Origin of the sequence: Gluconobacter wancherniae NBRC 103581 (assembly GCF_007988885.1) — a bacterium.
In the GTDB taxonomy this organism is placed as follows: Bacteria; Pseudomonadota; Alphaproteobacteria; order Acetobacterales; family Acetobacteraceae; genus Gluconobacter; species Gluconobacter wancherniae.
This window is the reverse complement of the sequence record NZ_BJUZ01000004.1, coordinates 57,672-115,342: the sequence shown is the minus strand read 5'-3', so window position 1 is coordinate 115,342 and position 57,671 is coordinate 57,672. Positions and strand designations below refer to the sequence as shown.

Annotated in this window: 45 protein-coding genes (2 of these 45 cut by a window edge); 18 read left to right on the top strand and 27 right to left on the bottom strand. The window is 53.9% G+C overall.

Annotated elements, in window-relative coordinates; translation table 11 throughout:
* The 8 genes in view from GWA01_RS12145 to GWA01_RS12110 are tightly spaced (at most 10 nt apart) and all read left to right on the top strand, a layout consistent with a single transcriptional unit that may run on beyond the window.
* Positions 1-661 carry the 3' portion of an ABC transporter substrate-binding protein gene (locus GWA01_RS12145; RefSeq protein WP_146798410.1) on the top strand. 830 nt of this gene lie to the left of the window's left edge, so 661 of the gene's 1,491 nt are visible here — the last part of the coding sequence; the start codon falls outside the window, past its left edge; the stop codon is at positions 659-661.
* Positions 661-1,611: an ABC transporter permease gene (locus GWA01_RS12140; RefSeq protein ID WP_186819568.1), complete on the top strand. Its 951-nt coding sequence runs from the start codon at positions 661-663 to the stop codon at positions 1,609-1,611. The genes GWA01_RS12145 and GWA01_RS12140 overlap by 1 nt, the downstream gene beginning before the upstream one ends.
* The gene (locus GWA01_RS12135) at positions 1,608-2,438 is read left to right on the top strand and encodes an ABC transporter permease (RefSeq protein WP_229316083.1); all 831 of its coding nucleotides are present in this window, start codon (positions 1,608-1,610) and stop codon (positions 2,436-2,438) included. The genes GWA01_RS12140 and GWA01_RS12135 overlap by 4 nt, the downstream gene beginning before the upstream one ends.
* Complete coding sequence (locus GWA01_RS12130) at positions 2,438-3,271, top strand: ABC transporter ATP-binding protein (RefSeq protein ID WP_146798407.1); 834 nt, start codon at positions 2,438-2,440, stop codon at positions 3,269-3,271. The genes GWA01_RS12135 and GWA01_RS12130 overlap by 1 nt, the downstream gene beginning before the upstream one ends.
* Positions 3,268-4,044, top strand: a complete 777-nt coding sequence (locus tag GWA01_RS12125) for an ABC transporter ATP-binding protein (RefSeq protein ID WP_146798405.1) — start codon at positions 3,268-3,270, stop codon at positions 4,042-4,044. Before GWA01_RS12130 ends, GWA01_RS12125 begins: the two co-directional genes overlap by 4 nt.
* Positions 4,045-4,054: 10 nt before the next feature.
* Positions 4,055-5,083 carry a P1 family peptidase gene (locus GWA01_RS12120; RefSeq protein WP_146798403.1) on the top strand — a complete coding sequence of 343 codons (1,029 nt, stop codon included), beginning with the start codon at positions 4,055-4,057 and terminating at the stop codon, positions 5,081-5,083.
* Entirely contained in the window at positions 5,080-5,943 is an 864-nt protein-coding gene (locus tag GWA01_RS12115; RefSeq protein ID WP_146798401.1) for an alpha/beta fold hydrolase, read from the top strand. Before GWA01_RS12120 ends, GWA01_RS12115 begins: the two co-directional genes overlap by 4 nt.
* Positions 5,940-7,190, top strand: coding sequence for a tetratricopeptide repeat protein (locus GWA01_RS12110; protein WP_228118624.1), 1,251 nt, complete (start codon positions 5,940-5,942; stop codon positions 7,188-7,190). Before GWA01_RS12115 ends, GWA01_RS12110 begins: the two co-directional genes overlap by 4 nt.
* Positions 7,191-7,346: 156 nt before the next feature.
* Here the strand turns inward: GWA01_RS12110 and GWA01_RS12105 are convergent, their stop codons facing one another.
* From GWA01_RS12105 to GWA01_RS12085, 5 genes are all read right to left on the bottom strand, one after another.
* Positions 7,347-7,883 (bottom strand): GNAT family N-acetyltransferase, encoded by a 537-nt coding sequence (locus GWA01_RS12105; RefSeq protein ID WP_146798399.1) that lies wholly within the window; start codon positions 7,881-7,883, stop codon positions 7,347-7,349.
* Positions 7,884-7,996: 113 nt separating this feature from the next.
* Positions 7,997-8,329: a hypothetical protein gene (locus tag GWA01_RS12100; RefSeq protein ID WP_146798396.1), complete on the bottom strand. Its 333-nt coding sequence runs from the start codon at positions 8,327-8,329 to the stop codon at positions 7,997-7,999.
* 10 nt (positions 8,330-8,339) lie between these two features.
* Entirely contained in the window at positions 8,340-9,794 is a 1,455-nt protein-coding gene (locus GWA01_RS12095) for an efflux transporter outer membrane subunit (RefSeq protein WP_146798394.1), read from the bottom strand.
* Positions 9,791-12,967 (bottom strand): efflux RND transporter permease subunit, encoded by a 3,177-nt coding sequence (locus GWA01_RS12090; RefSeq protein ID WP_146798392.1) that lies wholly within the window; start codon positions 12,965-12,967, stop codon positions 9,791-9,793. The genes GWA01_RS12095 and GWA01_RS12090 overlap by 4 nt, the downstream gene beginning before the upstream one ends.
* 6 nt (positions 12,968-12,973) lie before the next feature.
* Entirely contained in the window at positions 12,974-14,191 is a 1,218-nt protein-coding gene (locus tag GWA01_RS12085; protein WP_146798390.1) for an efflux RND transporter periplasmic adaptor subunit, read from the bottom strand.
* 114 nt (positions 14,192-14,305) lie between these two features.
* Here GWA01_RS12085 and GWA01_RS12080 point away from each other — a divergent pair, with 114 nt between their 5' ends.
* Positions 14,306-14,974: a TetR/AcrR family transcriptional regulator gene (locus GWA01_RS12080; protein ID WP_228118625.1), complete on the top strand. Its 669-nt coding sequence runs from the start codon at positions 14,306-14,308 to the stop codon at positions 14,972-14,974.
* Between the two features lie 2 nt (positions 14,975-14,976).
* Here GWA01_RS12080 and GWA01_RS12075 read toward each other — a convergent pair whose 3' ends face one another.
* From GWA01_RS12075 to GWA01_RS12055, 5 genes are read right to left on the bottom strand one after another with little or no spacing between them, the layout of a single operon-like run.
* Positions 14,977-17,613, bottom strand: a complete 2,637-nt coding sequence (locus GWA01_RS12075) for a tetratricopeptide repeat protein (RefSeq protein ID WP_146798386.1) — start codon at positions 17,611-17,613, stop codon at positions 14,977-14,979.
* Between the two features lie 2 nt (positions 17,614-17,615).
* On the bottom strand, positions 17,616-18,284 hold the full coding sequence (locus GWA01_RS12070; protein ID WP_228118626.1) for a MotE family protein: 669 nt from the start codon (positions 18,282-18,284) through the stop codon (positions 17,616-17,618).
* 41 nt (positions 18,285-18,325) lie between these two features.
* Positions 18,326-18,823 (bottom strand): DUF6468 domain-containing protein, encoded by a 498-nt coding sequence (locus tag GWA01_RS12065; RefSeq protein WP_146798382.1) that lies wholly within the window; start codon positions 18,821-18,823, stop codon positions 18,326-18,328.
* 10 nt (positions 18,824-18,833) lie between these two features.
* Positions 18,834-19,922 (bottom strand): flagellar motor switch protein FliM, encoded by a 1,089-nt coding sequence (gene fliM / locus GWA01_RS12060; RefSeq protein ID WP_229316085.1) that lies wholly within the window; start codon positions 19,920-19,922, stop codon positions 18,834-18,836.
* A complete protein-coding gene (locus GWA01_RS12055; RefSeq protein WP_146798380.1) occupies positions 19,919-20,395 on the bottom strand; it encodes a flagellar basal body-associated FliL family protein in 477 nt (158 codons plus the stop codon). Before GWA01_RS12055 ends, fliM begins: the two co-directional genes overlap by 4 nt.
* A gap of 102 nt (positions 20,396-20,497) precedes the next feature.
* Here GWA01_RS12055 and GWA01_RS12050 point away from each other — a divergent pair, with 102 nt between their 5' ends.
* Together GWA01_RS12050 and GWA01_RS12045 are read left to right on the top strand one after the other, a co-directional pair.
* On the top strand, positions 20,498-21,682 hold the full coding sequence (locus tag GWA01_RS12050) for a lytic transglycosylase domain-containing protein (protein WP_146798378.1): 1,185 nt from the start codon (positions 20,498-20,500) through the stop codon (positions 21,680-21,682).
* A gap of 157 nt (positions 21,683-21,839) precedes the next feature.
* Complete coding sequence (locus GWA01_RS12045) at positions 21,840-23,255, top strand: amino acid permease (protein ID WP_146798376.1); 1,416 nt, start codon at positions 21,840-21,842, stop codon at positions 23,253-23,255.
* Positions 23,256-23,306: 51 nt separating this feature from the next.
* Here GWA01_RS12045 and GWA01_RS12040 read toward each other — a convergent pair whose 3' ends face one another.
* The 7 genes from GWA01_RS12040 to pstC are packed head-to-tail and all read right to left on the bottom strand — an operon-like array spanning position 23,307 to position 30,790.
* Positions 23,307-25,415 carry a prolyl oligopeptidase family serine peptidase gene (locus GWA01_RS12040; RefSeq protein ID WP_244945722.1) on the bottom strand — a complete coding sequence of 703 codons (2,109 nt, stop codon included), beginning with the start codon at positions 25,413-25,415 and terminating at the stop codon, positions 23,307-23,309.
* A 48-nt stretch (positions 25,416-25,463) separates the two neighbouring features.
* Positions 25,464-26,711, bottom strand: a complete 1,248-nt coding sequence (locus tag GWA01_RS12035; protein WP_146798372.1) for a sensor histidine kinase — start codon at positions 26,709-26,711, stop codon at positions 25,464-25,466.
* 12 nt (positions 26,712-26,723) lie between these two features.
* Positions 26,724-27,443, bottom strand: coding sequence for a response regulator (locus GWA01_RS12030; RefSeq protein ID WP_146798369.1), 720 nt, complete (start codon positions 27,441-27,443; stop codon positions 26,724-26,726).
* A complete protein-coding gene (gene phoU, locus GWA01_RS12025; protein WP_146798366.1) occupies positions 27,440-28,189 on the bottom strand; it encodes a phosphate signaling complex protein PhoU in 750 nt (249 codons plus the stop codon). Before phoU ends, GWA01_RS12030 begins: the two co-directional genes overlap by 4 nt.
* Positions 28,190-28,194: 5 nt before the next feature.
* On the bottom strand, positions 28,195-28,965 hold the full coding sequence (gene pstB, locus GWA01_RS12020; protein ID WP_371858450.1) for a phosphate ABC transporter ATP-binding protein PstB: 771 nt from the start codon (positions 28,963-28,965) through the stop codon (positions 28,195-28,197).
* A 20-nt stretch (positions 28,966-28,985) separates the two neighbouring features.
* On the bottom strand, positions 28,986-29,855 hold the full coding sequence (pstA, locus tag GWA01_RS12015) for a phosphate ABC transporter permease PstA (RefSeq protein WP_146798360.1): 870 nt from the start codon (positions 29,853-29,855) through the stop codon (positions 28,986-28,988).
* On the bottom strand, positions 29,852-30,790 hold the full coding sequence (gene pstC / locus GWA01_RS12010) for a phosphate ABC transporter permease subunit PstC (RefSeq protein ID WP_371858449.1): 939 nt from the start codon (positions 30,788-30,790) through the stop codon (positions 29,852-29,854). The genes pstA and pstC overlap by 4 nt, the downstream gene beginning before the upstream one ends.
* Before the next feature lie 325 nt (positions 30,791-31,115).
* On the opposite strand from pstC, the gene GWA01_RS12005 reads away from it, so the two are divergent.
* The 3 genes from GWA01_RS12005 (at position 31,116) to GWA01_RS11995 (ending at position 35,659) form a co-directional block, all read left to right on the top strand.
* Positions 31,116-33,653 carry a glycosyltransferase family 2 protein gene (locus tag GWA01_RS12005; RefSeq protein WP_146798353.1) on the top strand — a complete coding sequence of 846 codons (2,538 nt, stop codon included), beginning with the start codon at positions 31,116-31,118 and terminating at the stop codon, positions 33,651-33,653.
* 63 nt (positions 33,654-33,716) lie between these two features.
* Positions 33,717-34,256, top strand: a complete 540-nt coding sequence (dps, locus tag GWA01_RS12000; protein WP_146798349.1) for a DNA starvation/stationary phase protection protein Dps — start codon at positions 33,717-33,719, stop codon at positions 34,254-34,256.
* A 107-nt stretch (positions 34,257-34,363) separates the two neighbouring features.
* On the top strand, positions 34,364-35,659 hold the full coding sequence (locus GWA01_RS11995; protein ID WP_146798345.1) for a glycosyltransferase family 32 protein: 1,296 nt from the start codon (positions 34,364-34,366) through the stop codon (positions 35,657-35,659).
* 61 nt (positions 35,660-35,720) lie between these two features.
* On the opposite strand, the gene GWA01_RS11990 is transcribed toward GWA01_RS11995, so the two are convergent.
* Complete coding sequence (locus tag GWA01_RS11990; protein ID WP_146798343.1) at positions 35,721-36,188, bottom strand: hypothetical protein; 468 nt, start codon at positions 36,186-36,188, stop codon at positions 35,721-35,723.
* Between the two features lie 191 nt (positions 36,189-36,379).
* Between GWA01_RS11990 and GWA01_RS11985 the strand changes: the two genes are divergently transcribed.
* On the top strand, positions 36,380-37,519 hold the full coding sequence (locus GWA01_RS11985) for a glycosyltransferase family 32 protein (protein WP_146798339.1): 1,140 nt from the start codon (positions 36,380-36,382) through the stop codon (positions 37,517-37,519).
* A 12-nt stretch (positions 37,520-37,531) separates the two neighbouring features.
* Here GWA01_RS11985 and GWA01_RS11980 read toward each other — a convergent pair whose 3' ends face one another.
* From GWA01_RS11980 to GWA01_RS11945, 8 genes are all read right to left on the bottom strand, one after another.
* On the bottom strand, positions 37,532-38,767 hold the full coding sequence (locus GWA01_RS11980; RefSeq protein ID WP_146798337.1) for a glycosyltransferase family 4 protein: 1,236 nt from the start codon (positions 38,765-38,767) through the stop codon (positions 37,532-37,534).
* A gap of 103 nt (positions 38,768-38,870) precedes the next feature.
* Positions 38,871-39,755 (bottom strand): hypothetical protein, encoded by an 885-nt coding sequence (locus tag GWA01_RS11975; RefSeq protein ID WP_146798335.1) that lies wholly within the window; start codon positions 39,753-39,755, stop codon positions 38,871-38,873.
* Between the two features lie 186 nt (positions 39,756-39,941).
* On the bottom strand, positions 39,942-42,887 hold the full coding sequence (locus tag GWA01_RS11970) for a glycosyltransferase (RefSeq protein WP_229316086.1): 2,946 nt from the start codon (positions 42,885-42,887) through the stop codon (positions 39,942-39,944).
* A gap of 5 nt (positions 42,888-42,892) precedes the next feature.
* Positions 42,893-44,665, bottom strand: a complete 1,773-nt coding sequence (locus GWA01_RS11965) for a tetratricopeptide repeat protein (protein ID WP_146798513.1) — start codon at positions 44,663-44,665, stop codon at positions 42,893-42,895.
* A gap of 56 nt (positions 44,666-44,721) precedes the next feature.
* Positions 44,722-46,176 (bottom strand): HlyD family type I secretion periplasmic adaptor subunit, encoded by a 1,455-nt coding sequence (locus GWA01_RS11960; RefSeq protein ID WP_146798333.1) that lies wholly within the window; start codon positions 46,174-46,176, stop codon positions 44,722-44,724.
* Positions 46,177-46,178: 2 nt separating this feature from the next.
* Complete coding sequence (locus GWA01_RS11955) at positions 46,179-48,332, bottom strand: peptidase domain-containing ABC transporter (RefSeq protein WP_146798511.1); 2,154 nt, start codon at positions 48,330-48,332, stop codon at positions 46,179-46,181.
* A 240-nt stretch (positions 48,333-48,572) separates the two neighbouring features.
* Positions 48,573-48,974, bottom strand: coding sequence for a hypothetical protein (locus GWA01_RS11950; protein WP_146798331.1), 402 nt, complete (start codon positions 48,972-48,974; stop codon positions 48,573-48,575).
* 13 nt (positions 48,975-48,987) lie between these two features.
* On the bottom strand, positions 48,988-49,902 hold the full coding sequence (locus GWA01_RS11945; RefSeq protein WP_146798329.1) for a DMT family transporter: 915 nt from the start codon (positions 49,900-49,902) through the stop codon (positions 48,988-48,990).
* Positions 49,903-50,088: 186 nt separating this feature from the next.
* Here GWA01_RS11945 and metH point away from each other — a divergent pair, with 186 nt between their 5' ends.
* Positions 50,089-53,595, top strand: coding sequence for a methionine synthase (gene metH / locus GWA01_RS11940; RefSeq protein WP_146798327.1), 3,507 nt, complete (start codon positions 50,089-50,091; stop codon positions 53,593-53,595).
* 11 nt (positions 53,596-53,606) lie between these two features.
* On the opposite strand, the gene GWA01_RS11935 is transcribed toward metH, so the two are convergent.
* Positions 53,607-54,413, bottom strand: coding sequence for a helix-turn-helix transcriptional regulator (locus tag GWA01_RS11935; RefSeq protein WP_146798325.1), 807 nt, complete (start codon positions 54,411-54,413; stop codon positions 53,607-53,609).
* Between the two features lie 93 nt (positions 54,414-54,506).
* On the opposite strand from GWA01_RS11935, the gene GWA01_RS11930 reads away from it, so the two are divergent.
* Together GWA01_RS11930 and GWA01_RS11925 are read left to right on the top strand one after the other, a co-directional pair.
* Positions 54,507-55,265: a class I SAM-dependent methyltransferase gene (locus GWA01_RS11930; RefSeq protein ID WP_146798323.1), complete on the top strand. Its 759-nt coding sequence runs from the start codon at positions 54,507-54,509 to the stop codon at positions 55,263-55,265.
* A gap of 310 nt (positions 55,266-55,575) precedes the next feature.
* Positions 55,576-57,671, top strand: the 5' portion of a protein-coding gene (locus tag GWA01_RS11925) for a TonB-dependent receptor plug domain-containing protein (RefSeq protein WP_146798321.1). It continues 436 nt past the right edge of the window; 2,096 of the gene's 2,532 nt are visible here — the first part of the coding sequence; the start codon lies at positions 55,576-55,578; its stop codon lies beyond the right edge, outside the window.

Sequence of the window (57,671 nt, the reverse complement as noted above, 5' to 3'; positions counted from 1 at the left end):
TTTCAATGATGTTCGCGTTCGGCAGGCAATTGCGTATGCCATTGATCGCAAAGCACTCCTGCAAGCAGTGTCTGATGGAGATGGCACCGTTCTGCAATCACACATGGCGCCCAACGATCCGGATTATGCGCCGCTTCCGGATCGTTATCCATACAATCCAGAACGAGCCCGTGAATTACTGAAAAGCGCCGGGGTCCAACCCGGCACACAGGTTAGGCTTTCATTTCCACCAATCGGATACGCGCGCGATACAAGCGAACTGATAGCTGCATACCTTGAACAGGTCGGAATTATCGTGACGCTTCAGCCACTGGAATGGCCAGCCTGGCTGAGCCGTGTTTTTGGGCAAGGTGCTTTCGACATGACCGTCATCGCCCATACAGAGCCACACGATATCGGAATTTACGATCGAGACACGATCTACTTCCATTATCATAACCCGGCATTTCATGACCTTTTCCAACGTTATGAAGCCAGCAGCGCCCCTGCAACTCGCCATGCACTATCCGTTTCCATGCAGTCACAGCTGGCACAGGATGAGCCGAACGTTTTTCTTTATTCCGTACCCCGCGACACTGTCATGAACCGGCACATACGTGGGCTATGGACAGATCAGCAAATTGCGGCCTGCCCACTTGCAGATGTTTATTGGGCTCCATAATGATTTTCGTCATTCTACGCACCGTCATTGAGCGTTTTTTAGTGCTTGTGGCTGCAAGCATTCTCATCTTCGTGCTCCTAAATCTTTTGCCCGGCGATCCTGCTACGGTTATGCTCGGGCTAGATGCACAGCCTGAAAGCATCGCAGCCCTCCATCGACAACTCGGGCTCGATAGCTCCCTGACCACACGCTATCTGCGTTGGATCGGTGGGCTATGCACGGGACATGCAGGCAGCAGCTATATTTATGATGTTCCGGTTTGGCAGCTCATCAGGGAACGCTTTCAAAGCACTCTTCCACTCATTGCTTTCGCAACGGGATTATCGCTCGCGATCGGACTGCCCGTGGGTGCAATGGCGGCGACCAATCGTGGGAGCATTCTCGATCTTACGGTGATGAGCACACTGCAGACCCTAAAATCCATACCGGATTTCTGGCTGGCCATGATGATGACTCTTCTGTTTTCCCTGACGCTACACTGGTTCCCGGCAAGCGGATTTCCCGGTTGGAAAAATGGTATTCCTAATGGATTGAGGGCACTTTTCCTTCCGGCCGTGGCACTGGCAATTCCACAGGCTGCCATCACAGCGCGTTTCATGCGTTCATCTCTGATCGATACGCTTTCACAGGACTATATCCGCACGGCAAGGGCGCAGGGCTATGGCAAAACGGCCGTCCTGTGGCGCGTGGCGATGCCCAATGCATTCATCCCGATCCTGACGCTAATCGGGATACAGATCCCAGTTCTCGTGACGGGCGCCATTATCGTTGAGAGTGTTTTCAATATTCCTGGCTGTGGCCAGCTGCTGCTCGAAGCAGTCAATCAGCGGGATATCCCGATCGTACAAAATCTGGTCATGCTGATCGTAGCAGGCGTGTTGCTGATGAACCTGATCCTGACAGCCATCGTAGGTTGGCTTGACCCTCGCCTGGCGGAGACTGGGGCGTGAGCCGTTTTCACCACAGTTATTCCCTGATCACAGGCATTGTGCTGTTAGCCTTCTGCCTGCTTCCCGCGACACTTACCGAAATGCTGCATGGCGGCCACGCCCCTGCCATAGACATTGCTCATCGCTATGCCGGCCCTTCGCTGGATCATCTGCTGGGGACCGATCCCTTTGGCCGTGATCTCGCGAACTACGTCTTTACGGGAGCTTTCAACAGCGTGATGCTCGCGTTGATGGCCGTGGCACTTTCTACAGTCGGCGGCTCGCTGCTGGGCCTTCTCGCAGCAACCAGAAACGCTACCGGCAGCCTCATCATGCGTGTTGCTGATCTGGGGCTGGCCTTCCCTCCAATCCTCATTGCGGCCCTGCTTGTGACGGCACTCGGTGCCTCTGCAACCGGAGAAATCCTTGCCATTGCGCTTTTCGGTATTCCGGGCCAGATCCGCATCACACGTCAGGCAGCGCAATCTGTTCTGATTCTTGATTTCATCGCAGCTGCCAGAATGTCAGGACAGCGCACTCCCTCGATCATAATGCGACACGTTCTTCCCAATATTGCGCCTATTCTGATTGTGCATGGCTCAACTTCCGTGGCGCTCGCACTTCTTTCCGAAGCGGGCCTCTCCTATCTTGGCCTTGGAGCCCCACCGCCCCGCCCTGACCTAGGCCGTGCACTGGCGTCCTATCAGATCCACATCTTCGATCACCCCTTTCTTGTGGCGGTTCCCGGAGTGATCATCATGTTGCTCGTCCTTGGCTTCAACCTTCTGGGCGATGGGTTACGTGATCTTCTTGAACGCCCGCTCACCAGAGCGAAGGTCGCACAATAATGAGCGTAGTTCTTGAAGTCCGGGATCTGGCTGTTCAGGCAGGTAACATCGATATCCTTCACCCTATGTCGTTTATTGTCGAAGCTGGTCAGACAATAGCCGTCACAGGAGAGTCCGGCTCTGGAAAATCCACTCTGGCCAGAGCCATCATGGGTCTTTTGCCCGAGGAATTTTCACTCACGGGCGAGATTATTTTCGAAAATCAGAATCTGAAATCTTTGCCGGAAAACACCATGCGTCACCTCCGGGGAAACCGAATTGCGATGGTTTTTCAGGAGCCCATGACGGCCCTCAACCCCATCCGACGTATCGGCAATCAGATTGCCGATACGCTACGACTTCATGGACAGACCTCAGGGCACGACATCAAGGCCAGAACACAGACTCTTCTGGACCGGGTGGGCCTTACCAAAGCAGGAGTGTCACAAAAAGCCTACCCGCATATGTTGTCTGGCGGGCAGCGTCAGAGAGTTCTGCTGGCCATGGCGATCGCATGCAGACCGAGCCTGCTGGTTGCAGACGAGTTCACCACAGCATTGGACGCACGGACGCAGGCCGAAATCATGGTACTTGTGGAGGAGCTCGCGCGCGAAAACAATATGGCTGTTCTGCTGATTTCTCACGACCTCGGACTTATCCGCCATTACGCAAAAAATACTGTGATCATGCGTAATGGAAGGATTGTGGAAAGTGGTGACACTGAGCAGATTTTTACGGCTCCATCCCACCCGTATACGCAGGCATTGCTTTCCGTGTCACTTCATGGGACGCGGCATGAACCGCTACGCCCCATCCCTGTTCCAGCCGCCATTTATCAGGAGGCTGAGGCATGAGTAGCTTCTTTGAAGCCCAAGGCCTGAATTACAGCGTCCGCTCGCAAAGCCGTTCGTTTTTTCAACCACGACCAGCCCGGCCAATCCTTCAAAATATCAATCTGCATCTGGCCGAACGAGAGACTCTCGGAATCATTGGTTCATCCGGAAGCGGAAAATCGACGCTGGCCCGCATTCTCAGCGGATTACTGCAGCCCGATAACGGACATGTTTCTTTGCGTGGAGAGGATTTTACGAACGCTACGAGCGATGTTCGCCAAAAGCTTCGCCCTGAAATCCAGATGATTTTTCAGGATCCACAGGGGGCGCTTGACCCCCGCCAAACCGTACGCGAGATCGTCGGGGAGCCGCTCTTGCCTCTTTCCCTTACACAGGAGGAACGTGAGCAACGGATCGTTAATGTTCTGCGGGATGTCGCACTCCCATCCAATAGTCTCAACCGCTATCCCCGTGCATTTTCAGGAGGGCAGCGTCAGCGCATCGCCATTGCACGCGCCCTGATTACAAAACCTTCAGTTATCATTGCGGATGAAGCCGTGTCCGCGCTTGATGTCTCCACTCAGGCCATCATCCTGAACCTTCTGCTTGATCTTCAGGAGCGTTATGGCCTGTCCTATATTTTCGTGAGCCATGATCTGGCTGTGATCCGGCATATTTCACATAGAACTGCCGTTCTGGATGCCGGTCATATTGTGGAAACCGGTCCGACAGCAGATATTTTTTCAAACCCCCAGCACGACACCACGCGCTCCCTTCTGGCCGCTAATTTCTGAGTACCACCACATGACACGACAGAACCTCATTACCGATATTCCCGGCATTAGGGTCGGACATGTGCAGGACCAGAAACAACGCACAGGTGTGACGGTACTTCTTTTTGATAAGCCCGTCGTCGCATCAGGAAGTTTTCTCGGGGGCGCACCCGCTTTGCGTGAAAGCGCGCTGCTGGAACCCGAAATGGTTGTTGAAGGCATTGATGCCATCGTGCTTTCCGGCGGTTCGACTTATGGGCTGGACGCAACATCAGGTGTTCAGGCGCGGCTGCGCGAAGTATATTCCGCTCTTCCGGTCGCGGATGGAAAAATCCGTGTACCAATCGTCGTTCAGGCGAGCCTTTTCGATCTGGCCAATGGTGGCAACAAGGATTGGGGCCGCTACTCCCCCTATGCCGAAATGGGCTATCGCGCCGCCATGGTTGCAGAAACCGGCCCATTCTCTCTCGGAACCGTAGGAGCCGGGACAGGCGCCACAACTGCGACACTGCGAGGAGGGTTGGGCTCTGCAAGTGCCATAACACCAGCAGGTCACACTGTGTCGGCCATCATGGCCGTCAACGCTGTAGGTACTGCAACGATTGGGGACGGACCGCATTTTTGGGCAGCACCATTCGAACAGGACCATGAGTTCGGCGGACTGGGTATGCCGGCACATCTGACAGCCCAAGACCTGAAACTCAGAACCAAGCCGGACTACGTCGCCGGGACATCAATTGGCGTCATTGCGACAGACGCAACACTGAGCAAATCCCAAACCAAGCGCATGGCCATTCTCGCTCAGGACGGTGTGGCGCGCGGTGTCTATCCCGCACATCTTCCCGAAGATGGAGATGCCATTTTTGGCGTTTCCACCCAAAGCTCCCCTGCCCCTGCCACGCCAGAAGAATGGCGTGAAATCCTGCACGCAGCCACGCAGGTCACGGCCAGAGCGATTGCGCGCGCTGTTTACGAAGCTGCTGCCTTACCCGGAACGCACGCGTTCCCGACATGGCAAGAACGGTTTGGGCAAAGAAAAGAGAATTCAGAGCTACCATGACGAACACTCTTGAAAATTCGGTTGCCTTCTGGCGCATTCCGGGACGCAAGCTTGCCCTGTCCTCAATCGACAAGGGATCCTCAACAGCGATATTTTTCCTTCATGGTCTGGGAGGAAACAGACAGCAATGGCGTTTGCAGTGGAATTATTTCACTCAAAAAGACGTCAACCTTGTAGCATGGGACTGCCTCGCACATGGGGACAGTGCACGATCACAGCATCAGAAAGCTTTTGACAGCGAGTGCTCCGTAAAGGATCTAGCCGCAGTTCTGGACGCATTCCCCGCCCGCAAAAAGCTGATAGTCGCTCATTCTTTCGGATGCAGGCTGGTTCTGGAATGGCTGGCAAACCTGCATGAAACTGGCCAGCCTCTGCCAATAAATGGGCTTATACTGCTGGGTCCAGCATCTCTCGCACCATCGCTCAAAGGTCCGCTTTTCGGGAGCTGGCTGGATCGCCTTCCGTTATGGGTCGTGTCTTTGGGAAAGCCGTGGCTACAAAAGCGCTTTGAAAAGCTTGCATGGCATCCGGGAACGAGCTCTGAACTTCTTCGCAGGGAACGTCGCGCAACACGCCGGAACAGTCTTTTCATGATTGGCGCCGTCAGAAATGGTGCAAGGCCGATCAATCACGAAAGCCTCCGCCACATTTCCATTCCCACCCACATTGTAGCCGGAGAACAGGACGGAATTGTCCCTGTTGCGGAAATCCAAAAACTGCACGCCCTGCTGCCTGCAAGCACGCTGAATGTCCTGTCTAATTGCGGACATCAGATCATGCTTGAAAGGCCATTAGACGTGAATGACATCATAGAGCGTGAACTTCGGAGAATTTCTGATTCTGAAGGAAATGCCACATGACTCATGACACGCTTGGCAACGACATCTCAGCCACCGATACGCGCACCGTGGATGGCATCAATGCATTTGTCAGCGGTTATCTTGGCTACGAGTTAAAACTCGCAGGCATTCTGGAAACGGCAGACCAGACGCCTGACTGTCTGGCGAATGTGTATGCCGGGCTGCTGTGGATGCTGTCTGAAACGGGCGACGTTCCGATCCAGGCCCGAGACTACCTGGAGCGTGCATCCAAAAACTTGCAGCACGCCTTGCCCCGCGAAAAGCTTCTCTTTGGGCTCCTTAATGCATGGGTCAATAATCAACCGGCAAAAATCATAGAACACACTGACCATATTCTTTCCCAATGGCCACGGGATCTCGTGACACTCAAGATCCGACATTATCACGACTTTATCCATGGTCGCTTCGAAGACATGCTCACAACCGCACAGCGCTGCGCACCTGCCGCGGGAGACGTTGCTGCCCTTCATGGAATGCTGGCATTTTCATATGAGCAATGCCATGACCTCAAAGCCGCAGAAACTGCAGCACGTCACGCACTGAAACTCGACCCCAGCGAGCCTTGGTCACAGCATGCATTGGCCCATGTTCTACTGACTGAGAACCGGATCGATGAGGGCATCCGCTTTCTGGAGGCCAATTCAGGAGGCTGGGGACATTTAACGTCTTTTATGTACACCCATCTCTGGTGGCATCTCGCGCTGTTTTATCTCGCACAGGGCCGGAAAAAAGACGCTCTGCGCGTTTATGATGAGCACTGCTGGGCGCGGGAACGCAGTTTTTCGCAAGACCAGGTGGGAGCGGTTTCTCTTCTGGTTCGCCTGGAACTCGCAGGGGTCGAAGTTGACGAGCGCTGGGCACAACTGGCGGATTGGCTTGCTGCCAGACAAAACGACGTCAGCCAACCATTTCTGACGCTTCAGTATTTATATGGGCTCTTACGTGCCAGACGGCCGGAAGGAAAATTACTGCTGGAAAAAATCGAACAGTTACCTTCTGACAAGGCTGCATGGGACCTCGTAGGAAAACCACTATCCCGTGGTATCGCCGCTTATCTAGAGCAAGAAAACGCAAAAGCGTCCTCCCTTTTTGACAGCGCCATGCCCCATCTTCAGGATATTGGTGGCAGCCACGCACAACGAGATCTGTTTCTAAAAATACGTGACAATTTGAGAAAGCAGGGCTTCTCGAAGCCTCAGAGAGCGTATGTGGGGGCTACAGGCTCGCCAGAGCTCCCGGGGACATAACAGGACTGTCCGTTCTGGATACTATTGGCCGCTCAGCCGAGCACGCCGCTGTTCAACATCAAAAAAACCCGGCTGCTTCAGCTTCCACCACTCCCAATCAACACAGGAGGAATGGAATCGCAGGAACTACGCCAAAACCAGAGGGTTGTTTGAACCCTAAAGACTTTTTCCCATCCTGATCAACGGAACTGAAACGCCAGCAACATCTGCTGGACAGGCCTCCATAGCCTTATACCCACACGCTTCGTACAGAGCCTGTCCACTGAGAGTACTCATCAACTCGACCCGCTTGAAACCGTCAGTCAAGGCTGCCTCTTCGCACAGACCAAGGACCCGACGCCCTATCCCACGTCGCACATGATCAGGGTGCGTATACATTGCACGGATACGAGCCGGATCGCACTTTGGATTCAGTAGAGCCGGGTCCCGGAGTTCGGAACTGTGGTCACCACCATATAGTGTAGCTCGTCGGCTCCAGCCACCACAGCCGACAATCCGACCTTGTTCTTCTAAAATCAGGTATGTCCGATCTCGGACAAGTTGCGAATCAAGCCCCATGACCTGCCGGCTCGCAACAACCTGTGCGGTCGATAAAAAATTGTCCTGCAATGTATTGATGGCAAGAGTGATCAGGGCCTGCAACGCCTCAAGATCGTCTTCAGTCGCCCAACGCGAAATATAGTTATTCGTCATATTTTGAGCCCCAATGCAAATGGATGTTCCCATATGGCGGGAACATCCACCGCAGGCAATGACCATAAAAAAAGCCCTGCAAAAATGTCAGGGCTTTTTTACTCCGGAATTAATCAGGGATCATCCGTTCCCGCAGGAAGCTGCTGAACACGGGTTACTTTTCCTGTGCTGTCATAATAAATCACAGCATTACCACGACGCTCAGCATAACCGTCCGGCAAACCGTTTGGTGTTCGGAAAAGCAGGCGAAATGCATCCGGCTGCTCAATGACCTTATCTCCGGGAGGATGGTAAAACCGGCTGAAATCTGCATGGCTTTTGGGCAACGACGAATTGCGTGCAAGTTCATGCATATCTGGCTTTTTAGGGCCATCACCTGCATCCTGCGCAAATGCCGTTCCCGTCAATGCGGTCATGACCAGTGTGGAAACGACAATCCTGCGCATGATAACTCCGTTAGTTCTTTGCTACGGCGATCTTAGGCGAAAGAGTCTTCTGGCTCCACCCTCCTCCGAGCGCGCGATACAATGTCACAAGATTCTGGAAACGAGCAGCACGAATGGTAATGGCATTCTGCTGGGCCTGATAAAGTGTGCGCTGCTGGGTCAATGTCGTGAGGTAACTATCAATACCAGTGCGATATCGCATTGTGGCGAGATCGAATGCCTTCTGAGATTGCTCCACCAACGCCGCCATATGCCTGTCCTGTTGCGTGTAGGTTTCACGCGCGGTTAGAGCATCCGAAACCTCTCGAAACGCCGTCTGCACTGTTTTTTCATACTGTGCGGCATATTGCAGCTTTTGCCCCTTGGCCATTCGCAGGTTGCCCTGACTCTGGCCCCAAGTGAAAATAGGCAGACTAATGGAAGGCGAGATAGTCCACGTCTCTGCCCCAGGGGTAAACAATTTACGGAACTGAAGGGAGCTGGTCCCTTCCGATGCCGTGAGAGTAACCTTGGGGAAGAAGGCCGCACGGGCGGCACCCACATTTGCATTCGCACCAATCAGCGTATGCTCGGCTGCAAGAATATCAGGTCTCTGCTGAAGCAGGTCAGACGGTAAACCTTCAGGCAGATCGCTGATCATTGTCTGCGCACCGAACGGCGCAGGTTGCGGCAGATCTGCGGGCAAAGGCACCCCGACGAGCAGTTGCAGAGCATGTTCGTCATCAGCCACAGCGCGAGTGTATTGCGCCTCATATGCCGATGCCTGCTCTACCTGCGTTTTCACCTGCGCCAGTGTCAGGGCTTCGGTTTCGCCGTTGTCATAGGACAATTGCGTCAGACGCAGCGTGTCTCGCTCAGATTTCAGCGTATCGCGCGTCACGCGAAGCTGCTCACGATCAGCAAGCCACTGAATGTATGTCCCACCAATCTGAGACACCATCGTGATCAGCACATTACGGGCATTTTCCACACTGTTCAGAGTGGTTTCTGCCTGCTGGCGCGTCAGGTTGCGAATACGTCCCCACAAATCCACTTCGTAGGACGAGAACCCTATGGATGTCTGGTAAAGACGCAGGGTGGACACCGTTGTGCCCAATCCCGGTGCGAACGAGAAACCGGCCGTATCCGACGGTGCCAGAAACATGCCCTGACCACCTGCAGAGATGATCGGGAACAACGAGGCATTCTGGATTTCATACTGCCCTCGCGCAACGGTCACGGCGGCAGCCTGCGCTGCGAGGTCCCTGTTATTTTTCAGCGCCAGCCTGACCAGCGCCTTCAGTCGAGGGTCTGTATAGAAATCCTCCCATCCCAGATTAGCGACCTTCGCAGCAACCGGGGCATTTTTGGCCCCTGTATTCTCAGGGTAGCTGTTCTGCACCGACTGGGTCGGCCGGTGATAGGTCGGTGCCAGATTACAGGCCGAAAGCATGAGGAGCGCGGCGAGTCCAATACGGGTCTTCATGCGCCGTGTCCTCCCTCGATTGCAGGTTGATGAGTATTGTGGCCTGCCTGATCTGCATTGCCACGATCCTTGATGCGGCTCACTCGGAACAGTCGCAGCACCACCACGAAGAATACTGGTACGAAATAGACCGCCAGCAATGTTGCAGACAGCATGCCACCCACCACGCAAGTGCCAATCGCAACACGCGCGGCGGAACCAGCACCCGTAGCAATCGCCAGCGGGAATACACCACATACAAACGCAATGGATGTCATGAGGATCGGGCGTAGTCTCTCTCGACCAGCCTTGAGAACCGACTCTTCCAGGCTATCACCAGCTTCAAAGAATGCTTTTGCAAACTCCACAATCAGAATTGCATTTTTTACAGAAAGACCAACTGTCGTGAGCAGGCCAACCTGGAAATAAACGTCATTTGACAGCCCGCGACCCAATGTCGCTGCAATTGCGCCCAGCACACCAAGTGGCAGCACCATGAGGACTGAGAACGGAATAGCCCAACTCTCATACAATGCCGCAAGACAAAGCAAAATCACGACTGCAGCCAAGGCATACAGCGGCCCGGTTGAACCGCTTGAAGCCAGCTGTTCGTAAGACAGGCCCGTCCATTCATAGCCAATGCCTGGCGGCATCTTGGCAAGAATTTTCTCCATTTCTGCCATCGCCTGCCCCGAACTGACGCCAACTGCAGGCTGTCCCTGAATTTCGAAGGAATTCAGGCCGTTATAATCCTCGACTTTCTGTGGACCGGAAATCCATGTGCCTGATGCAAACGCATTGAATGGCACCATTGTCCCGGTTGCATTGCGCAAATACCAGCGGTTTATGTCCTCTGGCGTCATACGAGAGAACGGCTCACCCTGAATATATACCTGCTTCACACGGTCATCACGCATGAACTGGTTGACGTAGATCGAGCCAAAGGCACCCTCAAGGGTCGTATTAATATCAGCGTTGGTAACACCAAGCGCATTGGCTTTTTCGCGGTCAATATTAAGATGGAACTGCGGAGCATCCTCCATCCCCAATGGCCTGACAGCCATCAGAAGATGGCTCTTGGCAGCCTCGGCCAAAAGCTGGTTACGGGCAGCGAGAAGGGCCTGATGACCAAGATGGCCATTATCTTCGAGCTCAAGATCGAAACCCGTAGCGTTACCAAGCTCCATCACCGCAGGCGGATTGACCGCGAAAATCTGAGCTTCTGGATCAGTCCAGAAATGCATCATGATCTTATTGGCAATCGCCATCGTCGTATGGGCGTAACCCGGACGCTGATCCCATGGCTTGAGGCGGATAAAGAATGCGCCCGCGCTCTGTCCCTGCCCGGCGAAACTGAAACCGTTCATGGTAAAGACCGACTGAACGTCATTCCCGTAATTTTTCAGAACGTAATCTGTGACCTTGCGATTCACAGCGCCCGTCTGCGCATCGGTAGCCCCCGAACGCATCGTTATCTGCCCAAAGATAATGCCCTGATCTTCGTCAGGCAGGAAGCCGCCCGGAACACTCATGAACAGATATACCGCCCCACCCGTAAGGATCAGAAACAGCATCATGCTAACGATACGCAGCTTGATCAGGCGCTTTACACCACCAAGATAGCCATTCGTCAGGCGATCAAAGCTACGGTTGAACCAGGCGATCGGACCCGTCGTATGACCTTTGTGAGACGGCTTCAGCATGGAACCACAAAGCGCAGGCGTCATCACCATCGCTACAACCACAGACAGCCACATTGCCGATACGATCGTGATGGAAAACTGGCGATAGATCACGCCTGTTGAGCCACCAAACGCAGCCATCGGCAGGAACACTGCAGTCAGGACCAGCACGATACCGATAAGGGCACCTGAAATTTCATCCATCGAGACCCTAGCGGCCTCTTTAGGAGAAAGGCCCTTCTCGGTCATCACACGCTCGACGTTTTCGACAACGACGATAGCGTCATCGACCAACAAACCCACTGCCAACACCATCGCAAGCATCGTCAGCGTGTTGAGGCCGTACCCCAAAACCGAAAGAACACCGAATGTTCCAAGGAGAACAACGGGAACCGCAATCGTCGGAATCAACGTAGCGCGGAAGTTCTGTAAGAACACCAACATCACGATGAAAACCAGAACAATGGCTTCCAGCAGCGTTTCAATGACCTCCTTGATGGAGAGCGTAATGAACGGCTCTGTATCAAGAGGGTAAACCAGCTTCAACCCAGGCGGGAAATAGCGTTGCAACTCAGCCATGCGGGCACGGATTGCCGTCTCGGTCGTGAGCTGATTGGCACCAGGAGCAAGCTTGACGGCCATTGCCGCAGCCGGGTTGTTATTAAATCGAGACGTGATGTTATAATTCTGCGCTCCGAGTTCAACACGGGCGACATCCTGAAGACGTACCTGACTGCCGTCCTGCTGAACTTTCAGAAGGATTTTCTTGAATTCCTCAGGAGAGCTCAGACGCGTCGGGCCAATGATCGTCGCATCGAACGCGATATCGCTCTTGGCAGGCAAGCCACCCAATTCACCTGACGAAATCTGGGCGTTCTGCGCCTGAATAGCAGACTGAACATCCCCAACCGTCAGAGAGAAATTATAAAGCTTGGCCGGATCAAGCCAGATACGCATGGCGTATTCAGAGCCGAAAAGCGTATGATCACCCACGCCTGATACACGAGACAATGGATCTGAGATATTGGATGCAACGTAATCCGAAATATCCTGACCCGTCATGCTTCCGTCAGTGGAGATAAAGGCCAGAACCATCATGAAGTTCTTGACGGCCTTCGTAACACTCAGGCCCTGAGCCGTAACTTCCGTAGGCAGTTTTGGCTGAGCAAGCTGAAGCTTGTTTTGAACCTGAACCTGAGCAATGTCCGGATTTGTACCCTGAGCAAATGTCAGGTCAATTTCCATGTGGCCACTGCCGTAGGACTGGGCGGCCATATATTCCAGATGATCCAACCCGTACATCTGCTGCAGAATAGGCCGAACCACGGTATTATTCACCGTCTCTGCAGATGCACCCGGATAATCCACGGTGATCGCAATCATCGGTGGCGCAATACTCGGATACTGTGAGATCGGCATGCGCATGATGGAAACAGCGCCGACGAGCATGATGATCAGACCGACGACCCACGCAAAGATCGGGCGATCAATAAAGAAGCGCGATAATGACATGCTGGATTACTCCGCCTTTCCGGCAGACCCAGAGCTGCTCTCCTGAGGAGCGACCTTTACACCCGGGCGGATTTTCTGGAGGCCACTGACAACAATCCGGTCTCCTTCCTTGACACCATCTGTCACGAGCCAGGAATCCTTAATCGTACGACTGGTCTTGATGGTCCGCATCTGAACCTTGTTTTCCCCGTCCACAACCATGACGTACGGGCTACCTTTTGAATCACGTTGAACTGCGACCTGCGGCACGAGCAGCGCATTCGGGTCCAGACCTTCCCGAATGTGAGCATGTACAAACATACCTGACAGCAGCAGATGGTCAGGATTGGGGAAAACAGCCCGCATCACCAGCGTCCCGGTTGCGGGGTCGACGGTGACTTCCGAAAGCTCAAGCTTGCCCTTTGCAGGGAAGCTGGACTCATCTTCCAGCGTCAGGCCCACGGCCGCGGCATCGTCTCCCTGACGCTCAATCTGCCCACTGGCAAGCTCACGCTTCAGACGAAGCATGTCGGTCGCAGCGAGATTGACGTCCACATATACCGGATCAAGCCGCGTCACGACTGCGATAGGCTGGGTCTGCCCAGCTGTCAGCAATGTGCCCTGCGTATAGAGAGTACGGCCGATACGACCATCAATAGGCGCACGGACATGCGTGTAATTCAGGTTTACAGCGGCAGATTCCAAGTTCGCTTTGGCCTGTTCAACCTGAGCTTCAGCCTGTTTCGCAGTGGCCAGAGTGTTATCGTAATCCTGAGAACTGACGGCATGAGCAGCGGCTAGCGGCCGATAACGACGGAGCTGCCCTTCAGCGCGGGTCGCAGCAGCCTGCGCATTCAACAGTGAAGCGTGCGCCTGATCATATGCAGCCTGATACGGAGCGCTAAAAATCTGGAAAAGCTGTTGACCCGCCTTAACATCAGCACCCTGCTGAAAGTCACGCGAGACAATAACACCACTCACCTGCGGACGAATCTGCGCCTGCTCATAAGGTGACGTTCTACCCGGAAGGGAAGTCTCGAGCGTGACTGCCTGCTTATGTAATGTCAGAACTTCTACGCCCTGCGGCATTGGTGCGGAGGGAGCCTGCTTCTTTTGACAGCCTCCAACCAGCAGTGCCGGGGCAAGCACCACGGGCACCAGTGCGGATGTCAACCGAAACCGGGATTTTGTTCCAGAAAAGACCGGCTGTGCGGGTGTCTGAAACATTTTTTCAAAAGAAGGCATGGTCCCGCCGTTATCCTGTGATAAAGAAACCCTACAGTTTCCACATATGAGGAAACTAGCTGGTTTCCTCATATGTCGTCAATTCGGTCTTTCATAATGCCCCTGGAGTCCAGCTTGATCCGCCATGACGCAGACGTCACTTCCGTCAAAAAACGTTCCTGCTGCGGAAGACCGCCAGCATTGGACGACGAAGAAAGACGTCAGAGGATTCTGGAAGCCGCAAGCGAATCACTGAAATCCTATGGATATCACGCAGCGTCGATGGACAGCATCGCAAGTTGCTCCGGGATGTCTAAAAAGACCCTCTATCAGTTCTTTCCATCCAAGAACTCCCTTTTTGAAACACTGATCCTCGAAAGACTTTTCACACCTTTCGATTTTGTGACGAACCCTTCAGACAGCCTAGAACAACAACTCACTGACATGATGACGCGCATGGCTGACTGCCTGCTGGACGAAGAGCGTCTCAGCCTGATGCGCTCCATTGTCACGGAAACAACACGCAACCCTGCCATTCGCCAGCTTATGACTGATCTGTTCCATTTATCTGGACGTAAATTCAACGTCCAGAACTGGCTGATGGATCAGGAAAAAGCCGGACTGATAAAGGTCGGGAATCCAGAAGACGCCAGCGATCTTCTTTTTGGAATAACGCTTGGAGCGCCATTGCTGTCACAGTTGACGCATTGCCGCCCGCCACGTTCCAGAGAAGACCTTCTGACATTCATTCAGCAGGGTGTGAAAGTCTTTCTGGCCGGCTACAGGGTTCCCCAGAACATCTGATTTTACCCTCCCGCACCCTGTTTCGCTGTTTTCGTGTCAGCTCCTGTCAGAAGATTGAACATGGAACCCATGGCTCCCTGCGACATCGATTTGCCAAAACGCGCACGAAGACCGTCACCAGCCTGTCTGTTCCCCGCATGAGAAATATCTTCAGCCATATGAATGACAAGCTGCTGCTGCTCGTTCGTTAGGGAGATGACCGGTTTGTCCGTTGGGATTTGCTGGTCCAGAACACGCTGCAGAATTGAAACTGCCTCTGGCCATGCCTGCCGTGTCTCAGCAATCTGAGCCAGAAGCATCTGCGCACGTACGTCGGACAAACCCTCAAGGGTATGCACAGCTCTATCCAGATCATGCCCATGGAGTGAAGCCTTGGCATCCAGAATGGCAGCTTCGATCTGCACACTCGGCGTGCCTCCTGGCAGCGCACTTCCTGCAGCCGCTGAACTGCTGAGCAGCGGGGCAAGATCCTGATGAACCTGATCCGCCCCCCCTGTTGAAAGTTCAAGACTTGCCATTTTAATCCGCGTATCGGCCTGCTCGGAGTTTGGCAGCTGAGGCAATAGACTTCTGAAAACGTCTACGGCCTGGCCTGCTAAACCAAGTGCTTCGTACTGGGCAGCAAGAGACTTCAGCAGCTCATTTCTTTCCGACTGAGATGATACATGCTCCAGCGTATTCTTCAGAAACCCGATCCTCGCCCCTAAATCCCCACCAGTAGAATTTTTGCCAAGCAGAGTGGCTAATACAAGCTTGCGAGGCAGAATATCGGCATCGCATTTGGGATAAATCTGCCCCCACTCATCTATAAGAGACTGGGCCTTTTGAAGATTGCCCGCCGCAAGAACCGCATCCAGCTCCTCCAGGCGTACTTCTTTCTCCCGATCAGACAGACGTGCTGCCGGAATGAGGTTATCCAGCATTTCAGCCGCCTTATCAGGAGCAATTTTTCCAGCCTTCTGCTCTGAAAGAACGCGTTCCTCACGCGCACCAGACCAGACGTGAGAGTCAGGATCGTCTTCCAGCTTTGACAGTTGGGTACTGGCCGTAACATCATTCCGACGCGAAGCCGAAATCGCGCAAGCCAGATTTTCTTCTGGAATATTTGCACACCTGATCAACGCCCCAAGAGCAGCGGAAGAGCCATACCGGGAAACGAACTCCGCCGCAGCAGGCAATATCTGCTTTCTCAGGCTTGCTGGATAATGCTCTACAGCACTCAGCCCGGAGGCTAGAAGGGATGCCACCTTTTCACGTTCGTTTTTATTGAGACTTACATCATTCGACAGACTGGCTTGGAGTAGCTCCATCTCCCCCCGCCAGAACTGATCCTCGGGAGCATTCGCTGAAATTTCAGGCGGGCTTCCATTAACAAAATAATGGTTCAACAAAGCCGAGACCTGCTGAAGCCTCTTCACATCCAGCCTCGCGGCTCCCTCTGGCTGGTCACGAAGTGCCGCAGTAAGCGCTCCGTCCAGCCCAGCCCTGTCTCCCAGTGCTGCAGCAGCTTTTGCGGCACGCAGTCGTGCATCAAACCTTTTTGCCGGAGAGGAAAATGCAGCACTGGTCCAGGCTTGTCTGTAATTTTCCATAAGCGCGCTCAGAGGAGCTGATGCGAAAGAGACACCTGTTTCGTTGACCGGCGAAATGTCTCCGGCTCTGCTGGAAAGAAGAGGAGAAATATGCACTCCAGCGGCATCAAGAACAAACTGATCGCCCGATTTTCGTAACTCAACGTTATCGGAATCCGAGGCGACAACAACACCCACGACACTCGGTCGCAAAGCAAAACCTGGACCAACCTGGGCCAGACTACTCGCAATTCCACCTCCTCGAACCAAACCAAGCAATAGCTTCCGGCCCGAAGAAGGATCTGTAAATGTTACCGCTCGCGGGGAAGCATCCTGAGGAGGTAATGAAAAGTACAGTGCCCCCTTCGACTGCGCTACATGGATATTTGAAATTAGAGGAGGTGACGGCGCAAGAGAAATGCTCCACCCGGCCCCAGCAGGTAGGATGGCAGGATCAGTACCACCAGCAACGTGCAGCGTCACGACTGTTGTCGTTTCCATGACACGCACCGCAGTGACATTCAACGGTCCATTAGCAGGCAGAGTAGTCGTATCCAGGGGATGGCGGCCATCTGCCACGATAATAATCTGTCCCCCCGATCTAAACGCAGCAATCGGTGTCATTTCGCCCAATGGCAACCATAAACCTGTTGTATTTTCCGACAGGTCATCGCGATAAGCCTGAAGAGTCTTGGACATTTTCCCAATAGAAGGCTGCTCAATAGAGGGCGTCGTGTCAGGCTTTACTAATTGCGCAACACTATCGTCTTTCTTGAGCAAAGGGCTAGGATTTTCCAGAAAATGCCAGCCTGAAGGAAGCAATTTACCGTCAGAATTCGATACGGTACTTGATTCTATCGAATGCAGGGAAAGCAATACTGGCAATTTCTTCCTGTTCAATGAAATTACGGGAAGATTAATGATACGCTCAGCAGGTGCGATCTGGATTATAACTGTTTTCGGAAAATCAGGCGCTGCAGGCACATTCTGAGCGCGCGTGCTCGTGGGAAGAGCACCCGCCAGCACAACCCAGCATCCGAATGCACATCCACGAACAGTCTTACGCATTCTCAGTGACTTTCCTGCAGAACAGGTCGCCCGGTTTCACTGGCAAGAAGCTGCGTAGCAAGAATGGCTCTCTGAGGAGACATAAGAGCCATAATTGCGGAGGCCTTTCTCGGACTCATTTTCTTTAAAAGTGGAACGCCCACCCGAAGATCCAGAACATTGAAAATTGCCGCTGCGTCGGCAGGCCTCATAGCTTCATAAATCCGTACGAGACGATCAGTATCCTCATGTGAAAGTATCGCTGCATGGCGCTGGCCATCCGCCAGATGATCTTCCTTCTCCGAAAGAGCCACCATACGCCTTTGAAGCTCAGCCTCTGCAGCATCAATCAGACGTTGGCGCTCGCCCAAAGCTTCCGTCTGGCGATCCAGATCGGCCTTTCGTGCAGCCAAATCCTGCATCAATGCCGAACTCTGGGGATTTGCAGTTTGCTGGGGAGCAACATTTTGGCCCGCACCGACCATCGTCGCAGGAGATGTTTTTCCTTCACATCCTCCCTGAGCACAAAGATTGGCGGAAGCAGCAACTGATTTTTTTTCGGTAGCAAGAGGCGGAGGTGGCACAACAGTCGCAGCAGGCGGCCCCCCGGCGCTCGCAATCTGTTCCGTCGAAGATGACGGCGCCACGTCCGCAGCGATCGCATATATTTTTGTCGTCAGCAGAACGATCATTAATGCGCAGCTCAGGTAAACCAGTTTTAATAGCACTGCCGTTAACCTTGCTTCTGGCGAAGAGCGTGAAGCAATTCACGCTCTGCCGCGCTCTTGCCAACGGGTTTTTTCACCATTTTACCTTCAGGCACATTCCCGATTTTGTCAGCAGGAGATGCGGTCAAGCTTTCACGCACAGCGCCGTCTGAGAAACGTTTTCCTTCCGTCGGAGCGACTGTTCGGGAAACTGCAGGACGGTCCAATCTTCCCAAAAGAAGCTCAGCACGATCGCACATCTCCTTGAGTTCCGCTTTGAGTTCCTTGCCACTCTCAACCGTTCTTCCCAAAGTCCGCCCAACCCGTTCAGTTGTTTGGCGCAGATGATCAATACCGGATTGCGCCTGACTGCTACTGGCCTGCAGCGTAGAGATCAGCGTATTCAGTTCAGATCGGTCACGACGCAATACAGTCAGGGCACGGCCAAGATAAAGGCTGTAAAAAATCGTAATCAGAAGAAGGACTGATAGGGAAATTTCGACACCCAGCTGAAAACTATCCATAAATCTGCCCTCAGCTATAGGATGTCGTGCGGCTGTTTCCGCTCGCGGTTCTGCGTGTTGTTTCCTCGATACGCACCGCCACATGCCCATGTGCACGGCCAACTTTGGCTGTGAACATCGGTGTTCCACCGCAACGCAACTGAACACGCCCACCCGAATTCGGACGGAAAACAAGCTGGTCTCCCGGGGACAGGGAAATGATGTCCTGCAGGTTCATCGTCTGCTCTTCAAGAATAGCATCCAACGTAACTTCCGTTTGCCAGAGTTCACGCGCGAGATGGCTCTCCCAGATTTCATCATGACCAAATTTCTCGCCCATGAACTGCTGTAGAAGCGTCTCTCGAACAGGCTCAAGCGTGGCATGAGGAAGGATCAGATCCATGTCCCCTCCCCGTCCAGCCATATCAACAGAGAAACGCGCCATAACAACGCCATTTGCCGCCCGGGAAATGGCAGCAAAACGCGAACTGAGTTCCAAACGCTCGAACCGGAAATTCACGGCACATAATGGGCTGAAGCTTTCCGCAAGATTGTTCAACACAATCTCGATAAGCGGCTCGATCAGCGCTCGCTCAATAGTTGTGTGGCTCCTGCTGTCCTGGCGGACGCGAGGCGTCGCCACCGCGTTTGCCTGCAATCTGGTATGGCCACCCAAGAGTGCATCGACAACAGTGTAGATCAACGAGGAATTTAGAACGAGTAATCCGTAATTATCCCATTCTTCGGCCTTGAAAACCGCAAACATCGCGCGATCCGAAACACTTTCCAGATAATCACCGAATCTCTGCGAATTCAGACGGTCCATCGACAGATCAACATTGTCGCTGGTGAAGTTTCGCATACTTGTCGTCAAAATGCGTACGAGGCGATCAAAAACGACCTCGAGCATCGGAAGGCGCTCATAAGATACGTAAGGCGCACCGATAAGGCGCTCTAAGCCGCTTCCTGATTGAGACGCGTCCTCCGGGGAACCACCGAAAAGGCTGTCAATCTCTTCCTGATTCAGGATCCTGCCTGCTTCTCCACCGTCATCCGCGAATGACGGCATGGCCATAGATGCTGCGGGAAACTGGGTATCCGGAAAATCATCGTCATTCACTGGACCAGAAGCTCCACAAAGAAGAGATCCCGAACACGGATCGGTGCCACAATATTGGCAATCTGGGTTAGTAGAGCTTCACGGAGCCGATAGATTCCACTGCCAGAAAGTTCATCGGGGCGAGTTTCGTGGAGATAAGACTGGAACGCATTCTGGATCTCAGGCATCAGCGGAAGGACCTTTTCCGCGTCCCTGCCGTCTGCGAGTTGCAGCCGTGCACTCACACGAACGTAACGTGGGCGACCGTCTCCGGAATCAAGGTTAGACATAATTGTCGGGATGACGATGTTCATCGGCTGGATGATATCGGCCGCAGGCACTTTGGAGTGGGATGCTGATTGATGGAAATGATGCCACGCAAACGCTCCTCCTCCGCCCAGCAGAAGAACAGCAACAGCCGCCACAAGGATGAGAAGCTTTGGCTTTTTCGAGCTTTTCCCCTGTGGGATCAGCTCTGGTTCTTCCGTTGCCACGACGTTTCTTTCCCTTCCCTGGAACAGAAAGGATCATGGTCAAAAAAGGTTAACAACAGGTTTCCAAAGGCTCAGGAAAAGCGAAACTGGCCCTCTCTGTGCATGATTCTAATCGCCGCGGCTTCTCTGAGTGGTTGCGCTTCACAGCGCTCTCCATATGGCCGTTATTATCAGGGATCGGGGGCATATCGCGCACCCGGCACAGCCGCAGATCCCTGGGGACCCTATATTCTTGCTGCCGCAAAAAGGTTCTCTGTTCCACAGGAATGGATTCGAGCGGTCATACATCAGGAATCCGGGGGACACGAATATCTTAACGGTCAGCCAATCACTTCAAGTGCCGGCGCCATGGGCCTTATGCAACTCATGCCCCAGACCTATGCAGATATGCAGGACCGCTATGGGCTTGGCTCCGATCCTTATGAACCTCATGACAACATCATGGCGGGCACGGGATATATCCATATTCTTTCTGCCAAATACGGGGCTCCTGCATTCCTTGCTGCATATAACGCAGGTCCTCAGCGCCTCGAATCTTACCTGTATGACGGCAGACGCCTCCCTAACGAGACGACTTCCTACGTAGCGAACATCACGCCACATCTTGGAACCCAAGTCGCCATGACTGGCCCTCTTGCGATGTACGCAACGGCTGACCAGCTCAACGCCTCCCCGGCCATAGTCACATCAACACCCCAGACCCAAACAGCAACGGATATGATTGCTTCGAACGTGCCGCAACGGTCCGTTCAGCAGGCATGGGCATCACGCAATATCGGTGCCAGCATGCCCGCCCCTTCGGCCATTCCCTGTGATGCGAATGCAGCTTACGACCCTGATGTGCCCTGCAAAATGCAGGCCCCGCCATCTCCCGAACTTCCACCGCCAACCAGTATGGAAACCGTACAGAGCGCTCCTTTGAACAACGCTGGCACAGTCAGACTGGCATCTTATCGGCCACCGCCACCAGTCATTCCGACACCACATCGCCTGACAGCTTCCTCTCTCTCCGATTCTGCCGCTGCCAGCTATGGGAGCTGGGCGGTTCAGGTCGGAGCGTTTGCTAATCCCGGACAGGCAAGATTTGCCGCCACCATGGCGCGACAAGCCGCATTCACGCCCCTCCAGGGTGCACAGGTGCAGGTACAGCCGACTGTTTCACACGGAATGCGCTTCTGGCGCGCAAGACTGGCGGGAATCAGTCGTTCCGGAGCCGCAAAAGCATGTTCCTCCCTTTCCGGACAGGGAATGGCATGCATGGCAGTGCCACCGGATCATCAGGGTTAAAAAGACCAGTCAAACGAAACAATATTTGCCTACATTGGCATTTCGCTCGGCTTCCCCTATGGTTCCATGCAAGCTGGGCATACCTGATGCGCTTCAAGCGACTAGGGGATTTCCGGGCTCTTCGTTTCTAGACCGATGGTTTTTTCAGGACGTCCAAATGACGACAAACTCCGCGCACGATACAGTTTCATCTTCGGAAGAACTCATCAGCGAGGAAGGCTACCATAAGGACCTAGGGCGTCGGCACGTTCAGATGATCGCTATCGGCGGCGCTATTGGAACGGGCCTTTTCCTTGGCGCAGGGTCGCGCCTCCAGCTCGCAGGCCCATCACTCGCCCTGATCTATGCCATCTGTGGTGTTTTTTCGTTCCTGATCCTACGTGCGCTCGGTGAACTGGTCATGTACCGCCCTACAAGTGGCAGCTTCGTAACGTATGCCCGCGAGTTTCTTGGCGAAAAGGCGGCTTATGCCGCTGGATGGCTCTCGTTCATGAACTGGGCCATGACGGGTATCGTGGATATCACTGCCGTCGCACTTTACATGCATTACTGGGCCATTTTCGTTAATGTCCCGCAATGGGTATTTGCCCTTGGTGCTCTGGCCATCGTCGGCACCATGAATATGATCGGCGTGCGATATTTCGGTGAGATGGAATTTTGGTTCTCTCTCGTAAAAGTCCTTGCGCTCGCTGCGTTCCTGATTGCCGGAACGATCATTCTGGGCTCCCGCATGCCAGTGAACGGCCATACAACAGGCCTGCACCTCATCACTGATAATGGTGGCATTTTCCCTCACGGACCGATGGTTGCATTCATGCTGCTGCAGGGCGTGGTGTTCGCATATTCAGCAATTGAGCTTCTCGGCACAGCAGCAGGTGAATGCAGAGACGCTCGTGAGATTCTGCCGCGTGCCGTCAACAGTGTGATCTGGCGTATCGGCCTGTTCTACGTAGGCTCTGTCGTACTGTTGGTCTGCCTCCTTCCTTGGACAGCCTATCACGCTGGCGTCAGCCCGTTCGTGACCTTCTTTGAAGCGCTGGGTATTCCGGGGGTTGGCTCACTGATGAACATTGTTGTTCTGACAGCTGCCCTCTCCAGCCTGAACTCTGGCCTGTATTCAACCGGTCGTGTGCTGCGTGCCTTGTCGCTGGGCGGATCAGGACCGCAGGCACTATCCAAAATGAGCCGGAGTTCGGTACCTTACGTCGGCATCCTGACCACACTTAGCGTGTATCTGGTGGGCGTGGGCCTGAACTACCTCATCCCTGCGCGCGTGTTCGAGGTCGTGTTGAACTTTGCGGCTATTGGCATCATCAGCACCTGGGTCTTTATCCTGCTTTGCCAGCTACGACTGCGTCGTGCGATTGACCGCGGCGAAATCGCACGCACCACTTTCGGCATGCCCGGTGCGCCTTACACCAGTTGGGCTACGCTGGCTTTTCTGGGCTTCGTCGTGCTCATGATGGCATTTGACTACCCAGACGGCACCACAACAGTCGCCGCTATTCCGTTGATCGCCATCATTCTTGTGGGTGGTTGGCTGATGCTGGGCAAGAAGCACAACAAGGCCTGATAATCATTCAAGCCTGAAGCGGGCTTCCTGAAGGAAGCCCGCATAAACAGGTCAGTTAGACGTGCCGAGTTTGTCCCAAAGATAAGCGTATGTCAGGGCTTCGGTCTGCGCCACTTCGGCCTGACTTGCACCCACCCCATGCCCACCTGCAACCTGCTCCCAGTAATAATACGGTAGCTTCAGTTCGCTCATGCGCCACGCAAAACGGCGAGCATGAACAGGGCCAACGCGATCATCCTTGGTCGTCGTTTCAATGAACGGCTCAGGATATCTGGTGCCTGCCTTCAAATTTTGAACCGGCGAAATACTACGCAGGAATGCCTTCTGCTCCGGGATGGAGACACTTCCATACTCGCCAACCCACGAAGCACCTGCGGACATATGTTCAAAATTCATCATGTCCAGCAGCGGAACTTCGATATCAACAGCGCGCCACATATCAGGGTGTTGAGTGAATTCGACCCCCATCAGAAGACCGCCATTTGAGCCACCCTGGATCGCCAAATGCTGAGGAGAGGTGATCTTCTTTGTGAACAGATCCTTCCCGACAGCGGCAAAATCATCGTAAATCCGCTGGCGATGTGTCTTCAAACCTGCCTCATGCCAGGCTGGGCCAAATTCGCCACCACCGCGAATATTGGCCAGAACATAGACACCACCACGCTCAAGCCAGCTTTTACCGATCGACGCAGAATAATGGGGAAAGAGCGGCACCTCGAAACCACCATATGCATAGAGGAGCGTCGGGTTGGTCCCATTAAATTTCATGTCCTTACGATGGACAGCGAAATACGGAATGACTGTGCCATCCTTCGAACGCACATGATCCTGATCCACCACCATGTTCGTTGCATCAAACTGCGCTGGCAGACTGCTGACCTTCGACACGGCACCAGTCGCCGTATCAATACGCCAGAGTGTTGTTGGCGTCAGGAAGCCTGCGGAAGTCGCATAGGCAACAGGTTCATGAACGTCAGCACTCACCACGTTGACTGACATGTTTGCTGGAAGCTCCAGATCCTGATGCGCGAACCCTTCACCCTGAGGGGTATAAAGGGAAATGCGCCCACGCACGTTGTCATACAGGGTGACTAGCAGACGACCATGACTGACTGTTGCTTCTTCAATGACCTGTTTCGCACCAGGGATGGCGACAACCTGTGGCACAGCCTGCGGTGAAGATGGATCAACCAGTACCACTGATCCTGCAGGGAAATGTTGACCGCTCTTGTTCCAGTCTTCACTCAGGAACACGACAAGCTTGTTATTGAACAGGCCGGAAATATTGGACTTCCGTGGCAGGTCGAGTTCCGTGACCTTACCGTTCTGGTAGGCATATGTCCGGAACGAGAAGAACTCTACACCCTCTCGGATAATCGCAATCTGATGGCCCAGTCCATCATGAAAAACTTCTGGATCGACCTCAAAATCAGCCTTCGTACCAGAGAAGATCGTCTTGGCTTCGCTCAGTTTCTGCCCTCGTTTCAGTTCCTTGATGATGTAAGGATACGATGAGGCCGTAACCTGGTCGGGCGTCCACGGATAGCTGATGAGCAGCGTGTTCTGATCAAGCCATGCCACGATCTGCTTGGCATGAGGAAGCGTGAAGCCGCCTTCAACAAACTTGCCAGTCCTCAAATCGAATTCACGGACGGTCAGTGCATCTTCACCGCCATCGGAAAGATTAATGAGGCAGATATTCTGCTGCTTCTGGAGGCAGTCCATACCCTTCCAGACCCAGTTCCGCTTCTCCTGCGCGGCCAGTGCGTCGAGATCCAGAACTGTTGTCCATTCAGGCTTACCTGCGTCATACGAGCTGGAATTTGTACGCCGAAGAATACCCTTGTGATGAGTTTCGTCTCGCCAGAAATTATAAATCTGACCGTCATTCTGCTCTGGAAACGCAATCCGGTCATGGGTTTGCTGAAGCTTCATCGAAGCGTCGTAAAGACCTTGATAGAGCGGGCCATGACCAAGGCGATCAATTGTGCGCTGGTTTTCTGCCTTCACCCAGTCCATCGCCTGCTTGCCGTTGATATCGCTGAGCCATGCGGGGATAGTATCCGCATCAGCAGCGAATGCGGTCGAGCAAGCGGTTCCTGCGAGCAGAATAGAGGCGCTCAGGGCCACTCCAGCCTTGAATCCTGAGAAACATTTCACTGTAACTGAACTCCGCAAAGTTGTGTTACCGGAACAGTGTCACCCGTCTCACCCTTGCGCAAGCGCCGGATCTGCTCCTGGCAACCACACCTGACAGTTGGTCCCTTTCCCGGGCGCACTGGACAGACGCAAGCGCCCTCCATGACGGTCAAGAATATGCCGGACAATGGCCAACCCAAGCCCCGTTCCTGCATGAGCCGGATCCACAGCACCCGGCACGCGATAGAAGCGCTCCGTCAGGCGTGGAAGGTGATGTGATTCAATTCCCTTGCCATTGTCCGAAACACCAAGGATGACACCGCCATCCTTGGGCCAGCGGTCGTCCATCGCTGCCGCTCTCTTTGCTGAGAGAATAATGGCGATCGGATCCTCAGGGCTACGACGCCCATATCTCAGGGCATTCTCGATGAGATTGAGCAGTACCTGCACAATCTCGTCTTCGTCTGCCCGTATCAAAAGCCCATCTTCTACCGACAGATCAAGCGTACAGTCGCTATTCCCAAAGCGCGGCGCCACTTCTCCCAACACGACTGCCATGAGATCAGAAACCTCGACAATCTCGCGAGGCTTCTGGTGCTCATGCGCCTGAACGCGAGAGAGATAAAGCAGACGGTCAATCAGGCGCTTCATGCGCGCAGCCTGCTGGAACATGATTTCGAGAAACTGCTCCCGCGCCTGCGGATCACCTGAGGCCGGCCCCCGCAGAGCATCGATAAAGCCACTCAGAGAAGCGAGCGGGGTACGCAGCTCGTGGCTGGCATGCGCGACGAAATCTATACGCATCCTATCCAGCGCCTGCGCTTCACTCCTGTCTGAAAGGACAGCGATAACGCGCCCTTCCAGATATCGCCTTACCGGAAGAGCTCTGAGAGCCAGATGCAGCGTACGCGGCACAGGAACATCAAGGTTAAAGGTAGTAGAACAGACCGGAGGCAGTTCGTCTCCTTCCGATAGGGAAGACCGGGCTCTCAGTGCCGCAGACAACGCGGATCTCGCCGCCGGATGCCGCAGGATCGCACTGACCCCCTCACCAAACTGGGCAACAGCTTCCTCATTCGCATGCAGAACGTATCCCAGATCATCCAGAACAATGACGCAGCCCGGAAACGGGTCAACGGGCAAAGGACTGACCTGAAGTGGCAGAGGGTCACTAGGCTGAAAAACATCGCTCTGACGCCGAAGACGTATCAAGCCGATACCAGCCAGTAACCATCCTGCGGCCGCGATGATACCCAGAACGCAGGTAAACCACACCGGTATCTGTCCATCAAAAGCAGGCACCTGTGCGGTCATCATTCCCGGCAATGGTCAGGTATCGCCTTCAGGCACGTCATCCAGTGCATATCCCGCAGCGCGGACCGTACGGACCAGATCAAGCTCCCCCGGCCCGTTGATCGCCTTGCGCAGGCGCCGGATATGCACATCAATCGTACGGATTTCGACGTGAATATTCTGCCCCCAGATCCGCTTCAAAAGGTCTTCCCGAGAGAAAACCTTGCGCGGATTACGGATCAGGAGGTCAAGCAGGCGGAACTCTGTGGGGCCAAGCGTCAAGTTGCGGCCAGCACGTTCCACGCGATGCGTTTCAGGATCCATGGTCAGGTCAGCAAATGACAATACGTCATACGAGGATTGATGCCGCCTCAGAAGCGCACGCAGACGCGCATCCAGCGTATCGATGCTGCACGGCTTGACCAGATAATCATCAGCGCCCGTATCAAGACCACGAATGGCATCACGTTCGTCCGTACGTGCGGTCAGCAGCAGGACCGGAAGATCTCTCATGGAGGGATGTGCCCGGATACGACGACACAGATCCAGCCCGGAGAGACCCGGCAACATCCAGTCAAGAACTGCTGCGTCGGGGCGCGAGGTTTCAAGCGCTAACAAAGCGCTTTCTCCATCTGCCGCAGTCTCCACACGATAACCACGTTGCTCGAGATTATAGCGCATCATCAGCAGAAGAGCAGGATCATCCTCAACAACGAGAATCAGACCCTTCGTCCGGGCAGACGGAGTGGTGTTCACCGTACGTCTGGCTCCTGTGAGGAAGTCGTAGGAGAGATTTCGGTTGTTGCTGTGGCTGCCGCACCGCCTCGTGGTCGAAGCGCAGGCAGATTTTCGCCGGTCACAGCATAGAATACCCGCTCAGCAATATTCGTCGCATGATCGCCGATCCGCTCCAGATTCTTGGCGATGAACAGCAGTTCCGTGCATGTCCGGATGTTGCGTGCATCCTCAATCATGTACGTCACCAGCTCTCTGAAAAGCGCGGTGTAATATTCGTCCACAGCACGGTCAGAATGCCAGACTTCCATGGCACGATGGGAGTCCTGCTGCGTAATCGCGTCTATCGACCGGCGCAGGTTATCCTGCACAAGACGTCCCATGCTCCGCAGACCAGAGAGGGAAATCTGCCCCTCCATCATGCGGATCTTGAGAGAGCGGCGCGCAATTGACGCTGCATAATCGCCGATCCGCTCCAGATCCCCAGTAATTTTCAGGGCCGCCACGATTTCACGAAGATCACCTGCCATGGGGCTGCGAAGGGCAAGCAGACGAATGGCGAGTGCCTCAACCTCCCGCTCGAGCTCATCCACTTCCGGATCCTGACGCGCTGCCGCGTCAGCAGCTTCCTCATTGCGATCGGCAATGGCGGAAAGAGCAAGGGCAACCTGGTTTTCCACGATGCCGCCCATGCGCGCCATCATGGATCTGAGTTGACCCAGCTCCTGCTCATAGCTTTTGACGATATGGGATCTGTCGAGGGGCATGGCGCTTATCCGAATCTACCAGTGATGTAGTCCTGGGTCTGCTTCTGGCGTGGGTTTGTGAAAATGCGGTCAGCACTATCCACTTCCACCAGTCCGCCCAGATAGAAAAAAGCCACCTGATCGGCACAACGCGCAGCCTGCTGCATGTTGTGCGTGACGATGGCAATCGTGAAGTCTTCCTTGAGTTCGTCAAGGAGCTCCTCGATGCGCGCCGTGGAAATCGGATCAAGGGCAGAAGTCGGTTCGTCGAGCAACAAAACTTCAGGACGCGTGGCAATGCTACGAGCGATGCACAGACGCTGCTGCTGTCCACCGGAAAGACCTGCAGCCGGCGCCTTCAGACGGTCACGCACTTCATTCCATAGTGCAACGCGGGTCAGAACGTCCTGAACACGGCCGTCCATCTCGGATTTGCTCACCTTCTCATGCAGCCGCACACCGAACGCGATGTTATCGTAGATCGACATCGGGAATGGTGTGGGCTTCTGGAAAACCATTCCAACACGTGCCCGCAGAATATTGAGGTCCAGAGAATCCTCGAGAATATTCACACCATCAAACATCACTTCGCCCGTCGCGCGCTGACCCGGATACAGATCGTACATCCGGTTAAAAATGCGCAGCAGGGTCGACTTTCCGCATCCACTTGGCCCGATCATCGCGGTGACACGACGCGCCGGAAAGTTGATGGAAATGTCGTGAAGGGCATGATGCTGCCCATAGTAGAAGTTGAGGTTGCGGACGGCGAGGGCCACCTGCGGGTCGGTCTCGTTCATCATGAGAGGGTCCTGTAGGGTCATCCGCGTCGTGCTGAAAAGCGGACAGCAATGTTGATGGCCAGCACACCGAGCGTCACCAGCAGGGCACCAGCCCATGCAAGTTGCACCCAGTCATCATACGATGCACCAGCATACTGATAGATAGCGACCGGAAGACTGGCCATCGGGCGGTTCAGACTGAAAGACCAGTTCTGATTACCAAGTGAAGTGAAAAGCAGAGGTGCCGTTTCGCCACTCACGCGTGCGAGCGCGAGCAGAATGCCCGTCAAAACACCCGTCTTGGCTGAGCGCAGGCACAGGAAAATCGTGACACGCCAGCGTGCCGCACCAAGTGCCGCACCTGCCTCACGCATTGCGACAGGAACGAGGCGCAGCATGTCTTCAGTCGTACGGACAATGATCGGCACCGCCAGAATCGCAAGAGCCACAGAGCCTGCAATGGCTGAAAAATGCCCCAGAGGCGCCACGAGGATCTGATAGACAAACAGACCGACGAGAATAGACGGCACCGACATCAATACGTCTGAAACAAACCGTACACACGATGCAAAGCGATTATTTTCACCGTATTCGGAAAGATAAATGCCACACCCCAACCCCAGGGGCGTCGCAATTAGAAGAGCAATTGCAGTCTGGATAAGACTACCAACAATAGCATTTGCCAAACCGCCACGAGAACCCGGAGGGCCCATCGGATTAAACAGTGCAGCAAAAGACAGTCCGGCAAGCCCACGAGATAGCAACGTCCAAAGGATGGATGCCAGCACGAGTACCAGAATACCCGCAGCAATCATCCCAAGCGCCGTCGCCAAACGGTCTGACCGGCGACGCCCAGCGGCCCGCGGATTTGGGCGCCATCCAGACTCAGATTTTTGCACAGCGTTCATTTACGGTCTCCACGCAGAAGACGGGCCAGTGCAAGACTTGCAAATGACAAGAGCATCAGGATGAAGCCCAGTGCAAGCAACGAAGAGAGACGCAGGGAGCCAGCCGGGCTCTCGGGAAACTGAAGTGCAATCAGGGACGCTACAGTACTCCGCGGCGCAAAGAGCGACCACCCGACAGCCGTCACATTCCCGATGACAAAGGTGACAGCCATGGTTTCACCCAAGGCACGCCCCATGCCCAGCACCGCGGCGCCAATCATTCCTGAACGCGACCACGGCACCACAACCTTCCACATCACGTCCCAACGCGTAGCACCAAGGCCATAAGCACTTTCACGCAGCATGGCGGGCATTGCTGCAAAAACGTCCCGCATGACGGCTGTCATGAACGGTGCGATCATCACAGCAAGCACAATACCAGCGGTCATGAGGCCAGTTCCGAAGGGGGCTCCGTGAATCAGAAAGCGTATTCCAGGCACATGATGAAAATTATGACTCAGGAAAGGCTGAACGTGTCGCGCCATGAAAGGCACGATGGTAAAGAACCCCCACATACCAAAGATGATTGAGGGCACTGCTGCCAGCAGCTGTATGGCGGTCCCAACCACGGCTGCAACTCTGGGCGGAGCTATGGCCGTCAACCAGAACGCAGTACCGAAAGCGAGAGGAAGCGCTATCGTCACACCGATCAAGGTACTGATGATGGTGCCGAAAAGGGGAGCAAGGGCACCGTATAGGTCCGCTACCGGATTCCAGACATCCGTAAACGAGAATGCCAGTCCAAACGTCGAAAACGCCTTGTGACCGCCAACGCCCATCAGGACGACTAAGCCACCCAGTGCAACGAGAACCAGCAACGCGCAGGCACCCACAAACAACCGGAATGCCGTATCAGCACCGATACGACGCTGAGCAGGCTCTGCTGAGCTGTCCATTTCAGTCCGCGCGGTTTGGGCTGTGGTCATGCGTGAGGGGCTCTGAGATCTGAAAAACACTGAAAAGTCGACGCCAGCCATAAGCCAGCCATCCTGTGCATTAGCCGCCTGATCCAAGGAGAACAACCGGCAAGATGATACAAACGCCATGAAAGATTTGTGTCATAAACTCACAAGGATGATCCATGACCCATTCTTGATGCTTGCTCACCCGGTTTACGGTAAAGACATTTTTAGCGGATTATGGTTATCAGTATTTTATTGAATCTCGTAGATACAGCGTCTCTTCATTAGAAAATCGAAACATCTGGGAGCATGAACACACGTGCCGACCAAACACGAAACAGAAGTCCCTCCAAGTCCCAAGGCTCCAGCCAGTTCATTCCTTGGACATTTCGATCAATTCATTAATGGAACGGCCATGGGGTGGGCAATAGACCTTCGCCCAGGAGCCCCCCCCGCAAAGCTGCATATCCTGATCGACCAACAGGAAGTTATGCAGGTCGACTGCATTCTACCGCGCACGGATGTCCAGTCTGCGCTCCAGCTCCCTGCCAACACGGTAGGTTTTTCTTTCGAGGTTCCAAACGAATTCCAGGATGGACGTCCACATGAACTTTCGATCCGAATGCCGGATCGATCTGTTCTGCCCTTAGCAAACCCAGCAGATCCTACCGACAAACAGCCATCCGTCATCTTTACAAAACAGTTGAAACGCGAGTTCCGTAGTTTTGTGGACGGCGTGAAACAGGGAGCCCTCCGCGGCTGGGTTCTGGGCTCTGATGGTCCAGGAACAGAATTCCACGGTGGCTGCACCATCTGCGTCACCGTAGACGGCGTTCGCATCTGCCAGACACGTGCGGACCGCTATCGTGGAGACGTAGCAGCGGCGCTTGGCTGTGATCCGAATTGTGGCTTTGAAGTCCCGATTCCACAGCACCTTCGTGGCAACACACCACGAACTTTCCGCATTATGGTTCTGCCCGATGGCGACGAACTCGCTGGCAGCCCGTTCGTCACGTCTCTGGCGGACGACGCGCTCGCTGCCCGACTGATTGATCTGGCAGACGTGATTGATGGATTGCAACGTAAACTGACGTCGCTTCGCACAGAAGTACGTAACCTCATTCCAATCCGCGGCTATAACCTCGGAGATTATGACCGATGGGCCAGGAAGTACTACCCACTCCTTCGAGAGCGCGTCGCCAAACAGCGCCTTCTTTATGAAAATAGCCAGCCAGAGCCGCTGGTATCCATTCTCTGCCCCACCTACCGTCCACTCCAAAGCGACTTTGAAGCAGCTGTAAATTCTGTCCTGTCCCAGACCTATCAGAACTGGGAACTTATCATCATTGATGACGCCGGAAAATGCGCTCAAACCACAGCTATCATTAACAAATTCTGCCAACAGGACAGCAGAATCCGTTCGCTTCCTCTGAAAAAAAATGCGGGGATCTCAGGCGCCACAAACGCAGGAATGGATGCCGCCAAAGGCGAATATGTTGCGTTTTTTGATCATGACGATCTACTGGTAGATGTCGGTATTGAAGTCATGGTTCGTGCAGCACAGAAAACTGGCGCGAAGCTACTTTATTCTGATGAAGACAAGATTGATCAGGCTGGTTACTTCCTTGAGCCGAACCTAAAACCGGACTTTAATTACCGCTATCTTCTTGGATGCAATTATATCTGCCATCTTACGATGGTCGAAACTGAGACAATGCGGAAGATCGGCCATCTGGTGTCCGACTATGACGGTGCCCAGGATCACGACTTCATTCTCCGGGCGGCGGAAACGCTCGATTACAAGCACATCCACCACGTACCGGAAGTGCTGTATCACTGGCGCAAGACACCCAACTCCACAGCCGTCAATGTCGGGAACAAGACATACGCAATCGAGGCCGGTGTGCGTTGCGTTGCGGATCATCTCAAACGTAGAGGCATTCGCGCGAAAGTGTCATCCATCCGTGGACTGACGCTCTATGGCGTACGCTGGCTTACGCGCAAAACACCCAAGGTTACAATCATCATCCCATTCAAGGATCAGGTTGAAACCACACGTCAATGCGTCGAAGCACTTCTCGCAAAGACAAATTATAAAGCTTTCAACATTCTTCTGGTCAATAACTGGTCCGTAGAACGTGAAACAGAGCTTTTCATCAAAGAGATGAATGCTCACCCCAAGGTCTCTGTCCTGACAGTAGAAGAACCCTTCAATTATTCTCGTCTGAATAACCTGGCCGTCGCGGAAACGACTGCAGATTACTATCTATTTATGAATAACGATGTGTTTGTGAGCCATGAGGACTGGCTGTCAATCGCTGTAGGTGAAGCTCTTTCATCGCCAGATATCGGTGCGGTCGGCGCCAAGCTTCTTTATCCCAATGACACCATTCAGCATTCCGGAGTCATTGTTGGCCCCAATGGGATTGGTGCTCACGTCCATCGTGGAGATCCCGTGTCCGAATATGGCTATATCGGCCGGACAATGCTGACCCATGACGTTACTGCCGTCACAGCGGCAGCAATGCTCGTGCGCGCTGACGTATTCAAAGAGGTCGGGGGCTTTGATGAGAAAGGGCTGGCCGTTGCCTATAACGATGTGGATCTGTGCCTGAAAATTCGCAATGCTGGCTACAGGATTATTTTCTGTGCTGAAGTCGTTGCCTATCACCACGAGAGCCTTTCTCGCGGCAGTGATGACCGTCCTGAGCACGAAGCTCGCTTCTTTCAGGAAACCCAGACCATGCTGGGCCGTTGGAGCAGCAACCCGCTCTTCGAACGGGACCCTGCTTATCCCCGCTTCTTTACGGTCGATCAGCAGCCATTCTTTGATCTGGTTGATCCAGAAACCTTGTGAGATGCCCTAGGGCATCCACATTCCTTCCAGGATATGACCAGCACGTTGCCAAGGAGCATTTCAATGTCATCAAAATCTCCACGTCACGTCACACAGAACAACACGGCCGACAATACGAAAGCCGTATCCATCGAAACACTGAACGCACGTCTGGCAGATCTGATTGATCTGGCACTGATCACAAAACAGGCACACTGGAATCTCAAAGGACCGCAATTCATCGGCGTTCACGAAATGCTTGACGGGTTTCGTACAAGCATTGACGATTTTGTGGACACCACAGCTGAACGCGCTACGCAGCTCGGAGGCACAGCCTACGGCACTGTTCAGGATGTCTCCAAGAAGTCCGGGTGCACTCCCTACCCTACAGACATTTACCGGGTAGCAGACCATATCGCAGCGCTCATCGACCGCTATGCGACGGTTGCCAACAACGTGCGCGAATCCATCAAAATTACCGATGAAGCAGGCGATGACGATACGTCAGACCTGTTTACTGAAGTGTCGCGTGGGCTAGACAAGCATCTGTGGTTCCTTGAGGCACACGTACAGGAGCCAACAGGGAAAATGCGTGACGGTGATCACGATGGTAAACGCGACTAAAATGTTGATAAATGAGAAATATCCTCATTTCAACATTCCAGCTTAGCTACTTGCGATTCACCTTTCACCTCACTACCAATGCATGAGTACAGGAGAGCGTCATCTGGATGCTCTCCGCCTATCAGCCGAGGATGTGGGGCATTCGCATGACTCCTGAAGAACACGCCAACCCGATCAGCACCAACGAGTGGAACCCCTCAGAATGGGATGCTGTTCGCGAAGATGGTTCTTCCGAGCCGTCTCAGGAAGCAGTTCCTGAGAGCACACACAGCCAACCCTCAGAAGAAATATCCGCAGACAAATTTTCAATGGATTTGTCCTGTGACCCACAAGCTGCAGAGTATTTGAAGCAGCATGGTGCCGATACTGTTGAGAACGCATTCGTTCTTGCGAACATCCTGCACACCAACAAGAAAGTTGCTGAAGCAGCAGTCGCATATAAAAGAGCGATCGACGTCCATTCCAAGAGCCCACATCAGCATCCGGGCGTGCAAGTTCTACTACAGGTCCGTCTGCTATGCATTCTGAAAAGTGGACAACCTCTTCCACAAGACGAGCTGCAATACCTTCGAAGCCTTAATATTCCTTTTGCAAACTATATTGAAGGCATCGCTCTCTCTTGGAGAGAAGGACAACACCGCACAGGACTGGAAAAAATTGCATCTGCCTATGATGAATTTCATACGGGAGAAGAGGCGGATTGGCTCTGCCTAGGAGTCGCACGACGCGTAACACCTTCTCTTTTCGAAGCAACGAGAAGTGAGGGGGAGGCTTCCGAACGTATTCCACGCAATATTTTCATGTATTGGGATCAAAACCCACCTGAAGAAATTAAACGTAATTTCGAATACCATAGTAAAATTGAAGGGTTTAATTTCAAACCTTTCAATAAGGAAGAAGCGAGCAACTGGCTGTATGAATATTACGGGACAGAAGCACGGAATATTTTCCACTCTCTACGCCATCCGGCAGAATGCGCAGACTTTTTGAGAGTTCATATCACACAGCTGCTCGGTGGCTGGTGGCTGGATGCAGATCTACGCATAAAGAGTGCAGATGCTCTGAATTTCATGGCGCAGCAGGATGCGCAGAACGTCTTTTTCCTGACTGATAACGGTGTCGTTCATAACGATTTTTATGGTACAGTCGCGAATAGCGCAGCGATGACAGACTGCCTATTGTCACTGTACCGGAACTGTTATCTTTTTCATCATCTTTATATTGCTTACAAAACTGGTCCAGGGCCATTTACTCGTGCACTGAACCGAGTAGCGCATCGCGCTTTCTCAGGCATTAAAGTGACAGAAACAACGCGGATCTATGAACAGTCAGACTTCCTGAACGTCGTTGAAGAATTTGATACGCCTTACAAAACATACTTACCCCACTGGCAGGCAGTCTGATCTGAGCTTCTAGTGCTACTCTTTCAAAATAGTGAAGCTTGAAAGAGTAGCATCAATTTTATCAGAGACTGAGCGCGAGATGCTCACGAGCGAAGTAGAACGGATCTTCCATCAATACTGCTCGAACGTTACGACCATCTGGAAGAACTTCGTTCTCATCAATGTTTTCATTAGCGATCAGATCTTGTACGGAAGTTCCTGTCTCTTGACTAGGAAGCTCTGTACCTGAGTCACGCTGGGTAAAACACTCCAGAGCATATCGTACAAGCTGGCGATAATCTTCAGCACCAAGAACGGAGGGAGCAGTCCCTTGTACGCGCTGAACAATCCATCCCTGCGTCAGATCAGCAAGACTTCCCCATTCCTGATGTGCTTCCCCTAATGCTTTTTGCGCCAGCGTCTCAATGCTCGCTGCAGCTAACTGTTCCACCTCATCACATGTTAAGCGCTGAGGCGCCAGAGATGAGGTTTTTTTCACTACCCATCCCTGAAGCAGATGTCCCAGGCCAGGCAATAATTCTGCAGGCATGTCTCTCTCCCAAAAGGTTCACGGCGAGGGAACCTGAACAACGTATTCTCTTAACATGCACCAAAAGGGACAGAAAACGATATTACTTATGCTACCGGATAAAGACGAACGGTCTTTGCTACTGCTGCGCAATCGAGCTATGTTAAACTACCGTTTTTTCAGAAACCGTCCCAGATTCAGAAGTTGTTTAGATGTCCGATCCTGCAGATTCTCCACTGATCTCTTCTGAAAAATTTGACGCTCAGTCTCTGGCATTCGACGGGCAAGCTTTCAGCTATTACGAAAAGCATGGCGCCGAAACTGTTGAACACGCCTTCGCAATCGCCAATATCCTGCATATACACGCACGAGTTCTTGAAGCTTCTTCTTTCTACAGGCGCGCCTTTGACCTGCACAGCAAGAGTCAGACGGAATTCCCTCTTCCACAGTCCCTGCTACAGGTCAGGCTCCTGTGCCTCTTAAAAGCCGGATTGGAAGCCAATACTCAAGAAATATATGAACTTGAAAAATATTCAGTTCCAATGGCCAACTATATACGTGGCGTTAGCGCTGCATGGCGATCGGGTGATACAGAAGGAAGCCTGAAACTTATTGGAAATGCTTTTGAGGAATTCCACTCCGGAGAAGAAATTGATAGACTTTACCTTGAAATAGCACTTCGGTGGCTACGATCATTTGGAAGCATTGATTTTCCATCGAATGAAAAAGAAATTCCTCACCATCTTTACATGTATTGGGACAATAATCCGCCCGAAGAAATTAGAAATAATATTGAATTTCATAAAAAAATTATTGGCGATAATTTTACAATTTTTGATCAACAATCTGCGGCAGCGTGGCTTTACGATTATTATGGGAAAGATGCTTCTGAGCTTTTCCTAAAAGTCCGCCATCCGGCAGAAGGTGCAGATATCCTCCGTCTGCATGTTATCATGGCCAACGGAGGATGGTGGCTAGACGCCGATCTAAAAATCCGCTCTCCGGAAGCATGGGCCAATCTGGCCGGGAGCAAAGCAGGCTGTCAGCTTTTCACTACTGACAATTTCGTTCTTCATAATGATTTCTTTGGTGCAGCCCCTTCAGATCCCGTGATCACCAATGCCATGATGACGGCATGGGCGAACATGTTCATACATCCTCATCTGTACATTGCATTCAAAACAGGTCCTGGTGTCCTGAATCGCGCTGTCAGCCGTGCTCTGTTCCAGAGTATCCGGCAGAATGTTACTCTACCGGCGCTACGTATCGATAATCAGAGTACATTTGATATGTACGCCGAGGAGTACGAAGTTGCGTATAAATCCGGGGGAAACAGCTGGCACAATCAGTAAGCGGGTATAAATTTACGAATGGTGCGTGTTAACGATTTCCAAAACAAGCTTCTCATATCGAGCAAGATAATCTTTGAGACAAAGCTCTGATTCAGCAAAACGGCGCGCATCCTGTCCGAGCCGTTTTGCAAGACTGCGGTCTTCCAAAACTTCAAGGACCGTTTCGGCAATCTTGTTCGGGTCCAGGAACGGGACAAGCCTTCCCGTTACATTATCTGTCACGAATTCACGAACCGGCGCAGTATCGCTCCCTATAATTGCACAGCCTGTCGCCATGGCTTCACGCAATGACCAGGAAGCGACGAATGGGTAAGTCAGATAAAGGTGCGCATCGGACCGCCGAAGCAGCGCCCTGAAATCATCATAACCAACCTTACCAACAAAATGGACACGACTGAGATCCAGACGACTTCCCAGTTCCCGTAGCAATTTTTCACGCCAGGTCCCCCCTTCATTGGGTCTCGCGCCATAACTCACCCCGTCTCCGCCCACGAGAATGATCTGGACATCCGGGCGCTCATAAAGAATACGCGGCAAAGCACGCATGACACTGTGGAAACCACGATAAGGCTCGAGATCACGGGCAACATATGTGATCAGCTTGTCGCGAGGGGAAATCTTGACGCCATTAATCGTTAGATTACGCCTGCGTGCGGAAGCATCAGGGCAGCACAGATCAAGATTAACGCCTTCCCGGAGAAGAGAAATCTTGTCCTGTGCCCAGACAGGGTAGGTATCTCGCTGAAAATGCGTTGGTGTTTGCCCATATCCGTTAGGGAGAGACAGGCCCTGAAGATTAATCGCGTTTTTAACACGCACCGCGGCTGAAAGCGTGGGAGAGGCGGGAAATTCCGGGTCAAATCCCACATCATTGCGGTCTGCATGATAGAAAAATTCAAAATACCCAAGCACGGGCGTTCCTGGGAACACATCAACCAGATTAAGGAGTTCGCCCCATCCATGGTGACCTATGATGATATCTGGCTTGTAGCCCAATCCTTTGAGCGTCTCCGCCGCTTTTGCCACAGCCTCTGCCCTTAGGAGGGCATACTCAAACTCGCGAAGATGCGGATGAGTGGCTGAGGAGGGAAGACGTGGCACCCTGTAGATGGCCCGTCGCACCCCATCTATGGAGCCTTCATTGGCTTCAGAGATGAAAACGATTTCGTTTCCTCCCTGTTCGTGCAGATAACGGACAAAGTGAAGAAACTGTCCGGGAAAATTCTGATGAACAAAGAGGTAACGCAACACACGCCTCGACTGTCTGGATCATGCCGCTGAATTACGGCGATAATATCAGGTGACCTTGAAGGTCACCCGACGGGGGCGTGCAACCGACAAGATTTGCTGCTTATGAAGCAGACGAACGACGCTTTGTTGCTTTCCCCGAAGACTTTGTTGGCTTTTCCGGTGCAGCTTTTCCATCTGTACCTGCTGGCAGAAGCTCGATCAGGAATGCCTCAAGAGGTGCAAGGCTTTCGGCCTCAAGTGCCTCAGAAAAATCTCCGCCGACTGGGCCCAGACGGGTGCCATCTGTGAATGTTGCTGTCAGGCGAACCTGATGCGTCGTGGCGGAATTACCTTTGAGACGAACACGCAGGCCAAGGATGGGAAGCGCCATTCCACGGGAGCCGCAATACTGGCCACCTTCTGCCCATGGGGAAAGCCAACCCTTACCCAGAACGGCCTGATATTCTATATCCGTTGCAGGAATCGTGCTTTCAGGAGCGATGCTGAAGCCTTCAATCCACTGTTGGCTTGCAGGAACACCCATCCATTCACCGATAGATGTTGAAACATCACCGCGACGCTGGATGTGCGCAGAAATTTCCACAGCTCCCTTAGGAGCAGCTTCGCTTGTGGCTTCTTCGGTGGGAATAGCGGAAGTTGGACCTGCAAGCTGCACGACCTGAAGCTTTGGCGCATCATGTGAGCTACCGGGCTCCTGATATGTTGTCACCAGAACGCCTGCTGGACCACGCATAACGCGGACGAGAGCTGCGCCATTGATGCCGCCGATCCAGCCATCTTCTTCAAAAGTGCTAACCGAAACGATACCCGGCGGGGTCCCGGGAGCCCGGGAGATACGAACACCCGGAAGACCTGATGGGCCAGGAGGCTGCTGTCCGGGCGTATGAAAAACACAGAACATCCCAGCATCCAGCACCATCATGTGGGCCCCGGCCTTGAGATCGATAATGCGCTTTTGGTTTGTAACCTGCGCCGGCTCTGACATTACCCACTCCTATTCCCGGGATACGTACACGAAGATCAGTCATTTTAGTCTGTGGGCTGCCATGACTGCCAGAGCAATCCTGCCTTCCCTAAAAGCTGGGAACCACCTCTTATCAAACGAGAAGAGTTTGCTTCCATTTTACCAATGTATTCTAGCGCTTCCCCAGTGTTGGTAAAGGCGCCTTCTTCATCTGTTTCGCCAATAACGAAGAATTAAATCCGCGAACATTTCGGGTGGAACCCCCAGGGGAAACACGGCTCCACGCCCACTCTGGCGAACGCGTTCTCCTTGTGCGCCCAGATCAAAACACACGACATCCAGCCCAGCGCGCCATATCTGGCTTAACGCATAACACCATGTCTCCGGCGCAATGGAGGAGATAAATCCAAGATCAGGGCTCTGTGCCTTTATGAGATCGCCTACATCCTGTTCCTGATATTCCCCGGTGACGGCAATACCATTACTGATCAGGGCATCATCATCAGGACTATGCCCGACAAGCACAAATTCGATCGGCAGACCACGTTTCCGGACATCTCTCGCTACAGCCAGAAGAAAATCAAACCCCTTCCAGCGACTGATGCCGCCCACTACGCATATTTTCAGTGAATGAGCGCCTGATTTCACGGGAAATTTGGGGAGCGTGCTCAGAGCGGCATCATTTTCAAGCGGAGTAACATCCACCGCCAGCCCAGGGAAATGGCGCTCCAGACGGCGTGCGGTGTCATGCGTTGGCGCCATCAGGCGTCGGGCATACGACAGTTCAGTGCGCGACCGCTTAAGCAGTTGCGGCACTGTAATGTCTTCTCCCAGATAGCTGCCCCATCGATCAATGCAACGCACGCAACCCATAACATCGGGCTCTCCACAATATCGGCCTTGCCCATCAAGAAGCGAGATGCGCGGACAAAACCAGACATGGTCGTGAATAAAGATCTCGTAGGGAACACCGAGCTCTGTATGTAAGTGCCTGATAGTGGAGGCGTGACCAACAAGGTGATGCCATTCAATAAGTTGTACTCGAATGCTGCGAAGGAGCATGAGCAGTAAAGGCAGTTCAGACGGCAGATCGAATTTCAACGCCGGAAATGACCCAGGCTTCCCACCGGCCTCCAGACCGCAGCCAGATGATGTCGGCCGAATGGCGACTACACAAAGCCCGTCTGCCTCAAACGCCTCTGCGCGTTCACGCACAACACGGCCTACACCACCCCCCGCATCATGCTGAACGAGAAGCACTGAACTTCTGCGCCCACACTCTTTCTGCAAACGCGCGATATCAATATTGCGCCGCATATCAGCCAGAGGATCCAGCGCGATAAAGGCTGCCACATACTCATCATAACCGGGATGTAGAGCATTGATGGTCTGCAAATTACGGGCCATCAACGCACGACGGCTGCTCCCGAATGATGCAGATCCAACGTGCCCAACGTAAAGATCGGTAGCCGCCACATGACGAAAGCCCTTCGCCGATGCGCGTAAGGAAAAATCATTTTCCTCCCCATAGCCCTGCGCGAAGAGGTCCTCGCGGAAATAACCCGTCTCTTCCAGGCACTCCGCAGCAATAGCCATGCAAAAACCATTTGCGGTCGGGAGTTCGATAGCCGTGTTCGAAGAAACCTGCTGACAAACCTTGTCCAGCAACCTGACTTGAGCAGGCGATGGAACATCATTTGCCACCGTGACAGATGGGTAGGACAGAATACTCGCATCGTTCGAAAACGGTGTAGCCGTACCCACATCGCCGAGGTCAAGCCACGCGATCAACCGTTCAAGCCAGCCAGACGGCACCAGAGTATCACTGTTCAGCAGGACAACATCCCGCCCCCTGACCTCTCGCATTCCACGATTGGCAGATGCCGGGAAACCAAGATTGACGCTGTTGCGCAGTAGAATAATCCGACCATCCTGCTGCGCAATTTCATCAAGTGCGACCTCCAGATCGCGCTCGGGCGTCGCATCCTCGACAACCACAATCTGAACATCTGCTGCAACTGTATCGAGCACACTCCTGAGGCAGGCGAGAGTGCAGGCTTTGTCTCTGTAAACCGGGATAACGACTGCGCAGCCCCGCTTCGCGCGTGGCGAAAAAGCCCTTTTGGGCCAATTTCCGACTGGTCTAGGACGCAGATCTACTGGCAACAGATGCAGATCGCCAGCAAGAAGGCGTCCGAGAGCGGGCCTCAATGGTGCACCCGTCAGAGGGCGTCCATTACCATCACGAATCATCAGGAGCCTAGATTTACTCTCCTGGAACGCAGAAACCGCAAAATGGAACGAACGGGGCCGGGACAGAGGCACTTCACTGTCCACATCTGTTGCGTACGCCTCAACGTAAACAGCCGGAAGACCATCGACCGTCACGCAAGGTACAAAATCAGGCTCGGCGGGATGCCAGATCCAACCGCTGACTCCCCTTTCTTCAGGCCAGACAAGAGATTCACAACGTGTAATACTTCGAATATCAACAGGGCTGCCCAGAACATGACGACGCCCAACTCGAACATCGAGACGCTCTGCCTGTTGCCAGTTTTCCGGTAACTCGAAGCAATTATTATCAGCGCTATGACAAATTTGCCCATCCAGCGCGAGCGTTACCGGGCCAGCAGCTTCGACCAACAACACACCACTATTGGAAAGCGTGCACCAGCCAGGCTTCTTTCCCCGCTTTGTCAGTTCCTGAGCCAACACATGGAGTTCACTGCTCGCATGATAGCGCGCTAACGCCCACCCCATTGCCGCAACCGCTTTAGGCACATCTCCCAGACGTGCAAAACAAATCGGTTCAATGAACGCCGCTTCACGTAGCCCGAACTCTGCCTTCAGACGTTGAACACGCACAAGACAGGCTTCAATCTGCCCGTTCGCAAGTGCCGCAGTCGCATAGGCAAATGAAACATTCGGCGTATTGCGCGCCAGACGCTCCGCACGGCCCAGCCAAAAGACACCGTCTGCCAAACGCCCATGCGCAATCAGCTGCTGGCCACGATGAAATGCTTCCTGAGCGCGGGCGCTCATCGCGTCACGCCAGGCAGCGCGCTCACTTGCTGTTACTTCATGCCCATATCCAGCGAATGCAGCGCGGGAGACTGTTCCTGTGCGATCAAAGTCAGCGGCATTGAGAGACACGCGCCCTAATCGTCCTCATCCGGTTCAGCAGAATCGAGCCGTTCCAGTTCTATGGAAGCATCCTGAATGCCCTGCCCCTTCGCACGCTGCAGCCATGACCGACCTTCCAACGGGTCCGTCACACCACCAAGACCGCGAACCAGATAACGGCCAAGCATGAGCTGGGCGAGGCCACTGCCGCGTTCAGCCGCCTTACGGAACCATTTCTGGGCCTCGACTCGATCACTCGGGACATCGTGCCCACCACCGTACATGGCAGCAAGCGAGAACATGGCGTCTACGTTACCACTTTCTGCTGCCTGCCTGTAGAGGCTGAACGCACGTGCATGGTCACGACGTCCATTGATGCGGCCCGTCAGAAGAAGCTGCGCCAGTGCTGCCTGAGCTTCTGCCATGCCCGCGTCTGCCGCTTTTTCGATCCAGTTCATGCCTTCCGTAGGGTCGGGATGAATGCCGCGTCCCTCCATCAGAAGACGCCCATACCAGTATTGGGCATTGACGATCCCATCGGATGCCTGCCGCAACCAATGGGCAGCCTGCCGGGTGTTCTGCTCGCTGCCGATACCTTCTGCGAGACACACACCCAGATTAAAGGCGCCGAGAAGATCACCCTTTTCCGCGGAGCGCTCGAACCGCTTGCGTAAAGATTCACGCTCGGCTTCCGTAGCTTTTGCGCCCGTGAGCAGGAGATTTCCAAAATCTGCATCGGCTGAGCGATCTCCAGCCTCAGCCGCAACTGCAAACCAGTGTGCCGCCACATCCGGGTCGCGTTGTGTTCCACTGCCGGTCAGGTAGAGAAGCGCCAAAGCGCGTGCAGCCGGGCCATGCTTCTGCTCCGCGGCGAAGCGATACCATTTCACAGCTTCGATCAGATTCGGCGGCAGATCTCCACCGTTTGCGTAGATATCGCCCAGCAACGCAGCAGATTCGGAATCACCCCCAAGTGCTGCGCGTCGCAACCACGTTTCCGCCCGTCCGGCATTGCGCTCAATACCCTGTCCCTCAAGCAGCATAATGCCGTAGCGGGCCTGAGCTGGGACAATATTTCGCTCGGCGGCCTGACGGTAATACTCCGCAGCTCTCCCCAAATCCCGGGGTATCCCGCTACCTGTCTCACTCATTCTTCCCAGAATGGAGAAGGCTGTCCCCAGGCCGCCCTTGGTGGCCTCCTGAAAATGAACTGCTGCTTTTGCCTGATCTTCCGCAGTCTCGGCGTCACGAAGAATAACCAGTCCCATGCCCAGATGGCCTTGGGAACACCCAGCCTCAGCTGATCGCTCGTACCACTGACGTGCCTCCACCTGATCCCGAATGTCTTCGGGCCCGTTGGTCAGGATATAACCCAGCAGCGCCTGCGCATCTGCGGAACCTGCTTCCGCCGCGATGCTGGCCCAATGTCTGGCCTGATAAAAATCAGCACGTCGCTCGGCCGGCGCAACCCGAGCCGAGAGATCCAGAACTTCTTCTTCTTTTCGGACTTCGAAGCCTTCCGGCATGCCCATCGCATAGAGCGTGGCAAGGATAAAACATGCCTCTGTCTTACCCGCATCGGCAGCGCGACGCAGCCACCGCGCACCTTCCTCAAGACTGGCAGGCGCTCCCAATGCTTCGAGATAGCATCGACCTACGCGAAACTGGGCTTCGACATTCCCCTGCTTTGCAAGGGCACTCAGAATGGAGAAACCTTTCAGGGGCTGACCATTCTCGAGCAGTTTTATTCCCTGCGCGAGCTTTGCCCTTACGGAGAATAATGAAGAAAAACGATGTGTAAGAGCCATGCCCAACCTTGATCCCTGCCTGACTGCCCCGGCCTCAACATCCGGGGCAACGGACATCAGGGTTCCCGCATGCCATTTGTAAGAGCTGGCATCATGCGATTGAAGAAATACTGCATGATCGTGCGCTTGCCGACGTCAATATCCGCCGTGACAGGCATACCTGGCGCAGGGTGGAAGAAGGCAGGCTGACCATGAAGCGTGTAACGGTCCACACGCAGACGAACTCGATAGTAAGTGCCTTCATCAGCACTGCCCTCCGATCCGCCAGAAGCCTGATTGGCATTATCTGACGGGCTGAAGGAGTCGGCACTGATGATCCGCACCGTCGCTTCAGCGCCACCATACTGATCATATGGAAATGTGATGAACTTCATGATTGCATGATCGCCCAGCTTAACAAAACCTGCGTCCTGAGCGCGCATCACGGCTTCCATCTCCAGACCATACCCTGTCGGCACCAGCGTCATGAACTGGTTGGCAGATTGAAGGACCGAGCCCACAGACACTTTGGCAATCGTCAGAACAATGCCGTCTTCGGGAGCTTTCAGCAGAATAAGATCCTGACGCAGGCGCGCCTTCTCGTAATCGCTGCGGTACTGATCAAGATGATGCTGTGCTTCCGTCAGGTTGGAGTAAATCTCCGCCTTCCAGTTTTCTTCAAAGCCTGAGCGCTCAGCCTTCATTGCTGCGAGCTTGTTTTCAGCCGAATTTGCATTCTGCTGGGCTTCGATCTCAGAGCGCTCCGCTTCCATCATGTCGTTCTGGGCGCCGAGCGTGGAAAGCCGTGAGCCAACCTGATCGGCCTGCTCATGCTGACGCATCCTCAGAACCTCGCCCGCAACATGCATTTTGCTGGCATACATAGCTGCACTTGCACGATACCCCTGCATGTCGCTCTGCAGAGCTGCAATCTGCTGCTCGTAGTTCTCGACACGCGCACGATATTCATTGCGGCGACGCAGGAAAGCTGAAGCCTGCTGCACTGAAGCAGGAACAGCCATGTCAGGTTTATAGTCCTGGCCTGTAGCCTCAGCATTCAGCCGATCGGTTTCCGCCTGATACGCATCACGCTGCTTTCGCATGTTCGTGATGTCTGCCTCTGTGATGGTCGGATCAAGATGCGCCAGGATCTGGCCCTTGTGGACAAAATCACCAACATGCACATCGATTGAGCGGACAATCGAAGTTTCCAGAGGCTGCACAACGATCGTCGGCTGCGTGGAAATCAGGCGTCCTGGTGTTGATACAACGCGGTTCAGGGGAAACAGGATCATCGCCAGCAGGCTGGCTATGAACAGGGCCCCAATCACCCAGACAATATACTGAGCCGACGGCGTTGCGGGAATATTAACCAGACCTGCCGTGGGCGAATGAAATTCCAGCAGCGCCACCGGCATACCATTTGGCGCAAAAGGATCTGTCGCCGTACGGGGTATGTGCTGCGTGAAACTCTCATGCCCCTGATCTACAGAACCTTCGCCATCCTGCGGGACGATATCGGAGGAGCTCATGATTACTCTCCCTCGCTCATTTGTTCGATGCCATCATCAGAGGCACCAGGAGGCTGGGTGTGGCGGTTCTGCTGGAGCCACAGCATTCGATAGATCTCACAACGCTCAAGGAGCACGGCGTGCGGCGCGATGTCGACGACCTTGCCCTGATCCATAACGGCAATCTGGTGACAATCGACGAGGGAAGAAAGACGATGGGAGACAATAACCATCGTCCTTCCCTTGCCGATACGCTGAAGATTGGCGTTCACCAGAGCTTCAGATTCCGGATCAAGCGCTGACGTGGCTTCATCAAGGATCATCAGTTTCGGATCACAGATAACTGCACGTGCAATCGCTAGACGCTGGCGCTGACCACCGGAAATGTTGGTCGAACCTTCTTCGATCCACGTGTCATAACCCGCAGGCATACGCTCGATGAATTCTTCCGCTCCTGCAAGACGGGCGGCACGCACCACGTCATCAATCGTCAAACCAGGGCGACCAGCGGTAATGTTGTCCTTGACTGTTCCACGAAACAGGAAGTTATCCTGAAGAACCACCCCGAAAGAACGGCGAAGATGAGTCAGGTTGATTTCGCGAAGATCAACACCATCAAGGCGCAGATAACCGGTATAATTACGACTTACACCCTGAAGAAGGCGCGTGACTGTAGACTTTCCGGAGCCTGAACGTCCGACAAGCCCAAGCATGGTGCCTGCCGGGATGTCGAAATTGACATTGTTCAGAGCTTTGGTCGTCGAGCCGGGATATGAAAAATTCACATCCATAAACGTCAGAGCGCCCTTGATACGTGGTCGCATTCCGGTGGTCAGGGCCTTGGTCTCAGTCGGCTGGTTGAGGACCATTCCAGCCTCGGCAAGGGAAACCATGACTTCGTTAAACGATTCCGTAAGCTTGGCCAGCCCAACAAGTGGGGAAGCAACCCTACCACCCAGCATCATGAAGGCGGCGAGTGCACCCGCCTGCATAGTACTTGAGTTCGTCAGAATCAGATAAGCACCAACCAGGATAACACCACGGTTGATAAACATGTCGAAAGGCATGACAAGCGTTGTGGGCCAGTTCGACATTCGACCGGCGGCAAGCTTCCAGCGCACGACCTCTGCCGTTCTCTCATCCCACTCTTCACGGCGTGTTGGCTCCAGTGCAAGCGTCTTGACCGTACGAATACCAGCGACGGTCTCGTAGAGGATCGATCCGCGGCTCATCTCCGCACGCACCTGTCTGCCCATCACACGTGTGACTGCAGGGAGAAAGGTTACGACAATCAAACCGATGCAACCTGCGCCAGCCAACGTCATCCAAGCCATTGTAGAGCTTAAAAGAAACAGGATTGGCAGAATGACAACCAGCGTGAACATATCCAGCATGGTCGTCAGCAATTGCCCTGTCAGAAAGTCGCGAACCTTAAAGATGGCCATGAAGCGACCAAGGATTTCGCCCGTCTGCTGACGTTCGTAAAACTCAAGTGGCAGCGCAAGCAGACGATTGAACGCGTGCAGCGACATTCGGGCATCGAGACGTGTCGACAGCACAAGCGTTAATTCACGGCGACCGTAAGTCAGGAGAATTTCGTAGAATGCCAGGATGATCACGAAGCCGGAAAGAGAGACCAGCGTCGCCATCGAGTGGTAACTGACCACGCGATCCAGCACCTGCATAACGATCAGCGGCGGAAAAATCTGGAGAACGCTGAGCACCAGTGAAGAAAAGGCAATATCGCGTAGAAGCTTTTTTTCTCGCAACACCATCTTCGCAAACCAGAGCAGATCAAAACGTGCATCTGCTTCTGATTCATCGCGGCGACGCTTCACCAGAAGCACATCACCCGTCCAGACCTGAGAAAGCCTCAGTTCATCTACTGGAACGGGGGCATCTCCCTCACCGCCCATCGGATCCCTGAGCCAGACGACACCGCGCTCAGGGTCTGCACTGACCATAAGCCCGGCAGACCCATCCCGGAACATAAGAACGACTGGCGGCGTATTCTGCAAACGCACGAGATAGCGCCATCGCAGGCGCATGCCCTTTGCCACTGCGCCCTGTTCGTTCAGCCATCGCGCCAGAGACGCAGGTGAAGGAGAATCCTCCCCTGGCTCGGCAGCAAAATCGCGGATGTCGAGTTCAAGCCCATGGAAACGGGCAGCGGCCATTGTCGCATAGAGTCTTATGACCGCCGGGCTGACTTTGCCTCCTGGGCCAGACACGCGCTGGGTTTGCTCCACGAAATGTCCTTAATATTTTGTTGCCCAACATCCCTGCCCCGAAGGCCAGACACATTCGTCCACTACCAATACAAATAGAGAAGACTATCTTTTCCGTCACCACCTGCAAGAAGGGTAAAGGAAATTTCTTTTCGTTCCCATAAGCTATCGGAACCCATCATTGCTTTATCAATAACGATAAACTGATTCCGGGGTCGTATTTCCAGCAAGAATTTCCAGACGAAACCGGGCCTTTACGAGAACATCTTCCTTTAATGTTTTCCAATAATTGTCCAACTGCTCCGCTGGAACAAGAAGCAGCACATTCGTAAATTTCACTCCATTTCCCAGAAGGCGACTCTGTGCGATGCGGCCAAGCTCTTCAGCAACTGGAGAGCGGCAACACACACATCCTTTCAGGTGCCGTTGTGAGAACGGAGAAGGCGCAGGCAGGACTTTTGTAGCAGCCCAACCCACCTCAGATGAGACCGCCTCAAACACCAGCAAATACGTCTCTGCCCGAACTTCTGCATCCCATTCAGGAAGATCCGAAGCGATCCTTAGTAAAGGCTGAAGTGGTGAACGCAGCATCGGACGACCTTCGTCAGGATAGCTCGGCCCCAACTTCCGCTGCCCCAACAATACGACGGGGACGTCCATAACGGCTGGCAATAGCCACCCCCGCCATGACGATGACACCTCCAAGCAACGTGCGGAAACCGGGCACTTCACCCACCAGAATGAACGCCAGAACAAACGTTACGGGAGGGAGAAGATACAGGAAGGCTGCACCACGTGCCGCCCCCATATGCCCAATGACGAATGCCCATGCCGCATATCCGATGGCAGCAGGGAAAACACCAAGCTCCAGAACGGCCAGGCTGGTCGCTGTCGATCCATGGGCAACGCTTACAAGTCCCTGCGGCAGCCATGGCACCAGGAAAACTGCGCCGGCTACGAGGATGCATGCAATACTGGGCAACGCCCCATAACGTTGGATCAAAGATTTTTGCAGGATCGTATACGTCGCACCACAGACAGCCGCACCAAAGACCAGTGTTGCCCCGGACCCCAGGGCCACCCCGCCCGACTGCCCTTCAGCAATCAGCGCCACGCCTGCAAAACTGATAACGGACCCAAGCCAGCCCCACAGAGGCATTCTCTCGCCCAGAAATATTACTGCCAGAATCGCCGCCATCAGGGGGGCCGCGCTGATCAGAAGACTAGCAGCCCCGGATGACACCGTAACCTCACCGCAATTGAACAGGATATTGTAAAACGAGATACCGATCAGACCACACGCCAGAACCCGAGGCATATCCCTCAAGGCGGGAAGAACCGGACGCTTCCATACAATCCACAATACCGCCAGAACCGCCGCAACAGCGTATCGCACGGCCGCCAGTGGCACAGGTGCCAGTTCATGGAGCGCAATCCGCACAACAGGATAGGCACTGGCCCAGGACACAATGGCTATAGCCACGAAAAAAGGAAGAAAACGACCGGCACCATTTGTCATGTCTTCCGCTTAGCAGAACGTGCACATGGGGCTCAATCAAAATGGATACAGAGACGTAAGCGGGCGCAAAGCTCAGGGTTTGCTTCCCTCCTCGCCACACCTTTATAGTATGTGTCCGACATCATGCGCCGTTCTGGCTGTGGCCGTCCTGTTTTCCCGCTGCTTTTCTCCCGAGAACCCTGCCCCATGTCTTCACGCCCCCATCTGCTTGATGCTCTCTCCGATCAGGTCCTGCTGTGTGACGGCGGTATGGGATCGCGCGTCCAGATGCTCGATCTTGAAGTCGAACGGGACTACTGGGGCCAGGAAAACTGCACCGAAATCCTGAACCTTTCACGGCCTGAGCTCGTCCGCGAAATTCATCGCGGTTACTTCGAAGCTGGCGCAGACATGGTGGAGACAAACACATTTGGCGGCTCGATCCTGACGCTTGCTGAATTTGATCTCCAGGACCGTACCCGCGAGATCAACCGCATTGCCGCAGGCCTTGCCCGCGAAGCCGCAGAAACCTTCTCTGATGACCGCCACCGTTACGTCATGGGTTCGATCGGACCGGGCACGAAACTGCCAACGCTCGGCAACGTGGATTACGATACCCTCGAAGCCGCAATAACCGAACAGTGCCGTGGCCTGATTGACGGCGGCGTGGACGGTTTTCTGATCGAGACATGTCAGGATACCCTCCAGATCAAAGCTGCTGTCAACGCAGCCAAACTGGCGCGGATCGAGCTGGGATCGGATGCACCGATCTTCGTTCAGGTCACCGTCGAAACAACCGGCACGCTCCTTGTCGGCCCTGACATTGCTGCCGCAGCCACTGCAATTCATGCCCTTGATGTCCCCTCGCTAGGCCTCAACTGTGCGACAGGCCCTCAGGAAATGGCGGAGCACGTGCGCTGGTTGTCTGAGAACTGGCCTGGCCTGATCTCGATTCAGCCCAATGCCGGCCTGCCAGAACTCGTGGACGGCTCGACTTTCTACCCGCTCAGTCCGGATGAGATGGCCGTCTGGATGGAGCGTTTCATCATTGAAGATGGGCTAAACCTGATCGGCGGCTGCTGCGGCACTTCCACGCCGCATATTCAGGGACTGGACGCCATGCTGCGCCGCCGTGGAGGGGCCAGACTTCGTCCCGCACCGGTCTCACGCAAACCTGTCTGGATTCCTTCCGTATCCAGCCTCTACAGCCAGACCCCCTTGCGACAGGAAAATAGCTATTTCTCCATTGGCGAGCGTTGCAACGCCAATGGCTCGAAAAAGTGGCGTGAGCTTCAAGAAGCGGGTGACTGGGATGGGTGCGTTGCAGTCGGGCGCGAACAGGCCGCCGAAGGCTCGAACTCCCTCGATGTCTGCACGGCTTTCGTTGGGCGTGACGAAGTCGCAGAAATGAGCGAAGTGATCACGCGCTTCACCTCATCGGTAAACGCCCCACTGGTGATCGATTCCACCGAAACCCCGGTCATTGAAGCAGCGCTGAAGCTGCACGGCGGTAAGCCCATCATCAACTCGATCAATTTCGAGGACGGTGAACAGCACGCCCACGACCGCATGAAGCTGGCCAAAAAATTTGGTGCGGCCATGATCGCGCTCACCATCGACGAAGTCGGCATGGCCAAAATGCCGGAGGACAAACTACGGATTGCGGAGCGTCTGGTAGATTTCGCTTGCAACCAGTACGGTCTGCCCCAGTCCGATCTGATGATCGACCCGCTGACCTTCACCATCGCCACAGGCATGGAAGATGACCGAAAGCTGGGAGCATGGACCCTTGAAGGCATTCGCCTGATCCGGGAGAAATTTCCCGATATCCAGATTATTCTCGGCCTTTCAAACATCTCCTTCGGCCTCAATCCAGCAGCACGCGCCGTTCTGAACTCGGTATTTCTGGACCACGCCGTTAAGGCAGGCATGACAGGCGCCATCGTCCACGTCTCGAAGATCCGACCACTGCATCTAATTGCTGCGGAAGAAGTGAAGGTTGCGGAAGACCTGATCTACGACCGCCGCACGCCGGATTATGACCCTCTCCAGAAACTTCTAGAGCTTTTTGCCGGACGCAAGGCTGCAGACGCCGTCAAGAAGCGTCGCGCCGAAACCCCGGCAGAGCGCCTCAAAGAACGGATCGTAGATGGCGAGCGCAAGGGGATCGAAGAAGATCTCGAAGCGGCCATGAAAGAAATGACCGCTCTAGACATCATCAACAACGTCCTGCTGGACGGCATGAAGGTGGTGGGAGAACTCTTTGGCTCGGGCAAGATGCAGCTTCCGTTTGTCCTTCAGTCCGCCGAAACGATGAAGACTGCCGTGGCCTGGCTGGAACCGCACATGGAGCGCGTGGAAGGCCAACATCGCGGCACCATGGTGCTTGCGACCGTCAAAGGCGACGTCCATGATATTGGCAAAAATCTTGTCGATATCATCCTGACGAATAACGGCTATCAGGTCATCAATCTTGGCATCAAGGTGCCTCTGGCTGACATGATCGCCGCTGCCAAAGAGCATAACGCACATGCCATCGGCATGTCGGGCCTTCTGGTAAAATCCACCGTCATCATGCGCGAAAACCTTGAAGAGATGAAGCGGCAGGGCATCGACCTTCCCGTTATTCTTGGCGGCGCAGCACTCACAAGAAATTATGTCGAGGAGGAGTGCGCGCGCGCCTATGGGGGTGGGGAACCGGGGCGCGTGGCCTATGCCCGAGACGCGTTCGATGGGTTGTCCCTGATGGACAAGGTAGCGCATCAGGGCTTCGATGAGTACCTGACAGCGATCCAGACAAAACGCGCAGGAAAATCGGGACGCAAGAATGCGCGTGCGCCCGAAATTGCTGAAACACGCGGGTTCGAGTCGATTGATCCAGCAGCAGCACGGGAACGCCGGGCACGTATCGCCGGCACCATCACACCCCCGACGCCGCCTTTTTGGGGGCCGCGCCTTGTGGAATCAGTTCCCAACGCCGTACTGCCATTTCTGAACGAACGTTCTCTATATCAGTTCCAGTGGGGCTTCCGGAAACAGGGGCGCTCTTTGGAAGAATTCATGGAATACGCAAAGACAGAGCTTCGGCCTGTTCTGAAGCGTATGCTGGCCCTGAACGCAGAGCAGGATATTCTTCGCCCTCAGGCACTCTACGGCTACTGGAAAGCCGCAGGTGACGGAAATGACCTCGTGCTTTTCGAAGAAGACGGAACAACCGAGGCCGCACGTTTCACGCTTCCACGCCAACCAAAGGAAGACGGCGAATGCATCGCCGATTTCGTACGCGACATTAATGATGATGTGCGAGATGTTGTAGGTCTGCAAATTGTCACCGTCGGACAAAAAGCATCAGACCTTGCCCGGGAGTGGTTCGAAGAGAACCGCTATCAGGACTATCTGTATCTCCATGGGCTTTCCGTCGAAATGGCGGAAGCCATGGCGGAATATACGCACAAGCGTATTCGTGCCGAACTTGGCTATGCTGCGGAAGACGACCGTGACATGGAAAAAATGCTGAGCCAGTCCTATCGGGGTTCGCGCTATTCGTTCGGCTACCCTGCCTGCCCACGCCTTGAAGATCAGGAGCCAATCCTGCGCCTCCTCGGCGCCGAACGCATCGGCGTCTCACTTTCGGACGGCTATCAGCTCCACCCGGAACAATCGACTTCCGCACTGGTAATTCTTAACCCTCGTGCAAAGTACTTCACGGTCTGAATAGCTGGATTTCAGACAGTTGCGGCCGGGTTTTCCTGTGCCGCAACGAGCGTGACCAACCGGTACTCAGTAGAGATCTCGGAAATCAGCGTGATCTGCTCAAAATGCTGAACCCCATCCTGAAAGTGATGAAAGCAGCGCGCGCCACCCTCTTTCGGCATTACGGTCTGAGTATCCCATATTCTGGAAAAATCCGGACTGGCCCCTCTGAGGGAACTCACGAACCCACCTAGGTTTCTCTCATTGGGAATATGCGCACTGTCCGCACGGAATTCGGCGACTACCCGCTGCGCGCTATCCGCCCAGTTATGCAAAAAATGACGCGCTGCAGGATCCAGGAAAACATAATGCAGCAAATTGGCACCGCTCTCTCCAATCCATGATCCAAAAAGCCTGACAGCCGCGACATTGGCAGCACGAACGTGCCACAGCGCGTCCATGACATATGCCGGGCTCTGCACGAGAGAAGGCAACGCCAACAATGAAGCAGGAGCGACGTCCGACACTGGAGATATGGTCTGCGGATCTTTCTGGCAGACAAGCTCAAACAGATACGCACGTTCAGCCGCGGAAAGACGCAGGGCGCCTGCCATCCGTGAAAGCGTTGCGCTGGAACAGGAGACGTCCCGGCCCTGCTCCAGCCACGTATACCATGTCGTGCTTATCCCGCAGAGCTGCGCAGCTTCCTCACGCCTGAGCCCGGCCGTCCGACGTCGACCTGGCATCGGATAAAGTCCCGCCTCCGCTGGTGTCATTGCTTCACGGCGAGCGCGCAGGAAAGCGCCGAATGCGCGACGGGAGTCAGAAGGAACGGTCATAATGGCATTAATTATACCAGTATAAAATTAGATCTTATACGCGTTTTCTTTTCGCATCACCGTGCCTCCAGATTTCCTCAGCGGAGCACACCAATGTCTACAGATACCCAGACCTATGCATCACAGCACTATGGCCCACTTGCTAACGATTACGTCCAGAGCACCGTCCACAGCAGCGGCATAGATCTCGACCTGATCGAACATCATATCGCCGGACGGGGATTAGGAACGGTTCTGGATCTTGGCTGCGGGGGCGGCCATGTCAGCTATCGCGCAGCGCCATTGGTAAGGGGTGTTGTCGCTTGTGACATCACACAAACCATGCTGGATGCTGTCCATGTAGAAGCGCAAAAACGAGGCCTGCGGAACATTACAACCTGTCAGGCAGCAGCCGAAAAGCTTCCCTTTCCCACCGCCAGTTTTGATGCCGTTCTCTGCAGGTTCACCGCCCATCACTGGCTCGATCTGGAGGCAGGTCTGCGCGAAGCCCGCCGCGTTCTGAAGCCGGATCATCCAGCCATTTTTGTGGATGTCACAGCCCCAGCCAACACTCTTGCAGACAGCTGGCTACAAACGATCGAACTCCTGAGAGACCTGTCCCATGTCCGCGATTACAGCGTGCATGAATGGGTATCCGCCCTGGAGCGCACAGGATTCAGTTTTTCAGGGATTAAACATCACATCTTACAAATGGAGTTTTCTTCGTGGACATCGAGATCAAAAACTCCAAATCGAAGGAAAGATATTATTCATGAGATACAGAAAAAATCACCTGAATTTATTCAGAATTATTTCAGTATAAAAGATAATGGAGACTTTAATTTGAAGGTATCATCTTTTATACTGGAGTAACATCAAAAATGTAATTTCGTAATTATATCAGAATGATTTTGATGGCTGAAAATTACATAATAATCATATCATTCTGTTTTTATTCAATTTTCAAATTTTTATTTTTAGATTTTACATAAAATGCTTTCTGGAAATTTTATTATGTTTTTTATTTATTTTCTTTCTATAAATTACAATCATATTTGAAATTATGAATCGATCAAAATTCTAGAAACTCTTTGTAATATTCCGATGCTGGAACATTATACGTTCTCACCCTACTACTTTGTAATGATGGAGCAACAAAGCATCCACCGGGAGAGCTAACCTCATGCGCCTAAAGCCGACCCTCCTCGCTACCAGCATTATCGCCCTGCAGCTCGGAGCCCCCAACATCATCACTGCTGCCAAGGCAGCCACCACGACACCCGCAACACATAGCTCCAAGAAAGCCGCGAAAAAGTCGGTCGCTCAGACGGCTCACACAACAGCACGCGCATCGCTCCCCCCCAAGCATACAGCTCCCCGCTCCGTTGACGGTCGCCAGACCGACAGTAACGAGCAGATGATTGTTACTGGTACGCACGCCTTCAATCGTCGCGCCCGCGATTCCACAAGCCCGATCAGCGTGCTCTCTGCCGCAACGCTTCGTCATTCTGGCCAGATGAACCTCGCAGACGCCATCGTGCGCACCGATCCGTCCATTTCGGTCAATGCCATGGGCGCAGATGCTGGCGCTCTTACGTCATCCATCCGTATGCGCGGCCTGAACCCGAACGAGGTTCTCGTACTCGTGGATGGTAAACGACGCCATACGACAGCAAACATCTATGCCGATGCCGGTCCGCAGCAGGGCTCGACCCCTGTCGATCTAAACATGATCCCGGCTGGTGCCATTGATCACATTGAAATTCTTCGAGACGGCGCCGCCGCCATGTATGGCTCTGACGCCATTGCAGGCGTGGTCAACATCATTCTCAAAAAGACCCCGCATGGCCTGAATATGACGGCCCAGACGGGCGCAAATGCCTATAACGGTGATGGCTGGCAGTATCAGCTGGGCGTCGATGGTGGATTTGGCTTCAGTGGAGACGGCTACGTCCACATGAGTGGTCAAATGTACCACACGGACCACATGGTCCCGAACACGACAGACGTACGTACGGTTCCAGGAAATGCTGAATATGGCGGTTACACCATCCCGCACAATTCCAACAAGGTCATCAGCACGCCTGAAGAAACCCGTGAAAACCTGAGTATCGAGTTTGGTAAGACCCTGACCGAGGGCATCACCGGGTACGGCCTCATCACATATGCACATCGTCATTCCGAGGCATATGAAAACTATCGCCTGCCTTCGGTCGCTCCGTCGCTTTATCCATATGGTTTCTCCCCGCTGGAGACGATGGAAGAGAACGATTACTCGGCAATGCTCGGGATCAAAGGCGACAATCTCTTCGGTTTTTCATGGGACCTCAGCACAACTTATGGTGCGGATGAAGCCGATGTCGGCAACAAGAACACTGCAAACCCTTCCATGATCAGCAGCACAGGCTTCAGCCCGACCACAGTACGCGCTGAATCCTATCGCATGGCTCAGTGGACCAACAACTTCGATATGCGTCGCCGCTTCAACATTGCCAATGTTGTGCCAGTTACGCTCGCCATGGGTGCAGAACACCGCCTCGAGACGTATCAGATCTGGCCGGGCGAACCAGCGTCTTACACCAGCGGTGGTACGCAGGGTTATGCTGGCCTCATGCCGGAAAACGCCGGAAAATGGGGACGTGATGTCTGGGCCGGTTATCTCGATGGGGACTTCCACCCTCTGAAGCACTGGGATCTCGACTTCGCAGGGCGTTTTGAGCATTACACAGACGTAGGAAACACCGAAAACGGCAAGGTTTCCACGCGCTACGATATCACCAGCAAGATCGCCGTCCGTGGCACAATCAGCAACGGTTTCCGCGCTCCAACCCTTGCAGAAGAGCATTTCAGCTCACTCAATGTTTCCCCGACTGGCGCCTCCGGCCTGCTCTCCACAACAAGCGCTGCTGGCCGCAGCCTTGGCGCACAGAACCTGAAGCCAGAGCGTTCAACCAGCGTTGAGGGCGGTATCATCGTTGAGCCTGTCAAAGGCTGGCATATCTCCGCAGACGTGTATCAGATCAACATCCGCGATCGTATTTCCGGTGCGGCATCCGTTTATGATCAACCTGCACTCAACGCGATTGATCTGACTGGCGCCACTCTGCCAGTCGGCATCACAAATGCGGACGTCTCGGCCAACTACTTCGCGAACGTCGGAAGCACACGGACACAGGGCCTCGATATCCAGTCTGATTACATGTTCCATCTGCATCAGTATGGAACTCTGACAACGACGCTTGCACTGAACCTGAACCGCACGCGGGTTGGCCACATCAA

Coding starts and splice junctions, on each gene's coding strand:
- GWA01_RS12140 (WP_186819568.1), top strand. CDS start 661: ATGATTTTCGTCATTCTACGCACCGTCATTGAGCGTTTTTTAGTGCTT.
- GWA01_RS12130 (WP_146798407.1), top strand. CDS start 2,438: ATGAGCGTAGTTCTTGAAGTCCGGGATCTGGCTGTTCAGGCAGGTAAC.
- GWA01_RS12125 (WP_146798405.1), top strand. CDS start 3,268: ATGAGTAGCTTCTTTGAAGCCCAAGGCCTGAATTACAGCGTCCGCTCG.
- GWA01_RS12120 (WP_146798403.1), top strand. CDS start 4,055: ATGACACGACAGAACCTCATTACCGATATTCCCGGCATTAGGGTCGGA.
- GWA01_RS12115 (WP_146798401.1), top strand. CDS start 5,080: ATGACGAACACTCTTGAAAATTCGGTTGCCTTCTGGCGCATTCCGGGA.
- GWA01_RS12110 (WP_228118624.1), top strand. CDS start 5,940: ATGACTCATGACACGCTTGGCAACGACATCTCAGCCACCGATACGCGC.
- GWA01_RS12105 (WP_146798399.1), bottom strand. CDS start 7,883: ATGACGAATAACTATATTTCGCGTTGGGCGACTGAAGACGATCTTGAG.
- GWA01_RS12100 (WP_146798396.1), bottom strand. CDS start 8,329: ATGCGCAGGATTGTCGTTTCCACACTGGTCATGACCGCATTGACGGGA.
- GWA01_RS12095 (WP_146798394.1), bottom strand. CDS start 9,794: ATGAAGACCCGTATTGGACTCGCCGCGCTCCTCATGCTTTCGGCCTGT.
- GWA01_RS12090 (WP_146798392.1), bottom strand. CDS start 12,967: ATGTCATTATCGCGCTTCTTTATTGATCGCCCGATCTTTGCGTGGGTC.
- GWA01_RS12085 (WP_146798390.1), bottom strand. CDS start 14,191: ATGCCTTCTTTTGAAAAAATGTTTCAGACACCCGCACAGCCGGTCTTT.
- GWA01_RS12075 (WP_146798386.1), bottom strand. CDS start 17,613: ATGCGTAAGACTGTTCGTGGATGTGCATTCGGATGCTGGGTTGTGCTG.
- GWA01_RS12070 (WP_228118626.1), bottom strand. CDS start 18,284: ATGATCGTTCTGCTGACGACAAAAATATATGCGATCGCTGCGGACGTG.
- GWA01_RS12065 (WP_146798382.1), bottom strand. CDS start 18,823: ATGGATAGTTTTCAGCTGGGTGTCGAAATTTCCCTATCAGTCCTTCTT.
- GWA01_RS12050 (WP_146798378.1), top strand. CDS start 20,498: ATGATTCTAATCGCCGCGGCTTCTCTGAGTGGTTGCGCTTCACAGCGC.
- GWA01_RS12045 (WP_146798376.1), top strand. CDS start 21,840: ATGACGACAAACTCCGCGCACGATACAGTTTCATCTTCGGAAGAACTC.
- GWA01_RS12035 (WP_146798372.1), bottom strand. CDS start 26,711: ATGATGACCGCACAGGTGCCTGCTTTTGATGGACAGATACCGGTGTGG.
- phoU (WP_146798366.1), bottom strand. CDS start 28,189: ATGCCCCTCGACAGATCCCATATCGTCAAAAGCTATGAGCAGGAGCTG.
- pstB (WP_371858450.1), bottom strand. CDS start 28,965: ATGAACGAGACCGACCCGCAGGTGGCCCTCGCCGTCCGCAACCTCAAC.
- pstA (WP_146798360.1), bottom strand. CDS start 29,855: ATGAACGCTGTGCAAAAATCTGAGTCTGGATGGCGCCCAAATCCGCGG.
- pstC (WP_371858449.1), bottom strand. CDS start 30,790: ATGGACAGCTCAGCAGAGCCTGCTCAGCGTCGTATCGGTGCTGATACG.
- dps (WP_146798349.1), top strand. CDS start 33,717: ATGTCATCAAAATCTCCACGTCACGTCACACAGAACAACACGGCCGAC.
- GWA01_RS11995 (WP_146798345.1), top strand. CDS start 34,364: ATGCTCTCCGCCTATCAGCCGAGGATGTGGGGCATTCGCATGACTCCT.
- GWA01_RS11990 (WP_146798343.1), bottom strand. CDS start 36,188: ATGCCTGCAGAATTATTGCCTGGCCTGGGACATCTGCTTCAGGGATGG.
- GWA01_RS11985 (WP_146798339.1), top strand. CDS start 36,380: ATGTCCGATCCTGCAGATTCTCCACTGATCTCTTCTGAAAAATTTGAC.
- GWA01_RS11975 (WP_146798335.1), bottom strand. CDS start 39,755: ATGTCAGAGCCGGCGCAGGTTACAAACCAAAAGCGCATTATCGATCTC.
- GWA01_RS11965 (WP_146798513.1), bottom strand. CDS start 44,665: ATGGCTCTTACACATCGTTTTTCTTCATTATTCTCCGTAAGGGCAAAG.
- GWA01_RS11960 (WP_146798333.1), bottom strand. CDS start 46,176: ATGAGCTCCTCCGATATCGTCCCGCAGGATGGCGAAGGTTCTGTAGAT.
- GWA01_RS11955 (WP_146798511.1), bottom strand. CDS start 48,332: ATGGCCGCTGCCCGTTTCCATGGGCTTGAACTCGACATCCGCGATTTT.
- GWA01_RS11950 (WP_146798331.1), bottom strand. CDS start 48,974: ATGCTGCGTTCACCACTTCAGCCTTTACTAAGGATCGCTTCGGATCTT.
- GWA01_RS11945 (WP_146798329.1), bottom strand. CDS start 49,902: ATGACAAATGGTGCCGGTCGTTTTCTTCCTTTTTTCGTGGCTATAGCC.
- metH (WP_146798327.1), top strand. CDS start 50,089: ATGTCTTCACGCCCCCATCTGCTTGATGCTCTCTCCGATCAGGTCCTG.
- GWA01_RS11935 (WP_146798325.1), bottom strand. CDS start 54,413: ATGACCGTTCCTTCTGACTCCCGTCGCGCATTCGGCGCTTTCCTGCGC.
- GWA01_RS11930 (WP_146798323.1), top strand. CDS start 54,507: ATGTCTACAGATACCCAGACCTATGCATCACAGCACTATGGCCCACTT.